This window comes from Vibrio tritonius (assembly GCF_001547935.1).
Classification (GTDB): Bacteria; Pseudomonadota; Gammaproteobacteria; order Enterobacterales; family Vibrionaceae; genus Vibrio; species Vibrio tritonius.
In genome coordinates, this window is record NZ_AP014635.1 from 3,167,697 (window position 1) to 3,225,367 (window position 57,671).

At 44.3% G+C, this 57,671-nt stretch carries 56 protein-coding genes (2 of these 56 cut by a window edge); 28 read left to right on the forward strand and 28 right to left on the reverse strand.

The annotated features are described in order from the left end of the window. From JCM16456_RS14090 to argC, 3 genes are all read right to left on the reverse strand, one after another. Nucleotides 1-525: the 5' end (the start) of an argininosuccinate synthase gene (locus tag JCM16456_RS14090; protein ID WP_068715398.1), read on the reverse strand. Its footprint begins 690 nt before the window's first position; only the first 525 of its 1,215 coding nucleotides appear in the window; its start codon is at nt 523-525; its stop codon lies off the left edge, out of view. 71 nt (nt 526-596) lie between these two features. Then, on the reverse strand, nt 597-1,388 hold the full coding sequence (gene argB, locus JCM16456_RS14095) for an acetylglutamate kinase (RefSeq protein WP_068715401.1): 792 nt from the start codon (nt 1,386-1,388) through the stop codon (nt 597-599). A gap of 30 nt (nt 1,389-1,418) precedes the next feature. Then, a complete protein-coding gene (gene argC, locus JCM16456_RS14100; protein ID WP_068715403.1) occupies nt 1,419-2,423 on the reverse strand; it encodes an N-acetyl-gamma-glutamyl-phosphate reductase in 1,005 nt (334 codons plus the stop codon). A gap of 155 nt (nt 2,424-2,578) precedes the next feature. Between argC and argE the strand changes: the two genes are divergently transcribed. The 3 genes from argE (at nt 2,579) to JCM16456_RS14115 (ending at nt 7,469) form a co-directional block, all read left to right on the forward strand. After that, entirely contained in the window at nt 2,579-3,718 is a 1,140-nt protein-coding gene (gene argE / locus JCM16456_RS14105; RefSeq protein ID WP_068715405.1) for an acetylornithine deacetylase, read from the forward strand. 238 nt (nt 3,719-3,956) lie between these two features. Then, nucleotides 3,957-6,590, forward strand: a complete 2,634-nt coding sequence (gene ppc, locus JCM16456_RS14110; protein WP_068715407.1) for a phosphoenolpyruvate carboxylase — start codon at nt 3,957-3,959, stop codon at nt 6,588-6,590. Between the two features lie 339 nt (nt 6,591-6,929). Continuing rightward, entirely contained in the window at nt 6,930-7,469 is a 540-nt protein-coding gene (locus JCM16456_RS14115; RefSeq protein WP_068715409.1) for a PadR family transcriptional regulator, read from the forward strand. Between the two features lie 110 nt (nt 7,470-7,579). Here the strand turns inward: JCM16456_RS14115 and cysE are convergent, their stop codons facing one another. The 5 genes from cysE to epmA form a co-directional block, all read right to left on the reverse strand. Next, a complete protein-coding gene (gene cysE, locus JCM16456_RS14120) occupies nt 7,580-8,401 on the reverse strand; it encodes a serine O-acetyltransferase (RefSeq protein ID WP_068715411.1) in 822 nt (273 codons plus the stop codon). Between the two features lie 83 nt (nt 8,402-8,484). Further along, the gene (gpsA, locus tag JCM16456_RS14125) at nt 8,485-9,519 is read right to left on the reverse strand and encodes an NAD(P)H-dependent glycerol-3-phosphate dehydrogenase (protein ID WP_068715413.1); all 1,035 of its coding nucleotides are present in this window, start codon (nt 9,517-9,519) and stop codon (nt 8,485-8,487) included. 121 nt (nt 9,520-9,640) lie between these two features. After that, on the reverse strand, nt 9,641-10,102 hold the full coding sequence (secB, locus tag JCM16456_RS14130; protein WP_068715414.1) for a protein-export chaperone SecB: 462 nt from the start codon (nt 10,100-10,102) through the stop codon (nt 9,641-9,643). A gap of 166 nt (nt 10,103-10,268) precedes the next feature. Beyond that, a complete protein-coding gene (locus JCM16456_RS14135; RefSeq protein ID WP_068715416.1) occupies nt 10,269-10,706 on the reverse strand; it encodes a rhodanese-like domain-containing protein in 438 nt (145 codons plus the stop codon). Between the two features lie 130 nt (nt 10,707-10,836). Further along, a complete protein-coding gene (gene epmA, locus JCM16456_RS14140) occupies nt 10,837-11,820 on the reverse strand; it encodes an elongation factor P--(R)-beta-lysine ligase (protein ID WP_068715418.1) in 984 nt (327 codons plus the stop codon). A 315-nt stretch (nt 11,821-12,135) separates the two neighbouring features. On the opposite strand from epmA, the gene frdA reads away from it, so the two are divergent. The 5 genes from frdA to JCM16456_RS14165 all read left to right on the forward strand — a co-directional run bounded on the left by frdA (nt 12,136) and on the right by JCM16456_RS14165 (nt 17,044). Next, nucleotides 12,136-13,938: a fumarate reductase (quinol) flavoprotein subunit gene (gene frdA, locus JCM16456_RS14145; protein WP_068715421.1), complete on the forward strand. Its 1,803-nt coding sequence runs from the start codon at nt 12,136-12,138 to the stop codon at nt 13,936-13,938. Continuing rightward, on the forward strand, nt 13,938-14,678 hold the full coding sequence (locus tag JCM16456_RS14150) for a succinate dehydrogenase/fumarate reductase iron-sulfur subunit (protein WP_068715423.1): 741 nt from the start codon (nt 13,938-13,940) through the stop codon (nt 14,676-14,678). Before frdA ends, JCM16456_RS14150 begins: the two co-directional genes overlap by 1 nt. 2 nt (nt 14,679-14,680) lie before the next feature. Continuing rightward, nucleotides 14,681-15,064, forward strand: coding sequence for a fumarate reductase subunit FrdC (gene frdC / locus JCM16456_RS14155; protein ID WP_068715425.1), 384 nt, complete (start codon nt 14,681-14,683; stop codon nt 15,062-15,064). Nucleotides 15,065-15,074: 10 nt separating this feature from the next. Further along, a complete protein-coding gene (gene frdD, locus JCM16456_RS14160; RefSeq protein WP_068715427.1) occupies nt 15,075-15,440 on the forward strand; it encodes a fumarate reductase subunit FrdD in 366 nt (121 codons plus the stop codon). 155 nt (nt 15,441-15,595) lie between these two features. Next, nucleotides 15,596-17,044: a DASS family sodium-coupled anion symporter gene (locus tag JCM16456_RS14165; RefSeq protein ID WP_068715429.1), complete on the forward strand. Its 1,449-nt coding sequence runs from the start codon at nt 15,596-15,598 to the stop codon at nt 17,042-17,044. A 118-nt stretch (nt 17,045-17,162) separates the two neighbouring features. On the opposite strand, the gene efp is transcribed toward JCM16456_RS14165, so the two are convergent. Then, nucleotides 17,163-17,729 carry an elongation factor P gene (gene efp, locus JCM16456_RS14170; RefSeq protein ID WP_068715431.1) on the reverse strand — a complete coding sequence of 189 codons (567 nt, stop codon included), beginning with the start codon at nt 17,727-17,729 and terminating at the stop codon, nt 17,163-17,165. A gap of 34 nt (nt 17,730-17,763) precedes the next feature. Here efp and epmB point away from each other — a divergent pair, with 34 nt between their 5' ends. Both epmB and JCM16456_RS14180 read left to right on the forward strand, forming a co-directional pair. Beyond that, complete coding sequence (gene epmB, locus JCM16456_RS14175) at nt 17,764-18,786, forward strand: EF-P beta-lysylation protein EpmB (protein WP_068715433.1); 1,023 nt, start codon at nt 17,764-17,766, stop codon at nt 18,784-18,786. Between the two features lie 133 nt (nt 18,787-18,919). Then, complete coding sequence (locus tag JCM16456_RS14180; protein ID WP_082712307.1) at nt 18,920-19,480, forward strand: MgtC/SapB family protein; 561 nt, start codon at nt 18,920-18,922, stop codon at nt 19,478-19,480. Nucleotides 19,481-19,502: 22 nt separating this feature from the next. Here the strand turns inward: JCM16456_RS14180 and JCM16456_RS14185 are convergent, their stop codons facing one another. Then, nucleotides 19,503-20,954, reverse strand: a complete 1,452-nt coding sequence (locus JCM16456_RS14185; protein ID WP_068715435.1) for an ATP-binding cassette domain-containing protein — start codon at nt 20,952-20,954, stop codon at nt 19,503-19,505. A gap of 184 nt (nt 20,955-21,138) precedes the next feature. Here JCM16456_RS14185 and JCM16456_RS14190 point away from each other — a divergent pair, with 184 nt between their 5' ends. Then, nucleotides 21,139-21,705: an MSMEG_1061 family FMN-dependent PPOX-type flavoprotein gene (locus tag JCM16456_RS14190; RefSeq protein ID WP_068715437.1), complete on the forward strand. Its 567-nt coding sequence runs from the start codon at nt 21,139-21,141 to the stop codon at nt 21,703-21,705. Between the two features lie 119 nt (nt 21,706-21,824). Here JCM16456_RS14190 and groL read toward each other — a convergent pair whose 3' ends face one another. Together groL and JCM16456_RS14200 are read right to left on the reverse strand one after the other, a co-directional pair. Further along, nucleotides 21,825-23,462 carry a chaperonin GroEL gene (gene groL, locus JCM16456_RS14195; protein ID WP_068715439.1) on the reverse strand — a complete coding sequence of 546 codons (1,638 nt, stop codon included), beginning with the start codon at nt 23,460-23,462 and terminating at the stop codon, nt 21,825-21,827. 52 nt (nt 23,463-23,514) lie between these two features. Next, the gene (locus JCM16456_RS14200) at nt 23,515-23,805 is read right to left on the reverse strand and encodes a co-chaperone GroES (protein ID WP_068715441.1); all 291 of its coding nucleotides are present in this window, start codon (nt 23,803-23,805) and stop codon (nt 23,515-23,517) included. A 291-nt stretch (nt 23,806-24,096) separates the two neighbouring features. Here JCM16456_RS14200 and JCM16456_RS14205 point away from each other — a divergent pair, with 291 nt between their 5' ends. Next, the gene (locus JCM16456_RS14205; RefSeq protein WP_068715443.1) at nt 24,097-24,720 is read left to right on the forward strand and encodes a helix-turn-helix transcriptional regulator; all 624 of its coding nucleotides are present in this window, start codon (nt 24,097-24,099) and stop codon (nt 24,718-24,720) included. A 112-nt stretch (nt 24,721-24,832) separates the two neighbouring features. Then, entirely contained in the window at nt 24,833-25,171 is a 339-nt protein-coding gene (locus tag JCM16456_RS14210; RefSeq protein ID WP_068715445.1) for a DUF3135 domain-containing protein, read from the forward strand. A gap of 98 nt (nt 25,172-25,269) precedes the next feature. Here the strand turns inward: JCM16456_RS14210 and JCM16456_RS14215 are convergent, their stop codons facing one another. Next, entirely contained in the window at nt 25,270-25,728 is a 459-nt protein-coding gene (locus tag JCM16456_RS14215) for a DUF805 domain-containing protein (protein WP_068715447.1), read from the reverse strand. Between the two features lie 51 nt (nt 25,729-25,779). Next, entirely contained in the window at nt 25,780-26,127 is a 348-nt protein-coding gene (locus JCM16456_RS14220; RefSeq protein ID WP_068715449.1) for a 5-carboxymethyl-2-hydroxymuconate Delta-isomerase, read from the reverse strand. A gap of 227 nt (nt 26,128-26,354) precedes the next feature. On the opposite strand from JCM16456_RS14220, the gene tpiA reads away from it, so the two are divergent. Both tpiA and JCM16456_RS14230 read left to right on the forward strand, forming a co-directional pair. Then, nucleotides 26,355-27,128 (forward strand): triose-phosphate isomerase, encoded by a 774-nt coding sequence (gene tpiA, locus JCM16456_RS14225; protein ID WP_068715451.1) that lies wholly within the window; start codon nt 26,355-26,357, stop codon nt 27,126-27,128. A gap of 137 nt (nt 27,129-27,265) precedes the next feature. Continuing rightward, entirely contained in the window at nt 27,266-28,624 is a 1,359-nt protein-coding gene (locus tag JCM16456_RS14230; RefSeq protein WP_068715453.1) for an MATE family efflux transporter, read from the forward strand. Between the two features lie 27 nt (nt 28,625-28,651). Here JCM16456_RS14230 and rraA read toward each other — a convergent pair whose 3' ends face one another. From rraA to priA, 7 genes are all read right to left on the reverse strand, one after another. Next, nucleotides 28,652-29,176 (reverse strand): ribonuclease E activity regulator RraA, encoded by a 525-nt coding sequence (rraA, locus tag JCM16456_RS14235; protein WP_068715455.1) that lies wholly within the window; start codon nt 29,174-29,176, stop codon nt 28,652-28,654. Nucleotides 29,177-29,250: 74 nt separating this feature from the next. Further along, complete coding sequence (locus tag JCM16456_RS14240; RefSeq protein WP_068715457.1) at nt 29,251-30,168, reverse strand: 1,4-dihydroxy-2-naphthoate polyprenyltransferase; 918 nt, start codon at nt 30,166-30,168, stop codon at nt 29,251-29,253. Between the two features lie 105 nt (nt 30,169-30,273). Beyond that, complete coding sequence (gene hslU, locus JCM16456_RS14245) at nt 30,274-31,605, reverse strand: HslU--HslV peptidase ATPase subunit (protein ID WP_068715459.1); 1,332 nt, start codon at nt 31,603-31,605, stop codon at nt 30,274-30,276. A 41-nt stretch (nt 31,606-31,646) separates the two neighbouring features. Further along, nucleotides 31,647-32,213, reverse strand: a complete 567-nt coding sequence (gene hslV / locus JCM16456_RS14250; protein ID WP_068715460.1) for an ATP-dependent protease subunit HslV — start codon at nt 32,211-32,213, stop codon at nt 31,647-31,649. 126 nt (nt 32,214-32,339) lie between these two features. Beyond that, a complete protein-coding gene (locus JCM16456_RS14255; protein WP_068715463.1) occupies nt 32,340-32,885 on the reverse strand; it encodes an SPOR domain-containing protein in 546 nt (181 codons plus the stop codon). Nucleotides 32,886-33,004: 119 nt separating this feature from the next. After that, entirely contained in the window at nt 33,005-34,012 is a 1,008-nt protein-coding gene (cytR, locus tag JCM16456_RS14260; protein WP_068715465.1) for a DNA-binding transcriptional regulator CytR, read from the reverse strand. Between the two features lie 311 nt (nt 34,013-34,323). Continuing rightward, a complete protein-coding gene (gene priA / locus JCM16456_RS14265; RefSeq protein WP_068715467.1) occupies nt 34,324-36,528 on the reverse strand; it encodes a primosomal protein N' in 2,205 nt (734 codons plus the stop codon). A 308-nt stretch (nt 36,529-36,836) separates the two neighbouring features. Here priA and rpmE point away from each other — a divergent pair, with 308 nt between their 5' ends. Then, nucleotides 36,837-37,055 carry a 50S ribosomal protein L31 gene (rpmE, locus tag JCM16456_RS14270; RefSeq protein ID WP_068715469.1) on the forward strand — a complete coding sequence of 73 codons (219 nt, stop codon included), beginning with the start codon at nt 36,837-36,839 and terminating at the stop codon, nt 37,053-37,055. 278 nt (nt 37,056-37,333) lie between these two features. After that, nucleotides 37,334-38,611 (forward strand): malic enzyme-like NAD(P)-binding protein, encoded by a 1,278-nt coding sequence (locus JCM16456_RS14275; RefSeq protein ID WP_068715471.1) that lies wholly within the window; start codon nt 37,334-37,336, stop codon nt 38,609-38,611. A gap of 157 nt (nt 38,612-38,768) precedes the next feature. Here JCM16456_RS14275 and metJ read toward each other — a convergent pair whose 3' ends face one another. After that, entirely contained in the window at nt 38,769-39,086 is a 318-nt protein-coding gene (gene metJ / locus JCM16456_RS14280) for a met regulon transcriptional regulator MetJ (RefSeq protein WP_068715473.1), read from the reverse strand. Between the two features lie 223 nt (nt 39,087-39,309). Between metJ and JCM16456_RS14285 the strand changes: the two genes are divergently transcribed. The 3 genes from JCM16456_RS14285 to metF all read left to right on the forward strand — a co-directional run bounded on the left by JCM16456_RS14285 (nt 39,310) and on the right by metF (nt 44,059). Further along, nucleotides 39,310-40,476, forward strand: a complete 1,167-nt coding sequence (locus tag JCM16456_RS14285) for an O-succinylhomoserine (thiol)-lyase (RefSeq protein WP_068715475.1) — start codon at nt 39,310-39,312, stop codon at nt 40,474-40,476. Next, a complete protein-coding gene (locus JCM16456_RS14290; protein ID WP_068715477.1) occupies nt 40,476-42,887 on the forward strand; it encodes a bifunctional aspartate kinase/homoserine dehydrogenase II in 2,412 nt (803 codons plus the stop codon). The genes JCM16456_RS14285 and JCM16456_RS14290 overlap by 1 nt, the downstream gene beginning before the upstream one ends. A 275-nt stretch (nt 42,888-43,162) precedes the next feature. Then, on the forward strand, nt 43,163-44,059 hold the full coding sequence (gene metF / locus JCM16456_RS14295; protein ID WP_068715479.1) for a methylenetetrahydrofolate reductase: 897 nt from the start codon (nt 43,163-43,165) through the stop codon (nt 44,057-44,059). A gap of 94 nt (nt 44,060-44,153) precedes the next feature. Here the strand turns inward: metF and zapB are convergent, their stop codons facing one another. Beyond that, complete coding sequence (gene zapB / locus JCM16456_RS14300) at nt 44,154-44,396, reverse strand: cell division protein ZapB (RefSeq protein WP_068715481.1); 243 nt, start codon at nt 44,394-44,396, stop codon at nt 44,154-44,156. A gap of 320 nt (nt 44,397-44,716) precedes the next feature. Here zapB and glpX point away from each other — a divergent pair, with 320 nt between their 5' ends. Then, a complete protein-coding gene (gene glpX, locus JCM16456_RS14305; protein ID WP_068716089.1) occupies nt 44,717-45,724 on the forward strand; it encodes a class II fructose-bisphosphatase in 1,008 nt (335 codons plus the stop codon). A gap of 84 nt (nt 45,725-45,808) precedes the next feature. Here the strand turns inward: glpX and pfkA are convergent, their stop codons facing one another. The 3 genes from pfkA to JCM16456_RS14320 all read right to left on the reverse strand — a co-directional run bounded on the left by pfkA (nt 45,809) and on the right by JCM16456_RS14320 (nt 48,719). Beyond that, nucleotides 45,809-46,771 carry a 6-phosphofructokinase gene (gene pfkA / locus JCM16456_RS14310; protein ID WP_068715483.1) on the reverse strand — a complete coding sequence of 321 codons (963 nt, stop codon included), beginning with the start codon at nt 46,769-46,771 and terminating at the stop codon, nt 45,809-45,811. A 234-nt stretch (nt 46,772-47,005) separates the two neighbouring features. Next, nucleotides 47,006-47,923, reverse strand: coding sequence for a CDF family cation-efflux transporter FieF (gene fieF, locus JCM16456_RS14315; protein ID WP_068715485.1), 918 nt, complete (start codon nt 47,921-47,923; stop codon nt 47,006-47,008). 241 nt (nt 47,924-48,164) lie between these two features. Beyond that, nucleotides 48,165-48,719 (reverse strand): CpxP family protein, encoded by a 555-nt coding sequence (locus JCM16456_RS14320; RefSeq protein WP_068715487.1) that lies wholly within the window; start codon nt 48,717-48,719, stop codon nt 48,165-48,167. A gap of 181 nt (nt 48,720-48,900) precedes the next feature. On the opposite strand from JCM16456_RS14320, the gene JCM16456_RS14325 reads away from it, so the two are divergent. The 4 genes from JCM16456_RS14325 to trmL all read left to right on the forward strand — a co-directional run bounded on the left by JCM16456_RS14325 (nt 48,901) and on the right by trmL (nt 52,346). Beyond that, complete coding sequence (locus tag JCM16456_RS14325; protein WP_068715489.1) at nt 48,901-49,587, forward strand: response regulator; 687 nt, start codon at nt 48,901-48,903, stop codon at nt 49,585-49,587. Beyond that, nucleotides 49,587-50,975, forward strand: a complete 1,389-nt coding sequence (cpxA, locus tag JCM16456_RS14330) for an envelope stress sensor histidine kinase CpxA (protein WP_068715491.1) — start codon at nt 49,587-49,589, stop codon at nt 50,973-50,975. The genes JCM16456_RS14325 and cpxA overlap by 1 nt, the downstream gene beginning before the upstream one ends. Before the next feature lie 74 nt (nt 50,976-51,049). Then, a complete protein-coding gene (locus tag JCM16456_RS14335; RefSeq protein ID WP_068715493.1) occupies nt 51,050-51,661 on the forward strand; it encodes a superoxide dismutase in 612 nt (203 codons plus the stop codon). 208 nt (nt 51,662-51,869) lie between these two features. Beyond that, entirely contained in the window at nt 51,870-52,346 is a 477-nt protein-coding gene (gene trmL / locus JCM16456_RS14340; protein WP_068715495.1) for a tRNA (uridine(34)/cytosine(34)/5-carboxymethylaminomethyluridine(34)-2'-O)-methyltransferase TrmL, read from the forward strand. 61 nt (nt 52,347-52,407) lie between these two features. Here trmL and JCM16456_RS14345 read toward each other — a convergent pair whose 3' ends face one another. After that, entirely contained in the window at nt 52,408-52,884 is a 477-nt protein-coding gene (locus JCM16456_RS14345; RefSeq protein ID WP_068715497.1) for an FxsA family protein, read from the reverse strand. Between the two features lie 199 nt (nt 52,885-53,083). Then, the gene (locus tag JCM16456_RS23745) at nt 53,084-53,251 is read right to left on the reverse strand and encodes a hypothetical protein (protein ID WP_156430534.1); all 168 of its coding nucleotides are present in this window, start codon (nt 53,249-53,251) and stop codon (nt 53,084-53,086) included. 96 nt (nt 53,252-53,347) lie between these two features. On the opposite strand from JCM16456_RS23745, the gene JCM16456_RS14350 reads away from it, so the two are divergent. The 3 genes from JCM16456_RS14350 to JCM16456_RS14360 form a co-directional block, all read left to right on the forward strand. Next, nucleotides 53,348-55,258 (forward strand): sensor domain-containing diguanylate cyclase, encoded by a 1,911-nt coding sequence (locus JCM16456_RS14350; protein ID WP_068715499.1) that lies wholly within the window; start codon nt 53,348-53,350, stop codon nt 55,256-55,258. Between the two features lie 175 nt (nt 55,259-55,433). Continuing rightward, on the forward strand, nt 55,434-56,885 hold the full coding sequence (aspA, locus tag JCM16456_RS14355) for an aspartate ammonia-lyase (protein WP_068715501.1): 1,452 nt from the start codon (nt 55,434-55,436) through the stop codon (nt 56,883-56,885). Nucleotides 56,886-57,044: 159 nt separating this feature from the next. Continuing rightward, nucleotides 57,045-57,671, forward strand: partial view of a protein-disulfide reductase DsbD gene (locus tag JCM16456_RS14360; RefSeq protein ID WP_068715503.1) — the 5' end (the start) only. Its footprint extends 1,167 nt past the window's final position; 627 of the gene's 1,794 nt are visible here — the first part of the coding sequence; its start codon is at nt 57,045-57,047; its stop codon lies off the right edge, out of view.

The window sequence follows — 57,671 nt, forward strand, 5'->3', positions numbered from 1 at the left end:
CAGAGATGCAGTACATGGAATATTACGAGCCGCTAGGTAGTCTAGACACTCTTCACGGCTTACAAGATCCCATTCACGCCATGGTGCAATTACGTGTAGGTCTGGTGCTAGTGCAGCGAAGGCACCTTCGAAACGAACTTGGTCGTTACCTTTACCAGTACAACCGTGAGCCAGTGCATCTGCACCCACTTTACGAGCCACTTCCACTTGCGCTTTAGCAATGATTGGACGAGCCATTGAAGTACCTAGTAGGTATTTACCTTCGTAGTAAGCGCCGGTTTTAAGCGTTGGGTAGATGTACTCTTTAACCATCTCTTCTTTTAGGTCAACAACGTGACATTCTGAAGCACCAGAAGCGATCGCTTTCTCCTCGATACCAACCAGTTCGTCAGCACCTTGACCAACATCGGCCACGAATGCAACCACTTCACAACCGTAGTTTTCTTTTAGCCATGGGATGATTACTGAGGTATCAAGACCGCCAGAATAAGCCACAACCACTTTTTTCACTTCTACTTTACTCATTATTCTATTCTCCACGTTCCTGGCTCTGCGCTCGGCGGTCAGTGCTCAGGTAATGTATCCATTTTGTTCGATTATTGAGGTAAAAATTGAGTACCGATGCTTTCACCGGCAAATAATTTGGTTAATTTTTCAGGGCTACGCCAGCTCGCCACTTCCACAGGGCGACCAAGATCGTGTGCCGCTTCTAAAGCTGCTTTCACTTTGACAATCATGCCGTCAGTGATCACTTGTTGTTCAATTAATGCATCCGCTTGAGCACTATCTAAACCAGCGATCAATTCACGGTTACCATCCAGTACACCACTGACATCAGAAAGCAGCGCCAAATCAGCATCCAAGGCTTTCGCGACGGCCACTGCAGCTTGGTCTGCATTCACATTCATCATCTGCCCTTCTTGGGTCAAACCGATGGAACTGATAATGGGTAATGCATGGGTTGCTAATAGTGCCTTAAGTACGGTTGCATCACCTGCTGTAGCAAGGCCAACAGCACCCAGTTCAGGATCCAATTCCGTCACTTGACACAAACCGCCATCAGCAAGACACAGCCCAACAGGATTAAGACCCAATTTCATCGCATGACCTTGCAGCATTTTATTTGCTGTACCCGCAAGAGCACCCGCGATGAAACCGATTTGATCATATGGCGTAACACGCAAACCGTTCTTTTTCACGGTTGGCAAATTCAGCTTAGCCATTAAGTCATCAACTAAATAGCCACCACCATGAACAATCACAATGTGACGATTGGCTTGTTGTTGATAGGTAACAATTGCATTAAATAACTGCGCCAAAGTATCTGTGTTATCTAATACTGCGCCACCTAACTTAATCACTAATGGGGCTGGTTGTGTTGCTGTCATAACGAAATCCTTGTGAATGCGATAACCGAATTAAACCAACGCAGTTAGCTCAGCAAATCCGTAGTGGATATTTAGACATTGCATTGCCTGTGCTGACGCCCCTTTAAGCAAGTTATCAATCGCCGAAACGACGATGATGTGCTCGCCTTGTACCTTCCAGCCGATATCGCAGAAAGGGGTAAATTCCACATTTTGAATGCTTGGTAATGAACCATGAAGTAAACGAACCGCAGGCTTATCTGCGTATGCTTGCTCGAATGCTTGATTCACTTGTTCTTCAGTCACACCTTGCGCCAACTTCATCGTGATAGTCGCCAAAATGCCACGTTTAAAATTGCCAAGGTGCGGCGTGAAAATCACATCGCAATCAAGGTGTGTAGCAATCTCTGGTTGGTGACGGTGAGTAAACACGCCGTAAGGCTGCAGGCTCACTTCACAGAAACTGTTGGTCATGGTTGCTTTACGACCAGCACCCGTCACACCACTCACGGCATTAATCACTGGCCATTGGGTCGCATCATTCAAGCCATTAACAACCAATGGTTTAATTGCTAATTGAGACGCGGTTGGGTAACAACCAGCCACTGCCACTAGTGGCGTCGATTTGATCGCTTCTGCATTCCATTCAGCTAAACCGTAAACGGCCTTTTCTAACCAGTTCACATGTTCGTGCTCGAAACCGTAGTAGGTTGGATAAAACTCTGCGTTATTAACACGGAACGCGCCGGACAAATCAAACACCTGACAGCCATTCTCTAAGAAGATAGGAGCCAAGTCGTGGCTCACTTGGTGAGCGGTTGCCAGAAAAACCACATCGCAAGATTGCGCGACTTCAGCGACGTCTACTAGCGGTTGTACAGGGAAATCAATTAGTCCTGCCAGCTTACCGTGCAGCTGAGAAATCGATTTTCCAGCATCAACACTGTTGGCTGAAACATATAAACCTGATAGCGTGAGCTCTGGATGTTTCTGCACCATGAGAGCGAGCTCTGCCCCTGTGTAACCGCTTGCGCCGATGATTGTGGTTTTTAGCATCTCAATTACCCAAATTAGCCGATAAAAGCCGACATTTAAAACTGCGTATTAATTATTAAAATAAAGCTTAATTCGGTTTTTTATTCATTAAAAGTGATTTAATATGTGTTTTACCTTTTCAGCGTATTTCTGTCAATAGTAGGAGCAAAGTTTCTATGCAATTACCTAGTTTCCTCGAGGTTTATGAAGGTCTTATTTCGACCTCTTCAATTAGTGCTTCCGATCCAAGTATGGACGAAGGCAACGCGCAAGTGTGTGCCAAAATGGCGACATGGTTAACCTCATTTGGCTTTAAGGTTGAGCTAGAAGAAGTGGAACCGGGCAAGGTCAACTTGATAGCCCAAAAAGGCGAAGGTGAAGGCGGCTTACTCTTTTCTGGACATACCGACACCGTGCCCTACGATGAAGGCCGCTGGAATTTCAACCCTCACAAGCTAACTCAAGCCAATAACCGTTTTTACGGGTTAGGCACAGCAGACATGAAAGGCTTCTTTGCCTTTGTGATGGAAGCGGTGAAAAAAATTGACGATTGGGATAAACAGAAAAAGCCTATTTATATTCTCGCCACCTGTGACGAAGAAACCACCATGCTTGGCGCCCGTCATTTCTCGAGCAATGCCCCATTCAAACCGGATTACTGCATTATTGGTGAGCCAACCAGCTTAGTACCTGTCTATGCCCACAAAGGCCATATGGCGAATGTAGTACGTGTCACTGGTAAGTCGGGTCACTCTTCCAACCCCGCGTTTGGTGTTAACGCTATTGAAGTCATGCATGAAGTACTTTATGCCATTATGAAATTACGTGACACCTTAGCCAAAACCTATCATCACCCTGGTTTTGAAATTCCAAACCCAACTTTGAACTTAGGCCATATCCATGGTGGGGATAGCGCTAACCGCATTTGTGGCTGTTGTGAACTGCACTACGATGTACGCCCACTACCTGGCATGAGCCTCGATGGGCTCAATAACCTATTAAAAGACGCTTTGAAAGAAGTGGAAGCCAAATGGCCAGGACGCATCGAAGTCACCCCTTTGCATGATTCCATTCCTGGTTACGAATGCGACCACAACCATCATTTTGTTCAAGAAATTGGTCATCTATGTGGTAAAGAAGCAGAGACAGTAAACTACTGTACCGAAGCACCTTATTTACAAGAGGTTTGTCCAACATTGGTGATGGGACCAGGATCGATTGAACAAGCCCACCAGCCAGATGAGTTTCTTGCCTTCGAGTTCATTGACCCAACAATTTCTGTACTGTCAAAAGCAATGTACAAGTACTGTTTTTAATTCATCGTATACGAAGATCGTGCTTATCTAGCACGATCTTTTGGTGATTGGTTCGATTTATGAAAGAAAGTTTCAGTAGTGGTGATATTAAGCAACAGTGTGTTCATTAATCTGTACGATTATTGATACAACGCAAGCTTAAAACCTTTAATTGACGCCACTATACAAACTGTAGTTAGATTGTATAGCTAACTAAAAAACATTGGATGTAATTTTATTTCAAAGCAGGACGACGACAATGAACGAGAAATACGCTGCTCTCAAAAGCAACGTTAGCATGCTGGGCCGATTACTGGGTAAAACTATCCAAGACTCAGATGGTGACGTTATTTTGAAGAAAGTAGAGACGATAAGGAAACTCTCCAAATCAGCTCGAGCGGGTAACCAAGAAGACAGACAACGTTTGATAGAGGTGATTGAATCTCTACCAGACAACCAAATGACTCCGGTTGCTCAAGCGTTTAACCAATTTCTAAATCTCACCAACATTGCCGATCAATATCACTCCATCTCCCGCCAATGCGACGAGTATGTATGTGAACCAGACCCTCTCCATACTCTTTTCACTAAACTGAATGAGAACCACATCAGTAAACTTGATAGTGCTCAAGCTATTAGAGAATTGAATATCGAACTCGTGCTGACCGCACACCCAACCGAAATTGCTCGCCGCACCATGATCAATAAATTGGTGAAGATTAACGAGTGTCTTTCCGAGTTGGAGCTAAGCGAGCTTTCTGATAGAGAACGCAAACGCACAGAGCTACGTCTGGAACAGTTGATCGCACAATCTTGGCATTCCGATGCCATCCGTAAACAGCGCCCTACGCCATTGGATGAGGCTAAATGGGGCTTTGCGGTTGTGGAAAACTCACTATGGAAAGCAGTCCCTGATTTCTTGCGTGACCTCAACGAACGCGTTGTTGAATATTACGGTGAACCACTCCCTATCGATGCTCGCCCAGTTCACTTCTCCTCTTGGATGGGGGGAGACCGTGATGGAAACCCATTCGTAACGCATACCATTACTCGTGAAGTACTGCGTATGTCACGCTGGAAAGCGGCAGATTTATATCTTAACGATATCAATGAATTGATTAGCGAACTCTCAATGGTCAAATGCAATGACCAAGTTCGTGAACTGGCAGGTCCTGAAGCACACGAACCTTATCGTGGCATCTTGAAAGGTATTCGATCTTTACTACAAGAAACCAAAGATGTTCTCGATGCCAAAATGAGTGGGAAAATTCTTGCAGTCAAAGCGCCTTTACGTCGCTCAAGCCAGCTGTGGGAGCCACTTTATGCCTGTTACCAATCCCTGCACGAATGTGGCATGGGGGTAATTGCAGATGGTTCACTATTAGACACATTGCGCCGCGTGCAAGCCTTTGGCGTGCATCTTGTACAATTGGATATTCGCCAAGAAAGCACTCGCCACTCTGATGTTCTTTCGGAGCTGACGCGTTACTTGGGTATCGGTGATTACGACCAATGGACAGAACAAGATAAAATTTCATTCTTAACCAATGAGCTCGCATCAAAACGCCCACTGTTACCATTAGATTGGAAGCCAACGCCTGAAGTACAAGAAGTGATTGATACCTGCCGTATCATCGCCGCTCAACCACGGGAAGCATTCGGCTCTTATGTTATTTCTATGGCTCGTACCGCTTCAGATGTGCTTGCCGTTCACCTACTGCTTCAAGAAGTTGGCTGTCCATATCGCATTGATGTGTGTCCATTATTCGAAACACTTGACGACTTAAATAACGCCGAAGGTGTTATGACCCAATTGTTGAATATCGACTTATATCGTGGCTTCATCAACAACCATCAAATGATCATGATTGGCTATTCCGATTCAGCCAAAGATGCCGGTGGTATGGCTGCTGGTTGGGCGCAATATCATGCAATGGAATCTCTGGTTCGAGTGTGCGAAAACGTCAACGTTGATCTCACCTTGTTCCATGGCCGTGGTGGCACTATTGGTCGTGGTGGTGCGCCAGCTCATGCTGCTCTACTTTCTCAGCCACCTAAATCACTAAAAGGTGGTTTGCGCGTGACTGAACAAGGTGAAATGATCCGCTTTAAACTTGGACTACCTGAAGTGGCCGTAAACAGCTTCAATATGTACGCCAGTGCAATTTTAGAAGCAAACCTACTGCCGCCTCCAGAGCCAAAACAAGAATGGCGCGACTTAATGGAAGTGCTCTCTGAAGTATCATGTGAAGCATATCGTAAAGTGGTTCGTGGTCAGCCGGAATTTGTCCCTTACTTCCGTCAAGCCACGCCAGAATTAGAACTGGGTAAATTGCCTTTAGGCTCTCGTCCATCGAAACGTAATCCAAATGGTGGCGTAGAAAGCTTACGAGCTATTCCTTGGATCTTCTCTTGGAGCCAAAACCGGTTGGTACTTCCTGCCTGGTTAGGTGCTGGTGAAGCAATTCAGTATTCTATTGATAAAGGACACCAAGCATTATTAGAAGAAATGTGCCGTGAGTGGCCATTTTTCTCTACTCGTTTAGGTATGCTAGAGATGGTTTATACCAAGTGTAATGCAGAAGTGTCTAAACACTACGATGATCGTCTTGTTGATCCTGAGCTGCGCCCACTTGGTGAAATGCTACGTACGCAGTTAGAGAAAGATATTCTCGCTGTGTTACACGTTGAAAATAATGATAATTTGATGCAGAGTGACCCTTGGGGTTTAGAGTCATTTCGCCTGCGTAACATCTATGTTGAGCCGTTAAATATGTTACAAGCGGAGCTTCTATACCGCACACGTAAAAGTGATATCCCCTCTCCGGAGCTGGAAGAAGCTTTGATGGTAACCATAGCAGGTATAGCGGCAGGTATGCGCAATACAGGCTAACGTTCAGTATATTATTCTGTAAAAGCCCCAAAAGGTCGCATTAAAGCGGCCTTTTGTTTTGAATATATTTCTTTATTGAGGATGATATCAGTTTTTTCCCACTATTCTTATTGCTGTTCCACTTTATGCGTATTATTTAGATATACTACGTTTCCTTTGCGATAGACCTTTAATAATTATAAGTCGCAGTTCTAGGTGATTAACGGCTTTAAAGGTGGCAAAAATAGCACAGATTGTATCGTGCTCGAGGCTGCTTAGACTTAAATAATCGTGCCAAATAGAAGCACAACCGGAGTTTAAGCTGAACATTTAAAGTTGATTAACACTTGGATTAAACACATGTCATTACCACACGTAATCCTTACTGTTCTTAGTACACGCGATGCTACGGGATACGACATCACTAAAGAATTCTCGGCAAGCATTGGTTATTTTTGGAAAGCAAGTCACCAACAAGTTTACCGCGAGCTCAACAAAATGGGTATGCAAGGCCTAGTTACTTGTGTACTTGAACCGCAAGAAGGTAAACCTGACCGTAAAGTCTACTCCATCACTGATGCAGGTCGTAGCGCACTTGGTGAATGGTTTGATCAACCCACTGCACACCCAACCGTTCGTGATGAATTTAGCGCGAAGTTGATGGCTTGTGCTGTACAACCTTCTGCACCATATCGCTTACAACTTTCTGGTTTAGTTGAAGAATCAAAAAAACTGGTTCATCACTACCAAGAAATTGAAGCCGCGTATTACTCTAACCCAGCAGAACTCGACACAACTCAACGTCTAGAACGTTTGACTCTGCGTCGCAATCTACTGGTTCGTAAAGCTTGGATTGAATGGGCACAAGAAGTCCTTACTGAGCTTGACGCAATGGCATAATTCGCCAGATTGAAACAAGAAAAAAGGATGATGGGTAACCATCATCCTTTTTGTTTTTTAAACCTGGGGGAAATACCATTCGTAGGAATGAATTAGTCCTGTGAGGGAGATTAAATACCATCTCCGTACATAAAGGTTTGAGAACGGCCATTAAATTGCTGATCCATATCCAAAGAGGGTTTGGCTGATTTGGGCTTACCTACGATTTTTGCTGGTACACCAGCGACAGTGGTATGCGGTGGAACATTCTGCAATACAACAGAACAAGAACCAATTTTAGCGCCTTCACCCACTTCGATATTGCCCAATATTTTAGCACCCGCGCCAATCATCACACCTTCACGGATCTTAGGATGACGATCACCACTTTCTTTACCCGTACCACCCAAGGTAACATCTTGAAGAATAGATACATCATCTTCTACTACGGCAGTTTCACCAATAACGATACCCGTTGCGTGGTCAAGCATGATCCCTCGGCCGATGCGAGCTGCAGGGTGAATATCAACCTGACAAGCTACTGAAATTTGGTTTTGGAAATACATCGCTAACGCGACACGACCCTGTTTCCAAAGCCAGTTTGCCACGCGATAACCTTGCAGCGCGTGGTAACCTTTTAGATACAAAAGTGGAATCGAATACATAGCAACCGCAGGATCTCGACTGACTGTCGCACAGATATCACAAGCAGCCGCCTCTGCAATCAAACAATCAGAAGCAAATGCTTCTTCGATGACTTCACGCACTGCCATTGCAGGCATAGATGCGGTGTTCAATCGGTTGGCCAAAATATAGCTCAATGCCGATCGCAAACTATCATGCTTAATGATCGTCGCATGATAAAAACTGGCCAACATTGGCTCTTGTTCTGATTGCTCTCGGGCTTCTTTAACTATGGTCTGCCAGACTTTTGTTTGTGCACACTGCTTCATTATGATTCACTCTGTCTTTGGCTATATGGGCTCCGTTGCCCTTTATGATCCTTATTGAGATAGGTAGACACCTAAATACTCATTTATCTTTCCGCTTTCTTGTCGCGCGCTAAAAGATCTTGCGCAGCCATCCGCGCGTCTTTACCTTGGTACAATACCTGATAAATTTGGTCAACGATAGGCATCTCTACGCCCATATGCTGGGCTAACAACCAAACTTCTTTGGTATTTCGATACCCTTCAACCACTTGACCAATCTCTTGCTGAGCCGTATCAACATCTTTGCCTTGCCCTAATGCCAAACCGAAGCGACGGTTACGAGATTGGTTATCAGTACACGTCAGCACCAAGTCGCCTAGGCCGGCCATCCCCATAAAGGTTTCCGCCTGTGCACCTAGCGCACTCCCTAGACGAGTCATTTCAGCTAATCCGCGAGTAATTAATGCGGTTCGAGCATTGGCACCAAAACCAATACCATCCGACATTCCTGCACCGATCGCAATCACATTTTTTACCGCACCCCCAAGCTGAATACCAATAAAATCGTCATTGGCATACACACGAAATGTTTTACTGCAGTGAATTTTCTCTTGTAGATCTTTTACAAATTGAGCATCAGGAGAAGCCACTGATATCGCAGTAGGCATACCCGCTGCCAATTCTTTAGCGAAAGTAGGTCCAGATAACACCGCAAGAGAATGGTCTTTACCCAATGTATCGAACACCACTTCTTGCAGTAAACGACCAGTATTAGGCTCCAAACCTTTTGTCGCCCAACAGATACGAGTATCTGAACGCAGATGTGGCTTCACATCATTTAGCACTAAACCAAACACATGGCTTGGAATGACAAGCAATAGATCTTGGCTTGCTTGTACTGCTTTCGCTAAGTCAGACTCAACAATTAAGCTTTCAGGAAACGCAATGTTGGGCAGGAACTCATGATTCGCTCGATCCGCTTCTAGACGCGCCATATGTTGTGGCTGATGTCCCCAAAGCACGACATTAGCGCCATTTCTCGCTAACGAGATCGCTAATGCGGTCCCATAAGAACCAGCGCCAATGACGGTCATCGCAATAGGCTTACCGTAGGGATTATTCACTTGTGCATCTTTCATGTTATTGCCTGATAGATAAGAGAGTCTGTGGAATTATTCTAAACAAAAAATGCACATCGCATCGAGTTTATTCGACAGCTTTGTGCATTTTTAAAAAGATTGCTCGATCAAGTAGCGACGATTATGCGTCTGCTTCTACTTGGCCTTGCTGCTCAGCTTGTTGTTGTAGGTAGTTCATGAACAATGCGTCAAAGTTCACTGGCGCTAAGTTCAGTTGAGGGAAAGTACCTTTAACAACTAGGCTAGAAATAGTTTCACGAGCGTATGGGAACAGGATGTTAGGGCAGAATGCGCCTAGGCAATGAGCCAATTGACCTGCTTCCATATTGTCTGCAGTGAAAATACCTGCTTGCTGCACTTCACATAGGAAAGCAGTGTCGTCGTCATTTTTCACAGTGACAGTTAAACGCAACACAACTTCAAACGTTGCTTCACCTAACTCACGGCTTTGGGTATCTAGATCCAGTTTCACATCTGGATTCCACTCTTTTTGGAAAATCACAGGAGAGTTTGGTGCTTCAAAAGAAACGTCTTTTAGGTAAATACGTTGAATAGTGAAGTTTTGTTGTGCTTCTTCAGCCATGGTTTTGTCCTTAATACTGATGAATTGGTTTCAAAGTCTTGGGTTCTGAGACTATCGAAGAGTCGATTAAATCACTAGGTATCAATGCGAATACGTGGGAAATATCACAACTCCGTTTAATAATTGCTGTCTTTTCATACAGCTGTGCTCAAAACTCTTTTATCGGTTACTTTTTACCACGAACAAGTGGCAGATTTGCTTCATTCCAAGAAATTAAGCCGCTTTTCAGTACAAATACTTTTTCAAAGCCAGCTTTTGCTAACAATTCAGCAGATTCTTGGGCTGTTTGCCCTGTTTTACATACCACAATAATTGGGGCATCTTTGTAACTTTCAAGGCCAGCAAAATTACCCGCTTTAATATCAGAAGGTAATACGTTGCGTGATTCAGTAATGTGTCCACGTTTGAACTCATCGTGACTACGAACGTCGATAACGATGCCATTTTCACGGTTTACGAGATGAGTCACTTCTGCAGCAGAAATCGTTTTCGCAGCAGATTTATAGGATTTAAAGAAATTAATGATCAACGCAACCACAAGACCGATCCAAACGATGGAAAGGATCATATGTTGTTGGAAAAACTGAATGTACTCGTTTTGCATATCCTGTGCTCTTGCAGTGGGGTTCAAAAACAGACAAGGAGTATAGCGAGGTTGCCAGCCCGACGCGAGCGCTTACCACACATAAACCTTGCCTATTAACATGTTTATGATCTCAAACTGAGATCTTGATTTAAGCTCTCGGGAACGGAAAGGCCGTCACCTTATCGATATGATCGACGCCAATGGCTAACATGATGAGGCGATCAATGCCCAAAGCAACACCAGCACAATGAGGTAACCCGGCTTCAAGAGCACTAATCAAATGATAATCAATTGGTTGAGGCTCCAGTCCCATCTCGATCCGTTTGGTATTGTCATGTTCAAACCGGGCTAACTGTTCTGCTGGGTTATCTAGCTCATGGAAACCATTCGCCAGTTCAATTCCTTTAAAATACACCTCAAAACGATCGGCGACACGGGGATCTTGCTGATTGATTTTGGCTAACGCCGCTTGAGATGCTGGGAAATCATAGACAAAAGCTGGCACGTTCTGACCAATTTTCTTCTCGACGCCAATACTAAACAGCAGTTGCAATAACGTATCTCGGTCCTCTTCCGGATCAGCTATGTCACTCAAGCCTAATTGACTTGCCGCTTGTTTTAACTCTGCCATGCTGCCCTCTAATGGGCAAACACCAAGCACTTGCAAGAATGCTTCTTGATAAGTTAAACGTTCTGCCGGTCCGCATTTGATCACCAGTTGCAATAAGTCATCCATTTCATCCATCAGAGCGTGATGGTCAAAGCCAACACGATACCATTCCAACATGGTGAACTCTGGGTTGTGATAGCGACCATTCTCCTCATTACGAAATGCTTTATTAATTTGAAAAATAGAACCACTGCCAGCAGCCAGTAATCTTTTCATGTGAAATTCCGGACTGGTCATTAAATGGAGAGAACTGCCCTTTGCGTAACCGGGACCAACAAACTGCGTCTGAAAGGTATGCAGATGAACATCCGTTACTGTCGCATGACTCATTGCTGGAGTATCTACTTCTAATACATCTCTCGCATAGAAAAACTGGCGAATCGATTGTACAAGCTGTGCTCGTTGGCGCAATTGTGCAATTGAGGCTGTTGGCCTCCACTCTTTTTTATTAATTTGATTCATTTTTCACCATCGATAACTCAACTATCAGCATAAATAATACCCCTAACTCGCATTTTTCCGAATTAATATGTGATCTAAATCATGTAGAACGTAAATTTTATGTTCCTAATCCATCAACTGAAGCAAATACCCAACAGAATCAATTTTTCGTTTTATGTTCTTTTTTACACTAGGCGTGCCACATAAATTTTGCGTTAGTGGATGTGCCTCAGCCATGAATTTCTCGATACTTTTCACTGAGAGTGCAACTTAGAATGGCATTGGCATCGAGAAGCTAAGCCCACAAATTACAATAAATTACACTGGAGGATAACTGTGCAAACGATCACCACAGATATCGCAGTCATCGGCGCCGGCGGCGCTGGTCTTCGCACGGCAATCGCAGCAGCAGAAGCAAACCCAGATCTGGAAGTTGCTCTGATTTCAAAAGTATACCCAATGCGTTCACACACTGTGGCTGCCGAAGGTGGCTCGGCTGCAGTAATCAAGGATGAAGATAGCCTTGATAACCACTTTAACGACACTGTTGGTGGTGGCGACTGGTTATGTGACCAAGACGTAGTTGATTATTTCGTTTCTCACTCAACCAACGAAATGATCCAAATGGAACAATGGGGTTGTCCATGGAGCCGTAAAGAAAACGGTGAAGTGAACGTACGCCGCTTCGGTGGTATGAAAGTAGAACGTACTTGGTTCGCAGCCGATAAAACTGGCTTCCACATGCTTCATACTCTGTTCCAAACTTCTATGAAGTATCCTCAAATCAAACGCTTCGATGAATACTTCGTCGTTGATTTGATCGTAAACGACGGTCAAATTCAAGGTTTAGTATGTATTCACATGTCTGAAGGCGAATTGGTTGTTATCAAAGCAAAATCAGTTGTCCTTGCAACCGGTGGTGCAGGTCGTGTTTATCACTGTAACACCAACGGCGGTATCGTAACTGGTGATGGTATGGCACTGGCTTACCGTCATGGCGTTCCTCTACGCGACATGGAGTTCGTTCAATACCACCCAACTGGTCTTCCAGGTACTGGTATTTTGATGACTGAAGGTTGTCGTGGTGAAGGCGGTATCATCGTCAACAAAAACGGCTACCGTTACCTACAAGACTACGGTCTAGGACCAGAAACTCCAGTGGGTCAACCTAAGAACAAATACATGGAACTTGGTCCTCGTGACAAAGTTTCACAAGCGTTCTGGCATGAGCACCAAAAAGGCAACACTATCAAACACCCACTAGGTGATGTAGTAATGCTTGACCTTCGCCACCTAGGTGAAGAGTACCTACAAGAACGTCTACCATTTATCTGTGAACTTGCAAAAGCTTACGTAAACGTAGACCCAGCGAAAGAGCCGATTCCAATTCGTCCAACCGTGCACTACACCATGGGTGGTATCGAAGCAGACATCAACTGTGAGACTCGCATTAAAGGTCTATACGCTGTGGGTGAATGTGCTTCTTCTGGCCTACACGGTGCAAACCGTCTAGGTTCTAACTCTCTAGCTGAATTCGTAGTATTCGGTCGCGTTGCTGGTGAAAACGCAGTGAAACACGCTGAAGAATTCGCTGGTTGGAACGAAGACTCAATCAAGGCTCAAGTGAAAGCTGTAGAAGATCGCATCAATACATTGCTAAGCCAAGAAGGTGATGAAAACTGGGCGGATATCCGTACCGAAATGGGTCACTCAATGGAAGCCGGTTGTGGTATCTACCGTGAAGAACACTTGATGCAAGAAACCATCGATAAATTGGCTGAGCTGAAAGAACGTTACAAACGCATCAGCATTAAAGACAAAGGCAAAGTATTCAACACTGACTTGCTTTACGCAATCGAAGTGGGTTACGGCCTAGATGTGGCTCAAGCGATGGTTCACTCTGCCATTCTACGTAAAGAGTCTCGTGGTGCACACCAACGTCTAGACGAAGGCTGTCAAGAGCGTGATGACGTGAACTACCTAAAACACTCTCTCGCATTCTTCCAAGACGGCGCAGTACCTAGCATCGATTACAGCGATGTAACGATTACTAAGTCTCAACCTAAAGCTCGTCTGTACGGTGACGCTGCAGAACAAGCAGCAGCGGCAGAAAAAGCAGCACAAGAGGAGCAAAAATAATGGCAGCTCAACGCATTCAAAAAGTTAAAATCCTTCGCTACGACCCAGCGACTGATAACGAACCACATTTCCAAACATTTGATGTGCCATGTGATGACACCACTTCTGTGCTTGATGCGCTTGGTTACATCAAAGATCACCTAGACAAAGACCTTTCTTTCCGTTGGTCTTGCCGTATGGCAATCTGTGGTTCTTGCGGCATGATGGTCGACAATGTGCCTAAGCTAGCTTGTAAAGCGTTCCTACGTGACTATCCAAATGGCCTTACTATCGAACCTTTAGCAAACTTCCCAATCGAGAAAGACTTGATTGTTGATATGACGCCGTTCATCGAACGTCTAGAAGCCATCAAACCTTACATCATTGGTAACGATCGCAAAGTGTCTGATGGTCCTAACCTTCAAACACCTGAAGAGATGGCTCGCTACAAACAGTTCGCTGGTTGTATCAACTGTGGCCTTTGCTACGCAGCATGTCCTCAGTTCGGTTTGAACCCAGAGTTCATCGGTCCAGCTGCGCTAACGCTAGCTCACCGTTACAACCTAGATACACGTGATAACGGTAAAGCAGAACGTATGAAGCTGATCAACGGTGAAAACGGCGCATGGGGCTGTACTTTCGTTGGTTACTGTTCAGAAGTATGTCCAAAACACGTTGACCCAGCAGCAGCTGTTAACCAAGGCAAAGTGGAGTCTACTAAAGACTTCGTTATCGCGATGCTGAAACCTCAGGAGGCCTAAGGATGAGTAACCGTAAACCGTATGTTCGTGAAATGAAACGCACTTGGTGGCAAAGCTCTCCTTTCTACCGCTTCTACATGGTGCGTGAAGCAACTGTACTACCTTTGATTCTATTTACCCTTTTCATCACAATTGGTTTGGGTGCATTAGTTAAAGGTGCTGACGCTTGGGCAAGTTGGCTACAATTTATGGCTAACCCAGTGGTTATCGCAATCAACATCGTTGCACTTGCTGGTAGCCTGTTCCATGCATTTACTTACTTCAACATGATGCCTCAAGTTGTGCCAATCCGTGTGGGAGGCAAACTATTGAACAAGAATATTATTGTTCTTAGCCAATGGCTGATTGTCGCTGTTATTTCACTTATCGTTCTGTATTTCGTGTAAGGAGTTCATCATGATCAACACTAATCCTAGACGTTCTGATGAACCAATTTGGTGGAGTCTGTTTGGTGCGGGCGGTACTTGGTTCGCGATGATTACTCCAATTACTGTACTGGTTCTTGGTGTACTAGCTCCACTAGGTTTCCTTGATGCTGATGCATTAAGCTACGAACGCGTAGTGGCCTTTGCTACCAACATCATCGGTGCACTGATTATCATCGCCAGTATTGCTCTACCAATGTGGCATGCAATGCACCGTGTTCACCACGGTATGCACGACCTTAAATTCCACACTGGTACATTTGGTAAAGTAGCTTGTTATGCGATTGCATCTCTATTTACCATTTTGAGTATTGTGTTTGTCGTAATGCTATTCTAAGTTGTCGAGCGCCGATGTGGTAAAACACATCGGCGCTTTATTTTACCCTATATAAAATCAGGTGCATAAAAACATCAATTATATCAAGCACCTTTATTGATAAACATCCCTCTTGCGTTCGGTTTTTTATTATTTCAAGCTGAGGTATAAGCTTAATGAGTGACAACAAATCAGGGCAATGGCTCGCGGCCAAACCCATTCCACTATTTGCCATAGTGGCAGTATCAGCTATCGCTTGGCAGTTTGCTCCTCCTGCAGGACTTTCTGCGGCGGCATACCATAGTGCCATTGTGTTTATTGCAACCATTGCAGGCATCATTGCCAATGTAATGCCAACAGGCGCGCTAGCTATTGTTAGCTTGGCGTGTTTCGCAGTATTACGTGCTGGTGGCGAAACCACAGGCAAAGCAGCCATCACAGATGCCATGAGCAACTTTAACAATACGCTTATTTGGTTAGTGATTATTGCCTTTACTATTGCTCGCGCGTTTACTAAAACCGGCCTTGGCCGTCGTATCGCGTTACTGCTGTTAAGTAAATTCGGTCAATCAACTCTGCGTGTTGCTTACTGTCTTGGCGTTGCTGACTTTTTGATTGCACCAGCGACACCAAGTAATACCGCACGTTCTGCTATCGTTTCGCCAATTGCAAACTCACTTGCGAAAACCATCAAAGCCGATGACCGTAAACTAGGCCAGTTCCTAATCTCTTCTTCTGCTGCGATGAACGATGCTTCTGCTGTCGGTTTCCAAACTGGCTTCTCCGGCAACTTAGCATTAATTGGTATTGCATCAAGTGTTGCAGGCATCGAACTTAACTTTGCAAACTGGGCTATGTACCTACTTATCCCGGCATTTGTATTGTTGTTCATCATGCCGTTCATCCTTTACAAAGTGATCAACCCAACAACAAAAGAGACGCCAGAAGCCACTCAATTTGCTAAAGACGAACTGCACAAAATGGGCAAAGTCAGCAGCATGGAATGGAAACTGATCTCCATCTTCCTTGGTTTGGTTGTGTTGTGGGTTGGTGGACCAACTTTAGGTTTACACGCAACAACCTCTGCTTTTGTCGGCCTAGCCGTTATCCTGCTGCTTGGCGTATTAAGCTGGGATGACATCAAGAGCGAAAAAGGCGCTTGGGATACCCTAATTTGGTTTGCGGTATTAATGGGTATGGCAGACAACTTGAAAAAGCTAGGCTTTACCGATTGGGTTGGTCATCAGATTTCTGATTTCCTAACCACCTATCTAGGCGGTGCAAGCCCAATGGTTTTCCTTATCGCGATGATGGCTTTCTACTTGTTCCTATCGTACTTCTTTGCTTCAGCTATCGCTAAAGTGGTTGCAATCGGTCCAGTATTTATGGGTGCACTGATTTCTCTGCATGTTAGCCCTATGCTAGCGGTACTAGCGATTGCAGGTATCAGTAGTATTGGTTGTAACTTAGCTACCTATAGCCACGCACGTAACCCGCTGTTAATGGGTTACGGCTACCACACAGACAGTGAATGGATGCGTTACGGCCTAGTCATTGGTATCTGCGGAGCAGTGATCTTTATGGTATCAGGTTTACTATGGTGGGAAGTGCTCGGCATCATCTAATGATTCCAAGTTCTCACGTTAAACATAAAGGCAGCCTCGGCTGCCTTTATTTACTGACATTCCATCGCCAATAAAAAAAGGAGCCAGCGGCTCCTTTTTTACATTCAAGACAGTGAAATTATTTCACACGGCCTACGTATTCTGCGCTACGAGTGTCAACGCGTACAACTTCACCGATTTGGATGAACAGAGGAACGCGAACAACGGCACCTGTAGAAAGTGTTGCTGGTTTGCCACCAGTGCCTTGAGTATCACCTTTCAGGCCAGGATCAGTTTCCACTACTTCTAGCTCAACGAAGTTTTGTGGAGTGACCGCAATTGGGTTACCATTCCACAACGTCAGCATACAAGTGTTGTTTTCTACCAACCATTTTGCATTTTCACCTACTGCTGCTGTATCAGCTGCAATTTGTTCGAATGTTTCGTTGTTCATGAAATGGTAGAATTCACCGTCTGTGTATAGGTAATCTAGGTCGATATCCATAACGTCAGCCGTTTCAACGGTATCACCAGATTTGAAAGTCTTCTCAAGGACTTTACCACTCAGCAGTTTACGGATTTTAACACGGTTAAATGCCTGACCTTTACCTGGTTTCACATACTCGTTTTCGAGAATGGCACAAGGCTCATTATCAAGCATAATCTTGAGACCGCCTTTAAATTCATTCGTGCTAACAGTAGCCATTATTTCCTCTTACATTGTTCGAGTTAAAAGTTTAATGCCGCACATAATAACCCGAAAAATTGAATCTGTTGAGCAAAACTGGCTCAAACAGCTTGCGAATGCGATCTCCGATCCTGCTTTGTTGCTAAAACATCTCGATATTGACCCAACTCCATGGCAAGAGGGCTTTGCGGCACGAAAATTATTCCCCTTACGGGTTCCTGTTAGTTTTGTCGAGCGAATGGAAAAAGGCAATCCATTTGACCCACTATTACGCCAAGTGCTCCCCTTAACTGAAGAGTTTGAAGTCCACGATGGCTACTCAACCGATCCTCTCGATGAGCAGCATAACGATGTACCAGGTTTGCTTCATAAATACCGCAATCGCGCCTTAATGATTGTTAAGGGTGGCTGTGCAGTGAATTGCCGTTACTGTTTCCGTCGGCATTTCCCTTACGAAGATAACAAAGGGTCGAAAGCGGTTTGGCAACAGAGCTTAGATTATATCGCCAGCCAACCTGAACTGAATGAGGTGATCTTGTCGGGCGGTGATCCTTTAATGGCTAAAGATCAAGAACTTGCTTGGCTTATTGATGGTATCGCCTCTATTAAGCATATCAAACGCTTGCGTATCCATTCTCGTCTACCTGTTGTGTTACCAGCACGCATTACCGATGAATTGTGCCAATTGCTAGCCAACACTCGGCTACAGGTTATTTTAGTGACACACATTAACCATGCTCACGAGATCAACCAAGAACTCACCGAGCAACTAGCGAAGCTCAAACAAGCTGGGGTGACCTTACTCAACCAAGGCGTAATGCTAAAAGGCGTTAATGATACCGCCACCGCACAAGTGGCATTAAGTGAAGCGCTTTTTGACGCTGGGGTATTGCCCTACTACATGCATGTGCTTGATAAAGTGCAAGGGGCTGCGCATTTCTTTGTGAGCGACAAAGAAGCGAAAGGGATCATGGCACAAGTCATTACTCAAGTATCTGGATATCTAGTGCCTAAACTCACTCGAGAAGTTGGCGGAAGACCAAGCAAAACCCCACTCGACTTGCACCTTGAATAACCGCTATCGTAAGAATTTAAGATAAGAAACTTGATCGATAAATAAACTTTATCTATACCAACAAAAGATGAATTCGTGTGCTGTCGTGAAAGATTGCATACTATCGGACTTTTATTTTTTAGGATCCTTTCCTATGCCTTTTCTCGATCTCGTTCTTGATCTTGGTCCGTTTAAATGGTCAGCCCTTTTTTGTTGTGCCCTTAATGGGTTACTCATCGGTGTTGAGCGTCAAACTCGCGGTAAGCCTGTTGGTATTCGCACCTCTATTCTGATCATTTCAGGAACCTATTTATTTATCGCTATGGGCGTATCTCTCTCTGCAAATACGCTCGATCAAGCACGCGTTTTGGGGCAAATCATCACAGGGGTCGGCTTTTTAGGTGCGGGCGTTATGATGACCCAAGATGGCAAAATTCATGGTGTCACCTCTGCAGCGGTGATTTGGGTATTAGCGTCTTTAGGGCTCATGATTGGGCTCGGTTACTTGGTGCCATCGGTTGTAATTACCCTACTCACACTCACTGTTTTGCTTGGCGTAGATAAAGTAGAAAACTCCTTTCAAAGTTTACGTCGTGGCGTGCACCAGAAACTACGTCGTAATCTGACTGAACGACGCACCATCACCGAAGCGTCTACAGAAACCATAACTGAAACAGTTGAAGAATCAGCAGAAGAGACACAAAAGCCGCAATAGGACAATTGCGGCTCTCAGTCGGTTACGCTTGATAAATATTGACCTGATAGCCAGCTGTCGGGTCATCTTGGGCAATAAAATCGACAAAGTGATCAATCGCTTCTAATGCATCTTCCTCGTAGTGAGTGACATACAGCAGTTGCGTAAGGTGAGTTGAAGCAATGCGATTTAATGCGTGATACACCAACTTACGATTAATAAAGTCTAACCCTTGATAAGGTTCATCAAGAATCAGCAACGCAGGTTGTTTAATCAGTGCACGCCCAATCAACAACAAACGCTGGCGACCATAATCTAAACTACGAAAGCCCGCTCGTTCTAACTCACTCATTTCCAATAAAGCCAACCATTGTTTGGCTAACTGCACTTCTTTTGCACTGGGTTGTTGGTATAAACCAATCGAGTCGTAGAATCCCGAACAAAGTACATCTAACGCCGAACAGTCAACGCGGTATTGCAAGTGTAATGCTGAAGAGACCACACCAATGTGTTTTTTAACATCCCATATGCTTTCGCCACTGCCTCGTTTCATCCCCAGCACCGTAATATCGTTACTGTAGCACTGCGGGTGATCGCCCATAATCAAGCCAAGCAACGTACTTTTACCACAGCCATTTGGACCACGTACTTGCCAATGTTGACCAGCCTCAATACTCCAATTCACCCCGGTGAAAATGTTGGCATCCACATATTCAACCGACACGTCATTCATTACCACTAGTGGGTTCGGGTATTGATCTGTTTTCTGTTCGGCAGCCATTAACTCGACCAGAGCTTCACTGCGAGCTTCAGACAATGCTTTCATCTGCTCAAGCAGAGGATGGGTGAGCCACTCATCACGACTCATGGTTTGAGAAAGAGAGGTTTCATCAAACAAGGCTATATGAGTAATAAACTCAGGCAACTCATCTTCGCGGGATGTCACAATCACCAAACGAATTGTCTCAGCTAATTCATCAAGTAACTCAGAAAGATGCTGGCAATGCTTAATATCAAGCCCGGTATAAGGCTCATCCAAAATCAACATTTCAGGTTTCGTTGCTAATGCTCGTGCGAGCATCAAACGGCGCGTTTCCCCAGTGGAGAGTTGGCGAAAGCCGCGCAAGCGCAAGGCTTGTAAATCGGTCTTGTCCAATAACGCCTCAAGTTCATTACGGTCACAACCCGCCTCAACAATCAGGGCTTCGACGGTCGTACCGTAATCGATGTGATCCATAAAATCGGTATCTTCCTTGGCTAGCTCAATGTCTAAAAGCTTTTGCTGTTCTTGCAAAGAGACGCAACCAATACGCTGAGGAAAATCACTAATCACGCCGGCTTGTGGAGCCAAATTGCCTGAAAGAAGTTGAACCAAAAGCGAAGAGCCATGGCTGTGAGTTGAAAAAACGCCCCAATGCTGATGAGGAAGAAGTCGCCATTCGTCTATTTGAAGTGAAACGGAAGATGTTGTGTGAGTTAACTGCTGAATGTTCATTTTACCTGTCCTTAGTAACGCTCCTTTCATACTGCATAAAAATAAATCGGATTCCCAGAGAATATTTGTATAAGAACCAACATATTTGTTATAAACGCACAACGATTACGATTCGTTTAATTATTGTGTTTAACACAACGGATAACCCTTTATCGAGTAACTCTCGTCCTCTTAGGAAGCTACTATGAGCCACACTATTGACTCACTTGAACAACTTGCAGAGCTGTATCCAGAGCCACATCCGTTAGCGGTCCAAAAAGCTATCGATCATATTGATCCCCATACAAAAACATTCATTGAACATAGTCCGCTGTGTATCATTGCGTCTCGAGATAGTGAAGGTTTTTTGGATACCTCACCACGAGGAGGAGTTCCTGGATTTGTAAAGGTATTGGATGAACACACCATCGCTTTTCCAGATAGTGCTGGTAATAACCGTATCGATACGTTAAAAAACTTAGTTAATGATCCACATATCGGATTGATCTTTTTAATTCCAGGGATCAAAGAAGTCGTTCGTGTCAAAGGCACAGCTACGTTAACTACCGATGAAGAACTAAAAAATACTTGTTTAGACGGGAACAAACCGGGCAAGCTTGTGGTCAAAATCCATGTCCACAAAACATACTTTCACTGCCCGAAAGCACTGTTGCTCGCCAAAATCTGGGAAGCGGATGCCCAGATTGAGCGAGATTTCCTACCCAACATGTTACAAATCATCAAAGACCAACTGCACCTCAACGACGAATAACGAATAAGCCCAATATAGGTTATCTCGCTGGTTATTACCGCTTTGGTAGCATAAATAACAAAGCCCCGCAGATTGCTCTGCGGGGCTTTTTAGCTGTAAGGCTAATGGTTAGGCGATGATTACATCATGCCGCCCATACCTCCCATGCCGCCCATATCAGGCATTGCAGGAGCATCTTGTTTAGGTAGTTCAGTTACCATCGCTTCAGTTGTGATCATTAGACCAGCAACAGATGCTGCGAATTGTAGTGCACTACGAGTTACTTTAGTTGGGTCTAGGATACCCATAGCGATCATGTCGCCGTATTCACCCGTTGCAGCGTTGTAACCGTAGTTACCTTCACCGCCTTTCACGTTGTTAGCAACAACAGATTCTTCGTCACCAGCGTTTTTCACGATTTGACGTAGTGGTGCTTCCATTGCACGTAGTGCAACACGGATACCTACGTTTTGTTCTTCGTTATCACCAACAAGGTCTGTGATTTGAGAAGCAACACGTACTAGTGCAACACCACCACCAGCAACAACGCCTTCTTCTACAGCAGCGCGAGTTGCGTGTAGCGCATCTTCAACACGGTCTTTCTTCTCTTTCATTTCAACTTCAGTTGCAGCACCCACTTTGATAACCGCTACACCGCCTGCTAATTTAGCAACGCGTTCTTGCAGTTTCTCTTTATCGTAGTCAGAAGTTGCTTCTTCGATTTGTTGACGAATTTGAACAACGCGACCTTGGATTGCATCCTGTTCACCAGCGCCATCAATGATAGTGCTGTTTTCTTTAGTAATAGTAACGCGTTTAGCTTGACCTAGGTCTTCAAGCGTTGCTTTTTCAAGTTCTAGGCCGATTTCTTCAGAAATCACTGCACCACCAGTTAGGATAGCGATGTCTTGAAGCATAGCTTTACGACGGTCACCAAAACCAGGTGCTTTAACAGCCGCAACTTTCACGATACCGCGCATGTTGTTCACAACAAGAGTCGCTAGTGCTTCACCTTCTACATCTTCAGCGATGATAAGTAGAGGACGAGACGCTTTAGCAACTGCTTCTAGTACAGGAAGTAGTTCGCGAATGTTAGAAACTTTCTTATCAACCAATAGGATGAATGGGTTTTCTAGGTCAACAGAACCCGCTTCTTGGTTGTTGATGAAGTAAGGAGATAGGTAACCGCGGTCGAATTGCATACCTTCAACCACATCAAGTTCATCTTGAAGACCTTGACCTTCTTCAACAGTGATAACACCATCGCGGCCAACTTTGTCCATTGCTTCAGCGATGATAGTACCCACTGTTGCATCAGAGTTAGCTGAGATAGTACCTACTTGAGCGATCGCTTTAGAATCAGAACAAGGAACAGATAGCGTTTTCAATCCTTCAACTGCAGCAACAACGGCTTTATCGATTCCGCGTTTTAGATCCATTGGGTTCATACCCGCAGCAACCGCTTTAAGACCTTCATTTACAATAGCTTGTGCAAGAACAGTTGCGGTGGTTGTACCGTCACCAGCAGCATCGTTTGCTTGAGATGCTACTTCTTTCACCATTTGTGCGCCCATGTTTTGGAATTTGTCTTCCAATTCAATTTCACGCGCAACAGACACGCCGTCTTTAGTGATGGTTGGTGCACCAAATGCTTTATCTAAAACTACGTTACGGCCTTTAGGACCTAAAGTCACTTTAACCGCATCAGCTAGAACGTTCACACCTTCTAGCATTTTAACTCGAGCATCATTGCCAAATTTTACGTCTTTAGCAGCCATTTTGTATTTCCTCTCTATAATTCGTTTTTGTCGTTCGTTTTACTTGGAGCAATTACTCAACGATTGCCAGAATGTCGTTTTCTGACAGGATCAGCACTTCTTTGCCTTCAATTTTTTCAGACTTAGTGCCGTAGCCTTCACTGAAGATAACAGTATCGCCCACTTTAACATCAAGCGGCTGAACAGAACCGTTTTCAAGGATTCGACCCTTACCTACAGCCAATACGGTACCGCGAGTAGACTTCTCTGCAGCAGAACCAGTGAGAACTATTCCACCAGCAGATTTGGATTCAACTTCTTGGCGTTCAACGATAACTCGGTCATGTAATGGACGAATGTTCATCGGTCGTCTCTCCTGATTAAAATTTTCCGTTATGAGATAAATAAAACGCTGATCGCTCAGCTTGTGATTGATATGTTGGGGGTAATTTCACTGAACCCAAGGGGCAAGATTAAAAAAAATGTGATGAAATTAACGAATTAATCGTTCTTTCTACCCACAATGGCTTACATTAGGTTGCCCTAACAGAATAGTAAATGATTTGCTTTATTAACCTAATGCTCCATAATGACCTCTAGCGCCCGATAATTATCGGCATTTCATATCCCCAACTCGGTATCGTAGAGGAGCAGAATGAAAACCGTTGACAGGATATTGCATACCATAAAACGTGAAGGAGCCGTCACAGCTAAGCAGCTGGCCGAGGACTTAAACATCACCACTATGGGTGCTCGTCAGCATCTGCAAAGTCTCGAAGACGATGGCATATTGGCCTTTCATGACGTTAAAGTGAAAGTAGGCCGCCCAACAAGGCACTGGTCTTTAACTCAACAGGGCCACGATCGCTTTACCGATCGTCATGGTGAATTAACCATTCAAGTGATTGAAGCGGTCGAGCACCTATTTGGTAAAGAAGGCCTAGCTAAAGTTGCAGCAGAAAGAGAAGCTCGTACTTATGCTCAATATCAGCAAGCGCTCCAAGACTGCCACACAATACCCGAAAAGTTAGAAGCATTAGTATCCCTACGTGAAAGTGAAGGCTATATGGCCGAATTTGAAGCCACCGACAACGGCTTTAAATTGTATGAGAACCATTGCCCTATCTGTAAAGCAGCTAAGCGCTGCCCTAACCTATGTGATTCTGAATTAACCATTTTTCGTAAACTGTTAGGCCCAACATGCCAAGTAACTCGTGAAGAGCACATCATTGAGGGACAGCGACGTTGTAGTTACACGATTACATCCGTTACAAAATAAACGTATCACAGCTGAGAAAAACGGTTATTTTTCCATCAAACCTCTACAAATATGCTTAAGCTTATACTGATAGCAGTGACGCTGTCAGAACGGTAATGTAGAGGAATATGCTATGGCAATGAATCAATGCCACCAAACGCTCCCTCCTTTCGAGGAGTTGGTAGATTTGGCTCAAAAGGATCCGGAAGCATTCGCTCAATTTAAGCGTGATATGTGTGAAGAGATGATCCAATCTGCATCAGAAAAAATGCAGCAAAGACTCTGGGCACAACAAAGCCATATTGATTTAGTGGTGAGTAAGTGCAAAAACCCCGACCACACCAATGTGATACTGATGAAGGAACTCAGCGAACAAATGGTGAAATTTCGTGATGCATTAGATGGTGAACTTGAGCCGCAAACGCCCGCTAAAGTTATCCCCTTTGTGAACCGTTCTGGCACATGGAGTTAAATTAGCATTCTGCTATTCTTCCCTGTCGTTCAATTGGAACAAGAATGAAAAAGGAGACTTTGTCTCCTTTTCACTTTTATACTCTCGAATACAAATCTTTAAATCGTAGAATTTTTGGTCGTCGACTGTGGCGTCGAGCCAAACAGATTATCTTCTTCTTTGCCTTTTAAAAAACCACACTCGACAAATATCCATGCACCGCAAATGATCCCGACGATAGAAAGTACGGTGCTAAACAGGGATGGTTCCATTGAGACAGGATCCATCATTTTCTGACTCATGGGAAATGAGATACGCCCCAACACTAAAGGTACATTCAGCAGCAACCAAACGCAGCTCTTGTTTCGATCATGCCAGCGCTTTGCTGTCACAGCGAGATCAGGAACCAAAATGACCAAGATAAATGTTGGTAATACAAATGCCGACCACTGGGGCACCATTTGAGTAATGGTTCCAGACACCAACAGTAGAAAAAAGTAATAACAAATATTCCACTGCCAAAAAGTCTGTCGCCCTATCCTTCCGTCAAATGAAAAAAGTAACCACTTGATAGACATGACCCTTTCGCCTTGTAGTACAAAGAAAGTTAATGAGTTCAGTACAAAAGTTTAATTAGTGACCTTCAAGAAGCTCTCTCGATCCATATCACGTATATTGATCGTTAAACTGCGTATAGAGCCAACTTGGTCCTTTAATACCTGCATAAGTTGATTGGCCAATTCTTTCTTCTGCTCCTGAGTTCGCCCAGAAAGAAGTTCAAAAGTGATATGGATAAAATCTTGGCTATCGGCTTCCTCTCCAATCAACCAGTCATGACAACTGATCGCGCGCGATTTCACCGCACTCACCTCAAATAATCCTGACTCAATAGCGACTTGATGCAAATCTTCTAACAGCTTTTGAATATTGACTCGTTCGTCTACAGAGTGGGAATACTCCATCATGAGATTGGGCATATTGACATCCTGTTTATGTTATTTCGTTACGCGACGTTCGAAATATAAATCATAAACAAAATAAAAACCGAGAGCTTGGCGTTTATTCTGCATACTGCAACATTTCTGCTGTGCAGTCGCAAACTTAGATCCCAGAAAGTCATGACCCTAGTCATGATCTGACAGATTTAATCTGTTATATTCTTGGTCGTTTATTTTTTTACACTAATTAAATCGGAGATATTCCTATGCGTCGTCCTGTTGTGATGGGTAACTGGAAATTAAACGGTAGCAAAGCTATGGTAACTGAGCTACTAAATGGACTGAATGCTGAAGTAGCTAACATCGAAGGTGTTGATATCGTTGTTGCTCCACCAGCACTGTACCTAGACCAAGCTGAACGCCTAATCAAAGAAGGCGGTAACAAACTTATCCTTGGTGCACAAAACACTGACATCCACAACAGTGGTGCATTTACTGGTGACGTTTCTCCTGAAATGTTGAAAGATCTAGGTGCTTCTCACATCATTATCGGTCACTCAGAACGTCGTGAATACCACGAAGAATCTGATGAGTTCGTTGCTAAAAAATTCGCATTCCTTAAAGAAAACGGCCTAACTCCAGTACTATGTATTGGTGAAAGCGAAGCGCAAAATGAAGCTGGCGAAACTGAAGCTGTATGTGCTCGTCAAATCAACGCTGTAATCAAAACTCAAGGCGTTGAAGCTCTACGTGGCGCAATCATCGCTTACGAACCAATCTGGGCTATCGGTACTGGTAAAGCAGCAACTGCTGAAGATGCACAACGCATCCACGCTTCTATCCGTGCTCTAATCGCAGCAGAAAGCGCAGAAATTGCTGAACAAGTTATCATCCAATACGGCGGTTCTGTTAAACCAGAAAACGCTGCAACTTACTTCACTCAACCAGACATCGACGGTGCTCTAGTGGGTGGTGCATCTCTACAAGCAGCTGGTTTTGCAGCTATCGCTAAAGCAGCGGCAGATGCTAAAAACGCATAATTTTGCGTAATGCTCTTGTTGAAAAGCCAGTGTCATGCTGGCTTTTCTATATCTGCTTTCTATTAACGACTTATCAACAAAATTCAAGTATCCTAACCCCCTGCTTTACCCTACCGACTCCTCAACATAAGTGACTTATGCAAGATAAACATGGGCTATTAACGGCTCCTATCGGCACCGTTTTACGCAATATGACCGTCCCAATGACTTTAGGGATGATCTCGGTGTTGATGTTCAATCTTGTCGATACCTTTTTTATCTCATTACTCGGTACCAAGGCTTTAGCGGCGGTCAGCTATACCTTTCCAGTGACCTTCGCCTTAAACTGCATCACCATGGGGATAGGAGTAGGACTATCGACCAGTATTGGCCGTTTACTAGGTCAAGGAAAGCCTGCTCATGCTGCTCGCTTCTCCAGTCACGGACTGTTATTAGCAGTGGCGTTGGTCTCAATCGCTTCGCTACTTGGCGCAACCACTATCAAGCCCCTATTTCAGTTGCTTGGCGCGCAGCAAGACCTGCTCCCTCTCATCCATCAGTACATGTGGATCTGGTATATTGCCGTTCCCTTACTCGTGATACCAATGGCGGGCAACAGTGCTATTCGCGCCACAGGTGATACCAAAACACCAGCAAAAATCATGATCCTCTCTGGAGCGCTCAACGGCGGCTTGGATCCTTTACTTATTTTTGGCTACGGCCCCTTTCCTGAACTTGGCATTCAAGGTGCGGCAATTGCGAGTGGCATCTCATGGGTGGTTGCTCTGGTGTGTACTTTTTATGTTTTATATCGACGCGCACAACTGCTGGGCAAACCTCAATTGGCTGAGATTAGAAATGATTGGCAGCAGATCCTAAAAATTGGCACTCCAGCTGCGCTCTCAACTGCGATGAATCCAATTGCCGGTGCGCTATTGATGACGTTACTGTCGAAGCATGGAACCGCTGCAGTCGCTGGTTATGGCGCGGCGCAGCGTATTGAATCAATTTTAATCTTAGTCATGATGTCTCTTACATCAGCGCTCACGCCTTTTATGGCGCAAAACCTGGGCGCTAATAATCCACAGCGCAGTTTCGCAGGTCTTTTTCTTAGTATGCGCTTTGCGGTGATATTCCAAATGATGATTTTTCTGATGATGGTCCCGCTAAGTATTCCCTTTACGGCACTCTTTTCCCAAGACCCAGCAGTGAAAGGTATCCTGTGGCATTACTTGTTAATCGTGCCTATTGGCTATGGTTTTCAGGGTATGGTTATGATGCTGATTTCTGCACTCAATGCGCTGCACAAACCGAACCATGCTCTTGGTTGGAGTTTTCTGCGCCTGTTTCTCTTTACGCTACCGGGCGCTTGGATAGGTTCAACCCAGTTTGGCATCAACGGAATGTTCATTGGCATTGCTGCTGGCAATGTGATTGGTGGGATATTAAGTTATCTGTACGCACTAAGACTACGTAAACAGCAGTGTAATAAGATTGAAAAAGCCGCTATCAACTAGCGGCTTTTACTTATTTAAACTGAGTGATTACAACACTTCGTCTTCGTCGAGTTCTTCGCCTTCCTCAACGTCTGTATTAAGCGGCTCTTGCGATAAGATAATGCCTGTGTTGTCAGCGTAAAGATAATCTTCAGGGAGGAAGGTGACCCCACCGAAGTTCACCGGAACATCGGTTTCTCCTATGCCCTGACCTACAGCGCCAACAGGAATAGACGCTAACGCCTGTATACCGATATTCATGTCTTCGAGTTCGTCAACTTCACGAACGCAGCCATAAACCACGATACCTTCCCACTCATTTTCTTCCGCCAATGCAGCCAGTTCTGCATCAACAAGTGCACGGCGCAGTGAACCGCCTCCATCCACTAACAGTATGCGGCCTAAACCGTCCTGTTCGAGTGTTTCACGGATAAGACCGTTATCCTCAAAGCATTTTACCGTCGTGATCTGACCAGCAAATGATGCACTGCCACCGAAATTGCTGAACATTGGTTCTACTACATCGACTTGATCGAGATAGATGTCACATAGCGCAGAAGTGTTGTATTCCATAGCCCTGTTCTCTTTACGAAAGCCTAACAACGAGTATATCGACTCAATAGGTCATTGCAATCACTCTATGCAAATTAACTTGTTAGAGTTTGCGCTATAACCACGCCGACAAACAATAAGTTAGTAATGATAGAACATTTCACAATGACAGGTAGCATAGGCGCAATCTCAGCAGGCTGTTGCGTAGCCCATAGCTCACGACTGTGCTTAGTTACCGAAATGAGACTCAGCAAAAATGGGACACTGATCCACATAGGCTTACCTTGAAGTAACAAGTACCACGCGAACGCGACCACTGCACCTGCAAGAAGAACAAAGTGATACCCTTTTGCCATGTCTTGACCAAGACGCACCGCGACAGTACGTTTACCACATACCGCATCGTTTTCAATATCACGCATGTTATTCACGTTCAACACGGCTACAGCCAGTAAACCACAACCTAGTGCGGGTAAAAACAACGCGCTATCAATATGTCCTGTATGTAAAAAGTAGGTGCCGGACACGCCAAGCAAACCAAAAAAGATGAATACAGACAGATCGCCAAGGCCGACATAACCATAAGGTTTGTTACCCACGGTATAAGCGATGGCTGCGGCCATGGCCAAAACACCCAAGCCAATGAAAGCCATGATGCTCTCAAAACTGTCTAAGGCATAAAGAACTAAGACAAGACCTGAAACAATAGTTAACACGATATTAATGTAAATCGCGTTTTTCATGTCTTTGAGAGTCACTTTGCCCGATTGTAAAGCACGCATTGGGCCAATACGCTTCTCATTATCGGTACCTTTCACTGCATCGCCGTAATCGTTAGCCAAATTGGATAAGATTTGTAGCAAGGTCGCAGTGACCAAGGACATTAAAGCCACAGGGAGTGAGAACTGGCCTGCGGAGAACGCTAGCGCGCTACCGGTTAAGATAGAAACCAAAGCTAATGGCAAGGTTTTAGGTCGTGCTGCGTCGAACCAAATATGCAATGAGTTATTCATGATTACGAGAGATTGATCAACATATTGCCAGTATATGCGCAATTGTGAACAGAAAAAAGCCCACCATGAATGGCGGGCTACTCTGTTTTGTTTTTGATCAATTTATCAAAGAATAAAACGGCTTAAATCTTCATCTTCGACCAATTCACCTAAGCGAGATTTCACGTAAGCGGCATCAATTTCGAATTGTTGACCCGATTTTTCAGTCGCTTCGAAAGAAATTTCATCCATCAAACGCTCCATTACCGTATGCAAACGGCGAGCACCGATGTTTTCTGTGGTCTCATTCACGCGCCAAGCAGCTTCAGCGATCTGCTTAATACCATCCTCGGTAAAGTTGATATCGACACTTTCTGTTTTCATCAAAGCAACATATTGTTCGGTCAATGATGCACGAGGCTCTGTTAGAATACGTTCGAAATCGTGGCTTGATAACGCACCCAGCTCAACGCGAATAGGTAAACGACCTTGCAACTCAGGAATCAAATCCGATGGCTTAGCTACTTGGAATGCACCAGATGTAATAAACAGAATATGATCGGTTTTGACCATACCATGCTTAGTGGTCACTGTGCTGCCTTCGATAAGAGGCAGTAAGTCACGTTGCACACCTTCACGAGAAACATCTGGACCTGATGACTCACCGCGTTTACATATCTTATCCACTTCATCGATAAACACGATACCGTGGTTTTCAACATTGAAAATCGCCTGCTCTTTGAGATCATCGGTATTCACTAATTTCGCAGCTTCTTCTTCAGACAATGCTTTCATTGCATCTTTGATTTTGAGCTTACGTTTTTTCTTAGTGTCGCCCCCCATATTTTGGAACAGACCTTGCAGTTGATTGGTCATCTCTTCCATACCTGGAGGCGCCATAATCTCTACACCCATTTGTGGCGCTGCGACATCAATTTCAATTTCTTTGTCGTCTAGTTGCCCTTCACGCAATTTCTTGCGGAATGATTGACGTGTAGAAGAATTAGAATCGTTCTCTTCTGCTTGTCCCCACGCATCGCGCGCCGGTGGAAGTAAAGCATCTAAAATACGCTCTTCCGCTAATTCCTCCGCGCGGAATTTCACTTTTTCCATCGCTTGTTGACGTGTCATTTTCACAGCGACCTCGGTGAGGTCACGGATAATAGTATCCACCTCTTTGCCAACATAACCCACTTCGGTAAACTTAGTTGCTTCCACTTTAATAAATGGTGCATTAGCCAGTTTCGCGAGGCGGCGAGCAATTTCAGTTTTACCCACACCCGTTGGACCAATCATCAAAATATTTTTTGGGGTTACTTCACTGCGCAAATGCTCATCAAGCTGCATTCGGCGCCAACGGTTGCGCAGCGCTAGAGCGACAGCACGTTTGGCATTATCTTGACCAATGATATGGCGGTTTAGTTCATCGACTATTTCGCGAGGAGTCATTTCAGACATAAAACAATCCTTCAAATTCGGTTATCAGTTGCTATCTTTGCTTATTCGCCTTGCGGAAGAGCCGCCACAGTTTGGCCATCCTCAGGAATTTCTAGTTCTTCGATAGTATGATGATGGTTGGTAAACACACAAATGTCGCCTGCGATATTCAACGCTTTTTCACAAATTGTGCGTGCATCTAATTCAGTATTTTCTAGCATAGCAATCGCTGCTGCTTGAGCATAATTACCACCAGAACCAATGGCAATCAAATCACGCTCAGGCTGCAAAACATCACCATTACCAGTAATGATTAACGATGCTGTTTCATCGGCAACCGCCAGAATCGCTTCTAACTTGCGTAGCGCACGATCACTACGCCAATCTTTTGCAAGCTCAACAGCCGCTTTCGTTAAATGGCCTTGATGCATTTGCAGCTTGCTTTCGAAGCGCTCAAACAGCGTGAATGCGTCAGCGGTACCACCAGCGAATCCAGCAAGAACTTTATTGTTGTACAGACGGCGAACTTTTTTAGCGTTGCCTTTCATCACTGTGTTACCTAGTGATACTTGTCCATCACCTGCAATAACAACTTTATTATTTCGACGTACAGAAACGATGGTAGTCACGTGAGGGCCTCTTATCTTTTTTCACTATGGAGATAGAGGATTATATATGGATAGCAGACAGGAAATTCAAGGGCTCAAAGAGAATGCAGTTTCAAGATAGTGTCAAAACTGCATTCTCTGAATGTTCTAGAGTTGATCTTTCATAATCAAACAAGGCTCAATCTTGGCGCGATACAACTTATGTTTATCTCGCTCAGCTTCGCGTTTGAATTTGTACGGTCCAAGCACAACACGGAACCAACTGCTGCCTTCGGTTTTGCGGATTTTGCTATTCAAACCAAGAAAGGCAATATTCACTTTGCGTTCTTGCGCTTGAGACATAGTTTTAAAAGCGCCGCATTGCATCACATAAGGAATCTTTGATACCTGTAGCTCCTTAGGAACCACTTCAATCTCGCGACTTGGCAACGTATCGACATAATCCCACTTTTCCGTAGGCGGTGGTGGCAATTTCTCTTTTGGCTTAGTCACCACTGGAGTTGCTGGAATAACGCTAGGGGTTGTAGGCTCTTTGGGTTTAGGGCTTTGATTGAGGAAATAAATCCCATAACCAAACGCCCCCACTACGATGAGTGCGAGTAAAATACGAAACCACGGTTTACGTTGGGATGCTGCTTTTTTGGTCGGCTTTTTTGGACTACGACCTCGTCTTACATAATCTTTATTAGCCACAGGATTTCTAATGTTGACAATTTATATGACATGTTAAAGCAGTTTCGCTCAAGAGAACAGACTCGTACGACAAGTAGCGTATAAAAATACGCTACTCATTCATATCAAGAATGCATGAACTAACGAATTCGCGGTGGTGCTGCACTTTCACGGATAACCAATTTGGTTTCCAGTAAACGCGAACCAGCTTGCACATCATGGCCGCGAAGCAGTTCCAGCATCATGAGCATTGCCTGACGTCCAATCTCATAACGAGGCTGAGAAATGGTCGTCAATGGTGGATCACTGTATTCTGCAAATTGAATATCATCAAAACCAACCACAGAAAGGTCTTGCGGTACTCGTAAACCTAAACGCTTGGCTTGTTGCATAGCCCCTATCGCCATGGTGTCGTTATGACAGAAAATGGCGGTTGGTGGCTCTGGTAACGCCAATAACTGTTTCACCAACTTAGCACCAGCAGCAAAAGAGAAATCACCAGACACGCAATAGGTTGGGTTCATGGTGATACCAGCTCGACGCAGAGCCTGCTGATAACCTTGATGACGGAATGAACATAACGCTGCACTTTCTGGTCCAGCAATCTCTGCCACTCGTTTATGACCCATTTGTGTGAGGTAATTCACTGCTTCAAACGCCGAAGTCAAGTTATCGATGTGAACAGTAGGCAATTCAAGTTCAGGTGCGAACTCACACGCCATCACCATAGGTGGCAAGTTTTTCTGCTCTGGCTTGCTTACATCAAAAGGAAGATCTGTCCCCAACAGCAACATACCATCGGCCTGTTTGGTAAAGACAAGATTGACGAATGAATTTTCCCGCTTTTTCTGCTGACCACTATCTCCTAACAACACTAAATAACCGTGCTCCATCGCGGCGTCTTCGATACCGCGAATGATCTCTGTAAAATAGGGGTCACAGATATCAGGCACAATCGCAACGATCGTTTTAGACTCATTACGGCGCAGATTTCTCGCTAAAGAGTTGGGAGAATAGCCCGCTTCTAAAACCGCATCTTCTACACGCTTACGAGTGGAAGATGAGACTTTTTCTGGATTCATCAAAGCGCGGGAGACCGTCGCTGTTGAGACTCCAGCAAGCTGGGCAACATCCTTCATTGTCGCCATATAAATAACCCTCTTTATTTAATCCTGGACAGTGCAAAGGCACTTTTCTTATCGTTATCGTTTACCCACATCGTCCCAAAGCGAGGCTAAAAAAGAGGCATAGCAATATAGTAAACCTTGCTTACAATGCGAATTCATGGGCTCAAAAATCACGACTTCATATGGAAGTCGATGAACAGTTAACTTGGTAAGTCTATTCATTTAATGTTGAGTGGGTTACGCTTAGATTAACAAATTTTGCATCCCTAGCGTGAAACCCATCACGTTTAATTACTTTTACCTCTTTAAGACTAGCAAATAATCTTGATATTTCATGAAAGATCTTGCGGTTCAATATCTAAAGACCATCTCACTTTGCTCGCGAGGGGCAAAATACTGATTGCAGGGCGTGCACTGGTCAATAATTTTTGCATCAGCGGACGCGACTGAGCTTGAACTAATAACTGCCAACGGAACTTCCCTGCTCGTTTTGCCAAAGGAGCCGGTGTTGGCCCCAGCACTAAACAGTTTGCATTGAATAATGGGTGACTTTCTAAAGTGTGACGAACTTGGCGTAAAAAGTCTTCAACCGTTTGAGATTGCTTCGCCTCGGCGCGCATCAAAGTGAGATAACTGTACGGTGGCAACATCGCCACTTTTCTCTCTGCTAACGCCGTCTGCGCAAAATGATTGTAATCTTTTGTCAAAAGAGCCTTTAATAACCCATGATCTGGATGGTGAGTCTGCAAATAGACCTCACCAGGCTTACTCGAACGCCCCGCCCGTCCAGCAACCTGAGTAAATAACTGAGCAAAACGCTCTGCGGCACGAAAATCGCTGCTGTATAGAGAACTGTCCACATCCAATAGCGCCACCATTGTCACATCTGGGAAATGGTGTCCTTTGGCCAGCATTTGCGTACCAATTAAGATTTGATATTCGCCTTTTTTGATCGCTTGTAGAGCACTTTCCAGACTGCCTTTACGCCTTGTGCTGTCACGATCGATACGAATCGCTTTAAATTCGGGAAAGAGTTGGGCTAGCTGTTTTTCAAGTTGCTCAGTTCCTACCCCCACTGTCACAAGTTGCGTAGAGCCACAGCTTTGACAATGGTGCACAACGGGTCGTTGTGAGCCACAGTGGTGACATCGCATTTCACTGCTGTTTTGATGGTAGGTGTAATACGCATCGCAGCGCCTACACTCAGCAATCCAACCACAATCATGGCACATAAGTGCTGGCGAAAAACCACGTCGGTTAAGAAACAGCAGCACCTGATTGCCTTCTTGTAGATGGCGACGCATCTCAGCAATCAACGGAGCCGACAAACCACTTTCCAAATACTGACCTTTCACATCCAAAACATGATTAGTGGTAGGAACAGAAGCACCGGCTCTTTGAGTTAACTGCAAATGATGATATTTGCCGGTTAACGCATTATGTAAGGATTCAAGTGCCGGAGTTGCAGACCCCAACACAATCGGAACATTCTCTTTCGCCGCACGCATCACGGCCACATCTCGAGCATGATAGCGCAAACTGTCTTGCTGCTTATACGAAGCATCATGCTCTTCATCGACGATAATAATGCCTAAATCCGAAAACGGTGTGAGCAGAGCAGATCGCGTACCAATCACAATGCCTGCAACTTTATCTCGAGCACTCAGCCAAGCATTAAGACGCTCGGTGTCATTGAGCCCAGAGTGCATCACTTCAATTGGCACAGTAAAACGACGACGAAAACGGTTGATGGTTTGGGGCGTTAAGCCAATTTCTGGAACAAGTACTAAAGCTTGCTGACCACGTTCCAATACAGGCTTAATCATATTCAAGTAGACTTCGGTTTTACCAGACCCGGTAACACCTTGAAGAAGGTAACACGCGTACTCTTGTTCACTATTGACTGAAGCAATCGCAATCGCCTGCTCTTGATTCAAACGCGGCTTATCCACTTGTGCTTCAATCTCTTTAGGCCAAGCAAGCACTTGAGGCTGGGTTTCTCGCACTTCCACCCAACCTTTTTGCTCAACACCTTTCAATACTGCCGACGTAAACTCTTCATCTAACAGTTGTTGATGAGAAACAGCGCCATTTTCCAAACGGTACATCAAGCGGTTTCTTTGCACAGAACGCTTGTCCAAGCCAGCCATTAGTTGATTACGTCCAGCCTCTGTTATTACCCATTCTCGAATACTAGAAAAATCGGCACTCTTGCCCTTGCGCAATACGCTTGGCATAGCGTTAGCCAAGGTATCGCCCAAAGGGTGTTGATAATACTGACTACACCATTGAAGTAGAGAATAAAGCTTATCGGGCCAAACAGGCTGATTATCTAAAACTGCGTGAATTTCTTTGAGCTGTCCAAGTGGAAAATCAGATTCGCTGACCAATGCGGTCACAATACCGACGAGTTTTTTCGGCCCGAATGGCACAGAGACGCGCCCTCCAATGATAGGAAACAGGTGCGCTGGTACTAGATAATCAAATTGTTTGTCTAGCGGAACAGGTAAAGCAACACGAGCAATGGAAGGGAGCATAACTTTTCGTCAAAAACCAAAATCAATGCACAGTCTACTGGATGAAAGGGACAAATTCGACTCTATATCTGAGACTTAATTAGAGATTACCGATATTAAGCCAATAATAGTCAACGAATTCCTTCTAGCATGGTGAAATTTGCGGCAAAATCTATTGATCCTGTCCAGAGTATTCTTTATCATATCGCGCCTTACGAGATGGTGATGGTTTAAGCCTCATTATCTGGTAATTTATTACTATTAACGATACGTGTGGTGTTCGACATATAGATTCGAATAGCGACACGGCCCAATTTTGAGGTTATCCCATGAAAGCTGGTATCCACCCAGAATACAAAGAAGTGACTGCTAACTGCTCTTGCGGCAACACTTTCGTTTTCAAATCTACTCTAGATAAAGACGCTCTTCACCTAGACGTATGTGACAAATGTCACCCATTCTACACTGGTAAACAACGTGTTGTTGATACCGGTGGTCGTGTTGATCGCTTCAACAAACGTTTCGGTGCTCTATCAAGCAAAAAATAATTTTTGCTTTTTAGTTGTACGAGAAAAGGACGCGAATGCGTCCTTTTTTACGTATGCATAAAAATGCACTCATTGTCATTTTTTATTATCTCTAATAAGCAGAAATTATAAGAAGGTATTTTCTCTTCTCTACGCAATCCTTTGCTTTATTTTATCTGGTCTTATCAGCTAAGTTTTAACAAAAAATCACCACTTTTCCCCAAGTAACTAACTATGCAGCAGCAAAATCCTGCTTTAGAATGGTCGGCTTTTCTACAATCAATAACTGAGAACAGCCCATGTCCGATGACAATAAAAAAGAACTGACTAAAGAAGAACAGTTCCGCCAAAAGGCTCTTGATTACCACGCAATCCCTACTGCTGGGAAAATTGCCATCTCTCTAACCAAGCCTGCGGATTCAGCTGAAGATTTATCTTTGGCCTACAGCCCAGGTGTTGCTGAGCCGGTACGTGAAATCGCGCAAAATCCAGAAAACGCTTACAAATACACAGGTAAAGGCAACACGGTTGCCGTGATCTCTAACGGCACAGCGATTCTCGGTCTTGGTAACCTAGGTCCTCTAGCATCAAAACCAGTAATGGAAGGCAAAGCGCTTCTGTTCAAACGTTTTGCTGGCATTGATTCAATCGACATCGAAGTAAAACACCGCACTATCGATGAGTTCGTTGACACTGTTGCCAACATCGCCGACACATTTGGCGGTATCAACCTAGAAGACATCAAAGCACCTGAATGTTTTGAAATCGAACGTCGCCTAATCGAACTATGTAACATCCCAGTATTTCACGATGACCAACACGGCACAGCAATCGTAACAGCAGCAGGCATGTTGAATGCGATTGAACTTCAAGGTAAAAAAATTGAAGAATGTACTATCGTATGTCTAGGTGCTGGCGCAGCAGCATGTGCTTGTATGGAACTATTGATCCAGTGTGGTGCTATGCGTGAAAAAATCTACATGCTAGACCGTAAAGGTGTTATCCATACTCGTCGTGACGATCTAAACGAATACAAACTACGTTTTGCCAACAACACTGACAAACGCACGTTGACTGACGTTATCGAAGATGCTGACCTATTCCTAGGTGTATCTGGTCCAGATCTAATGACTGAAGAACAACTTAAACTAATGGCAGACAAGCCTGTTGTCTTTGCATGTTCAAACCCAGATCCTGAAATCAAACCAGAAGTTGCTCATCACGCTCGCCAAGACCTTATCATGGGTACAGGCCGCAGTGACTACCCTAACCAGGTAAACAATGTTCTTTGTTTCCCATTCATCTTCCGTGGCGCACTAGACGTACGTGCTAGCGAAATCAACACCGAGATGAAATTGGCGGCAGTAGAAGCTATTCGTTCAATCGCTAAAGAAGAAGTTCCTGCAGAAGTATTGAAAGCAGCAGGTGTTGAATCTCTATGCTTTGGTCCTGAATACATCATTCCAAAACCAATGGATCCACGCCTACTACCACGCGTAGCAAAAGCAGTCGCTCAAGCCGCTGTGGATTCTGGTGTGGCACGTATTGCATTGCCTGACGGTTACATGGAAAACTAATCGATTATTGTTCATGGCTCCATAGTGATTCGTGAACAATAAGTAGCAAAAAGCCCCTACCTTATGGCTGGGGCTTTTTTTAAACTTTTCGCATTAAAAAAGGCGCTATCACTAAACACAATGGTGTGAATGTGCAACCACCACTGCAGTGACTCTCTTAGTCGTCGTAAGCCTCAAACTCAATTCCCATCGCGGTCATCAGTTCTTTCGCTTCAACAGGAATATCATCTGGACGGTCTTTACGTAGGTCTTCATCAGTTGGAAGCGGTTGACCTGTGTACGCGTGTAAAAATGCCTCACATAGCAACTCACTGTTAGTTGCATGTCGTAAGTTATTAATTTGGCGACGAGTACGTTCATCAGTCAGTACTTTTAGTACTTTAAGAGGAATAGAAACTGTAATCTTTTTTACTAACTCACTCTTCTTACCATGCTCTGCATAAGGGCTGATATATTCGCCGTTCCAGTCTGCCATTGCGCACCTTCGTTAAAATTATTTCGGTTATGAATATCAAAGACCCCAATTTTAGCGGGATTTACTGCCATAAGCAAAGACATATAGACGTCTAGAAGTGTTGACGTCTTCTTTTTTGATAAGTAAAGTGTGATGTTATGCATCACTCATCAGTCCCTGCTGTTATTTTTGAGGGGCTACAATGGATGCTCAAACTCAGAGCCACACAGGAAAGGAAACACTTATGACCACGCGCAAACCAGCGACCATTGCCGTTCGTACCGGTATTGAATCAGACACTCAATATCATGCTGTTGTTCCACCCATTTATCTATCAACCAACTATGGATTTCCTGCTTTTGGTGAAGTGCCAAAATACGACTACACCCGCTCTGGTAACCCAAACCGTAACCTGTTAGAAGAAGCGCTATCTGAATTAGAGTGCGGTGTGGGCGCAACCATTACAAACTGTGGCACCTCAGCTCTGAACCTTTGGGTATCTGCATTAGTTGGTCCAGAAGATACGATTATTGCCCCACACGATTGTTATGGTGGTACTTATCGCCTATTCAATACTCGTGCACAAAAAGGCGATTTCAAAGTGCTATTTGTGGACCAGTCCAATGAAACAGAATTTGCCAAAGCGTTAGAACAAAAACCAAAATTAATTTTGTTAGAAACCCCATCTAATCCGCTAGTTCGGGTAGTAGACATCGCCGAGGTGTGTCAACAAGCTCACGCCGTTGGTGCTTTGGTCGCCGTGGATAATACTTTCCTCACACCTGTCTACCAAAAACCTCTGACCTTGGGTGCTGACTTTGTTATTCACTCCACGACCAAATACATCAATGGACATTCAGATGTCATCGGTGGCGTGGTGATCAGTAAAGATGCCGAACACGCAGAAAAAATCGCCTGGTGGGGGAACTGTATAGGCGCAACGGGAACCCCATTTGATAGTTATATGACTTTGCGCGGTTTACGCACGCTTCCAGCTCGTATGCGCCAACATGAAGAAAGCTCCAAACAGATTCTTGATTACCTATTAACTCAGGATTTGGTTAAAGTTGTCTACCACCCTAGCCTGCCAGACCACCCAGGTCACGATATTGCCAAGAAACAACAATCTGGCTTTGGCTCTATGCTAAGTTTTGAGCTTAACGGCAGCTATGAACAACTCAAAGTATTCGTCAGCTCACTGCAACTTTTCTCTTTAGCCGAATCACTCGGCGGAGTTGAAAGCTTAATTTGTCACCCAGCCACCATGACTCACCGAGCTATGGGAGAAAAAGCGTTAGCAGAAGCGGGCGTATCTCAGTTGCTGTTACGTGTTTCAGTTGGTTTAGAAGATGCAGAAGACTTGATCGCCGATTTGGGCCAAGCTTTCAACAAGGCTAAGGAGATTTGTTAATGACTACACAACGCCAGTTGCATAAATTTGGTGGTAGTAGCCTGGCGGACGCTGAATGCTATCAGCGTGTTGCTCATATTTTAAAGGAATATTCAAAAGACAATGACTTAGTTGTTGTCTCTGCGGCAGGCAAAACCACAAACCGCCTGATTACTTTTGTTGATGCACTAAGTAAAGACGGTCGCGTGGCTCATGAAACGCTGCAATCACTCCGTCAGTACCAAACCGAACTCATCACGGGCCTTTTAGAAGCCGAACAAGCTGATGCTTTACTGACTGAGCTTGCCGCGGAAATCAGCGAGCTGGGAGAAATCTCAGCCCCAATAAGCTCCGCGCAGCGTGCAGACATTTTAGGTCATGGTGAAGTATGGTCATCTCGCTTGCTAGCGGCACTATTAAATCAACATGATATGCCGGCAGCTGCGATTGATGCGCGTTCTTTCTTGCGCGCTGAATCTGGCACTCAGCCAGAAGTCGACCGCGCAGCTTCGTATCCGTTACTGCAAACTGTTCTAACTCAACATAGCAATCAGCGCCTTATCATTACCGGCTTTATGGCTCAGAGTGTGTCAGGAGAGACGGTATTATTAGGTCGTAATGGTTCAGACTACTCAGCTACGATAATTGGTGCATTATCGGATGTAGCGAAAGTGACTATTTGGAGTGATGTTGCTGGGGTCTACAGTGCCGACCCACGTATTGTCTCCGATGCTTGTTTGTTGCCTTTACTACGTTTAGATGAGGCTAACGAATTAGCACGCCTTGCAGCACCAGTATTACATAGCCGCACATTACAACCGGTCGCGCAAAGTACTACTGAGCTTCACTTACGCTGTAGTCATCAGCCAGAATCAGGCTCTACTCGTATTGAGCGGATTTTAGCTTCGGGCCGAGGTGCAAAAATCATCACCTCTCTCGACGACGTACTTCTGATTGAACTGACATTTGCCCAAAGTCATCCGTTTGAACGGATAAAAAATGACATCTTGGAGCGCCTCAAACGAGCTCAGTTGGAGCCATTAGCTTTCGAAGCACAAGCTGACCAATATCAATTACGCCTTGCCTACACAGCTGAAATTGTCTCAGGCGCGCTAAGCTATTTGCAAGACCGTCCAATTGAAGCCGATTTGAAGCTTAAAGAAGGATTCAGCCTCGTGGCTGCCGTTGGAGCAGGTGCAAGTACCAATGCCAATCACTGCTTCGGCTTTTATCAACAAATTAAAGGTGAACCTATTGAGTTCATCTCGGAAACCGATTCAGGTTTAAGCCTTGTTGCAGTGCTACGTCAAACAGACCTTAGTGATCTAGTGAACCGCATACACACCCAACTGTTCCAAGCCCATAAGCGCATTGCTCTTGCTCTATGTGGTAAAGGTAATATTGGTTCCAGTTGGCTCAAACTGTTTGCCAAAGAAAAAGAAGAACTAGAAAAACGTCGTGGTATGGCATTTGAATTGGTTGCAGTTGTCGATAGCTCCACTTACTTGTTCAATGAACAGGGGCTTGATGCCAATACAGTGTTAGCTAACTATCAAACCGAAGCTATCACCAATAACGATAACGAGTGGGTAAAACGTTTAAGTAGTCTTGAAACTTACGACGATGTCATCATCCTTGATGTTACCGCCAGTGAAACTTTAGCACTTCAATATCTCGACTTTGCTGAACAAGGCATGCACCTTATATCTGCAAATAAAGTGGCAGGTTCTGCGCCAAGTGACTACTACAACCAAGTACAAGAAGCGTTTACTAAAATTAGCCGTCACTGGCTCTATAACGCAACGGTTGGTGCGGGATTACCGATTAATCATACGGTTCGTGATTTACGTGAAAGTGGCGATGAAATCGTCGCACTCTCTGGAATTTTCTCAGGCACGCTTTCTTGGTTATTCCAACAATACGATGGGTCTGTACCATTCAGTGAATTAGTTGACCTTGCCTGGCAACAGGGCCTAACCGAACCAGATCCGCGTAATGATCTCGATGGCTCAGACGTGATGCGTAAACTGGTTATCTTAGCCCGTGAATCCGGCCTCGATATTGAACCAGAGACTGTAAAAGTTGAATCCTTGGTTCCTGCAGAGTTGGCAAAGCTTCCTTTAGATGATTTTCTCGACCAAAGCGATTTACTAAACCAACGCTTAGCTGAGCGCTTAACCAAAGCACAGCGCGAAGGCAAAGTGTTACGTTACGTTGCTAGACTTGAGAAAAATGGCAAAGCAACCGTTGGGGTTGAAGCCCTCGAGAAAGAACATCCACTGGCAAACTTACTGCCATGCGATAATATTTTTGCCATTGAAAGTAAATGGTACAAAGATAATCCATTGGTCATTCGTGGTCCCGGGGCTGGTCGTGAAGTGACAGCTGGAGCTATTCAGTCCGATTTAAACCGATTATCTAGCTTTTTATAAAACCCATAAAGCCTGCATCACTGCAGGCTTTTTCTTTTCGCTATTCTGAAACACTGACGCAGAACGACCTCTTTTTTATCCCTTCCTCACTTAATACTGCTACATTAATTATGGTTATTATGATGTTTTTTCATCCAGAAAATGAAAAACATTCATCTTTACGCTGTTGACTTTAAGAGCAATTGATCACATCATTTGGACATATAGACGTCTAAACGTCGATAAAATTGAGCGGATAGTTTTATATTGTGGCGACAGGTCACAGGGAGAAAATTATGGGATACACGCATGCCAGCCACATTGATGCTCTGAATCAAAATATTGCAGAGCTATCGGATAACATTAATGTTTCGTTTGAGTTTTTTCCGCCAAGTAGCGAAAAAATGGAAGAGACATTGTGGAACTCTGTGCACCGTCTAAAAACACTGCGCCCTCAATTTGTTTCTGTGACCTATGGGGCAAACTCTGGTGAACGTGATCGCACCCACTCGATCATCAAAGAAATCAAAGATAAAACCGGCCTTGTCTCAGCGCCACACCTAACTTGCATTGATGCGACTCGCGATGAACTTATTCAAATCGCGGACGACTATTGGAATAACGATATTCATAATATCGTGGCGTTACGAGGAGATATTCCTGCGGGCAGTGACCACCCTAACATGTATGCATCTGATTTAGTCGAGCTCCTAAAATCTCGTCATGACTTCGACATTTCGGTTGCCGCTTTTCCTGAGGTGCATCCTGAAGCAAAAAGCGCTCAAGCTGATCTATTAAATTTACGTCGAAAAGTGGATGCAGGTGCCAACCGCGCTATCACCCAGTTCTTCTTTGATGTCGAAAGCTACCTGCGTTTTCGCGATCGTTGTCTATCCGCTGGTATTGATGTTGAAATTGTTCCCGGCATTTTACCTGTTTCCAACTTCAAGCAAGCATCACGTTTTGCCGCTCAAAACAATGTCAAAGTCCCAAGTTGGATGGCAAAACAATTTGAAGGTTTGGATGATGACCCAACCACTCGCCAACTTGTTGGAGCAAGCCAAGCAATTGATATGGTACGCATCCTTAGCCGCGAAGGTGTAAAAGATTTCCACTTCTACACACTTAACCGCGCCGAGATGACTTACGCACTTTGTCATACTTTAGGAATTCGTCCAGATCTCGAGAAATAATGGCGCGTCAACCGTATTTAAAACCGCTCACACAAACAAAAAGCGCTGATGTCGACCATCAGCGCTTTTTTCTTATTCAAGTATGAAAACGAACTTATTCTACGTCTTCCATTTTACCTAGCAGGCTACGAATGCGCTCTTGCCATGCTTCGTGTTCTTTTTGTACTTGCTCCGCTCTTTGCTCCATCGCTTCGCAATTGGCTTTCAGTTCAGAAGTCTCTTGTTCAAGCTTCTGTTTGTCATCTTTTAGCTCTTCAACTTCCATTTGTAGCAATGCGATAGTGTCTACCGCAGTTTGAATTTTTGCTTCCAGTTGCTCTAGTACTTCAAAAGACATGTTGCTTACCCTTACGTATTCGGTTGGCGTGACACCGTCTGTCACCAAATTTCCCCCATTCTACTCAGCCAAACGCAGATAGACACTCTCTATATTCGAGATTTTGCATTATTCGGTTAAAAAAAAGGCGCAAATTGACACCAAGTTTACTTAATCTGCATCAACTCAGTTTTGGACGATTATTTTTCAACCACATCAAAGATTTCCGACTCACTTTTGATCGAGTGCAAACCTCGTATCGAGCAAACAGCAAACGTTTCCCCATTAATATGTTAGAATTCGCCGATAAATTGTCCCGTAATTTTTGGTTTGGAGTAGACATGAAACGCGAATTGGCAATGGCTTTTTCTCGAGTCACCGAAGGTGCTGCATTAGCAGGATATAAATGGCTTGGTCGTGGAGATAAAAATGCAGCAGACGGTGCGGCAGTGGAAGTAATGCGCACCTTACTTAACAAAACTGAAATTGCGGGTGAAATTGTCATCGGCGAAGGCGAAATTGATGAAGCGCCTATGTTGTATATTGGAGAAGAAGTAGGTATCGGTGGTGATGCCGTCGATATCGCGGTAGATCCCATCGAAGGCACTCGAATGACCGCAATGGGGCAATCTAATGCGCTAGCGGTATTAGCCGCTGGTGAAAAAGGCAGTTTCCTTAAAGCGCCTGACATGTACATGGAAAAATTGGTTGTAGGCCCTGAAGCAAAAGGTTGTATTGATCTCAATAAACCACTAGAAGAAAACCTAACTAACGTGGCAACTGCACTGGGCAAAACCTTATCTGAATTGGTTGTGATCACTCTTGCTAAACCTCGTCACGATAATGTGATAGCAGAAATGCAAAAAATGGGGGTGCGAGTGTTTGCGGTGCCAGATGGTGACGTTGCTGCATCAATCCTGACGTGTATGCCAGATAGCGAAGTAGACATGATGTATTGCATTGGTGGCGCACCGGAAGGCGTAGTATCAGCTGCAGTGATTCGTGCTCTCGATGGTGATATGCAAGGTCGCTTACTGCCACGTCACGAAGTGAAAGGTGAAACCGAAGATAATCGTATCTGGGGTGCTAAAGAGTTAAAACGCTGCGCAGAAATGGGCGTGGAAGCGAATAAGGTACTTAAACTTGAAGATATGGTACGTAGTGATAATGTCATTTTTGCTGCAACCGGAATCACCAAAGGCGATTTGCTAGACGGAATTACTCGCAAAGGTAATATCGCAACCACCGAAACACTGCTGATTCGTGGTCGTTGCCGTACGATTCGCCGTATCAAGTCAATTCACTACTTGGAACGTAAAGACGCAGATGTACGTGATATTATTCTGTAAATCAAACTTGCGTTAAGCCTGACAAGAAAGATACAAAAAGACCGCGATATTCGCGGTCTTTTTTTGTCCATCAACAAGAGATGCTTAGAACAACTCTTCAGCAACTTTGTAGAGATCTTTACGCACTGGACGACGCATATTTTCAATCGCATCGATAATGTCGTGATGAACCAGTTGCTCTTGTTGGATACCAACACAACGACCGCCTTGACCTTCAAGAAGAAGGTGCACAGCATAGTTACCCATGCGAGAAGCAAGTACACGGTCAAATGCTGTAGGTACACCACCACGTTGGATGTGACCTAAAACAGTAGCGCGAGTTTCACGACCTGTCGCCGTTTCGATCTCTTTTGCCAATTTATTGGCATCCATCATTAACTCAGTCAGCGCGATAATAGCGTGTTTCTTACCTTTCTTAATACCATCTTGAAGGTTAGAAATTAGCTGTTCTTTATTCAATCCAGTTTCAGGAGAAATAATGTATTCACAGCCACCTGCAACAGCCGCCATTAAGGTCAAATCACCACAGTGACGACCCATGATTTCTACGATTGAGATACGTTGGTGTGAAGAAGACGTGTCACGTAGACGGTCAATCGCTTCGATAACAGTATTCAGTGCGGTGTAGTAACCGATGGTGTAATCAGTACCGGCGATATCATTGTCGATAGTGCCAGGAAGACCAATACAAGGGTAACCCATTTCAGTCAGTTTTTTAGCACCCATGTAAGAACCGTCACCGCCGATAACCACTAACGCATCGATACCGTGTTTTTTCAGGTTATCGATCGCTTTTGCACGAACGGCTTCTTCTTTAAATTCTGGGAAACGAGCAGAGCCTAGGAAAGTACCACCACGGTTAATCACATCAGAAACACTTGAACGATCAAGTTTTTCAATGCGGTCTTCATAAAGACCTAAATAACCATCATAGATACCATACACTTCTAGGTCTGCACCAAGAGCTGTACGAACCACGCCGCGTATCGCAGCATTCATGCCAGGTGCGTCACCGCCGCTGGTCAAAACCCCGATCTTTTTAATCATGCTCACCCTCTATATTTTGGGAACCCATTCATCTATTTTTACGCCAAGAGACAACAAGTTACCCCTTAGCAAAATCTTTTTATTGTTGTTGTATGTTACCTGTACTAAACAGGATTACTACCGTTATTTACTTATTTACGGCAAGTTTTCTTAATGAGTAAGAGTATGCCACTCTCATCATCGTGTTGTGTTGATTCATGTCAGAATAGTCGTTGTATTGTGTAAGATGCCCGGCTAAACCTCATACGGACTTTGAGCTTTTTGCTTTCTTTCTGGTCCAAAAATCACCGAATAAGGATCTTGGTGAATTAACACATCCGCACCAGGAAACGCCTTACGCAACTTGGCTTCTACCATATCAGAAAGATTGTGCGCATCAATAAGTGGCATCTTATCTTCCAATTCAAGGTGGAGCTGAATAAAGCGGATAGGTCCAGACATTCGGGTGCGAAGTTGATGCACCCCCATAATGCCTTTTACTGACATGGCAATTTCAAGGATTTGTTGATTTTCTTCTTCAGGAAGTGAGCGATCAAGTAAGGTTTGAATCGCATCATGCACCATTCGCACAGCGCTGTAGAGAATATAGATCCCGATACCAACCGCAAAAATGGCATCCGCTTGCGTAAACCCAAACCAACTTAATCCTAATGCGATGGTAATCGCAATGTTCATATAAAGGTCAGTTTGATAATGCAACGAATCAGCAGCAATGGCTTGGCTACCGGTTTTTTTGACCACATGCCTTTGGAACATCACCAACATTAGAGTGATGACGATCGCGAATAAGCTAACATAAACACCCAATTCAGGAGCATGCAATGCCTGAGGCCGGAAGTAACGATCAATACCGTTCAAAATCAAAAACACCGCAGATCCAGAAATAAACATGGCCTGGGCTAAAGCCGCCAATGATTCCGCCTTGCCATGCCCAAAGGTATGCTCTTTATCTGCTGGCTGTAGTGAATATTTTAGTACCACTAGATTCACAATCGAGGCAGCAATGTCGATCATCGAGTCGATAAGTGAGGCTAATAAACTGACCGAGCCAGTTAACCACCAAATCACCAGTTTCACCACTAGCAACAAACTGGCAACGCAGGTTGCAAGCCATGCAGCAGTAGTGACAAGACGTTCGTATTCTTTTTTCATCATGACATTCCAACTAACACAATGAATTAATTATACAAAACGCTCTGGATTTGTTCGAATAATGTTCTGTTATTTCTACTTTATATATACCAATGACGTTGAAAGGGAATGACCATTCCTGCCGTCATTGAGCTTGACCTGTGCTCGTTGATGAAGCTCTGAAGTCTGCATCTTGAGGTCATTTGGGTATAAAGCCATAAACAAAAAAAGCAGCCGAAGCTGCTTTGTACGCGAGATGAGATTATGGTTGCTCTGGCATAGGCATCTCACCACGTGGACCGTGTTCACCATCTGGCCGACCTTTAAAACCTGGACCTTTCATGCCTGGACCTTTCATGCCTGGACCTTTCATACATTGAGACATGCGATATTTTTGCAGCAGCTCAAATTGGCCTTTCTGCTCAGGAGTCAAGATGGCCATCAAATCGTGGCGTTTTTGCATCATTTCTACGCGGCGCTGAACCTGCAAATTCACCAATTTCTGCGCCAATTGAGTCGCTTTAGCTTGGTCAAAATCTTTGGCTAGCACAATAGATTGCTCTTCTTCATGAAGTGCTTTCATCTCTTCGCGCATCGCTTTATGTTCTTTCTTATGAAGCTCTTTTAGCTGTTCAGTCTGCCGCTTTGATAGATTAAGCTGCTGCAGAATGCTTTGCTCTCCATCAGGACCACAAACACCTCCTGGAGTGCGATCTCCTTTGGGCCCCTGAGGGCCACCGGCTGCAAATGCACCGGAGGCTGCCATGGTCAGAGGAAGTACTACTGCGGCTAACAGCACTTTTTTTGCCATATTCATTTGCTAATCCTTCTATTCTTCGACTTAAAAGCTGTGTGACAGCGCTCCATTTCAGAATACTTATCTGGCGGTCAAACGACGTATAGCAGGAGTAAATCAACGTAAAGAGTGATATTGTCAGTAAATTATCATTCCAAGCCACGGTAAAATGTTATCAAGTGTTCATTCAAGTGAGATGGTTATGGCGCATATATTAGTCATTGATGACGATGTAGAATTAACAGGTTTACTCAAAGAAGTACTGAGTTACGAAGGGTTCTTGGTTTCAGAAGCCAATGATGGTGAAGCAGGCCTAGAAGCAGTGAATGACTCTATCGATCTTATTTTGCTCGATGTCATGATGCCCCACCTTAATGGCATGGAAACACTGAAAAAACTTCGTGAACATTGGTCAACACCAGTACTAATGCTAACAGCCAAAGGTGAAGAAATTGATCGCGTTATCGGGTTAGAACTCGGAGCTGACGACTATTTACCTAAACCATTTAGTGACCGTGAGTTGCTTGCTCGTATTCGAGCTATTTTGCGTCGCACTCAACCTCAACATACGCAAAAAGCATCGGATATGCTTGAGTGTCAAGACATTCAAGTTTATCCAGGCAAGCAAGAAGCGTATTGCCAAGGTAACTTACTTGATTTAACAACGACTGAATTCGCATTACTCAGTCATTTCGTCCAACACCCAGGCCAAACCTTAACTAAAGAAACCTTGAGTCTGGATGTTCTAGGTAAACACCTTGCTGCATTTGATCGTGCGATTGATATGCACGTCTCTAACCTACGGAAAAAGTTGCCTGAACGAGCCGATGGCAAGTCTCGCATTAAAACCTTACGTGGACGCGGTTACCTAATGGTGCTGGAGGATTAATGACGCTACCGAAGCTAAATAGTTTATACGGACGTATTTTTGCTATTTTTTGGCTTACTCTAGCGATCATCGTTGTGGGCGTGGTCATTTTCCCCAATATGGATCCGAGAAAATCCCGCCACATTCCCCCCGAAATGTTCCAGCATATGATCGACTCGCGCGATATGCTGATGGGGCGTTTTAGTGACGTTGACGATCTCAACTGGATTTTGCATCAGATGCGTGAAAGGCCAGGACCTCGTGGCCCACGAGATAAGCATCGTCCCGATTTTTTTATCACTACTCTGGACGGCAACATTCTGTCTCCCCAAATTCGTCCCGAATTTAAATACCGAGCCCTAAAAAACTTTACTTCCATTGCCGAGTTTTCAGAAAAACCTCAGCAAAAGGCATATGGCAAGTATCAAATCGCGGGACCATTTCCAATTATTTTAGCCAAACAGCAACTCCTACTGTTTGTCGGTGTCGATTTCGAAGGACCGCCGCCATTTTTAATTCAATTATTTGACCACCCATTGCAACTCCTACTGCTGGTTATGGTTGTGAGCACCCCATTTTTACTCTGGCTGGCGTGGGCGTTAAGTCAGCCAGCGCAACGTTTTGCCAAAGCAGCGGATCGGGTGGCCCAAGGTAACTTCGTTGTTGACCCCGAATTAGAGAAAGGACCTTCCGAGTTTCGTTCTGCTGGGCACAGCTTTAACCAGATGGTTGGCGCTGTTAATGCCATGATTTCAGGGCAACAACGTTTGTTGTCAGATATTTCACATGAATTGCGCTCCCCGCTCACTCGCTTGCGTATGGCAACTGGCTTAGCGGCCCGAAAACAGGGAGAGAGTGTTGAGTTAGAACGTATCGATACCGAAGCTCAGCGTCTTGAACAGATGATCGGTGAACTTCTAGAGCTATCTCGCATGCAAACCGACAGCCACATGAGTCGAGAAGTTCAACCACTGAGCAGCTTATGGGAAGAGCTATTAAGTGATGCTCAATTTGAAGCAGAGCAATTAAACAAAGTACTTCGCTATGACGATATTCCAGACGTACGCATATCGGGCAATCCGAAACTGCTCATGAGTGCACTGGAAAACATCGTTCGTAATGCCATTAAATATGGCAAAGATGTGGTCGATGTGGCTTTTGTCGTCAATCAGCAAAAGCTCATGGTGACTGTCCAAGATAATGGTGAAGGTGTACCTGATAGTGAATTGGAGCAAATTTTCCGCCCCTTCTATCGTGTATCGACTGCGCGTGATCGTTCTACGGGCGGCACTGGGCTAGGTTTAGCCATTACAGAAAGCGCTATTCGTCAGCACAGCGGTTCCATCAAAGCGAGCCGAAGTAGCCTAGGTGGATTACAGGTTCAGTTCACTTTACCCCTACAAGGTTAAAAACCACACAAAGAACAAGTTGATAATGAGAATGATTAGCAATAACATATTCCTACTCAAAAGGAGGATACGTTATGTCTCATACATTCCCAGAATTACCTTATGCATACGATGCGCTTGAACCTTACATCGATGCAAAAACCATGGAAGTTCACTATAGCAAGCACCATCGTACTTATTTCGATAAATTTATCGCTGCAGTGAAAGGTACAAAACAAGAAGAACAATCGATTGAAGAGATTTTCAGCCAAATCTCTTCTCTTTCTCCGGCCATTCGTAATAATGGCGGTGGTTACTTCAACCATATCGTTTATTGGAACTGCATGAGTCCAAACGGTGGTGGTGAACCCAAAGGGGAACTATCCCAAGCAATCAACAACAAATTTGGCAACTTTGCAGCATTCCAAGAGGCCTTTGCTCAAGCGGCCATCAATACATTTGGTTCTGGTTTTGCTTGGCTAATTGTCAAAGATGGTGAGATTGAAATTACGTCCACCAGCAACCAAGACAATCCACTAATGGATGTTGCTCAAGTGAAAGGTGAACCTATCCTCGCTCTCGATGTGTGGGAGCACGCTTACTACATCAGCTACCAAAACCGCCGCCCTGAATATATCAATGCGTGGTGGAACGTGGTGAATTGGGATGCCGTTGAACAAAACTATCAAAATGCGCTGTCCGCTTAATCAAGCTTAAGCACCTAATATTTATGGCTACGTTGCTTAACAGTAGCCATATTCACCCCCCCCCCACAGCATTACTCAATTCCGTTATAGAGTGAGTATTCCGTTCGTTAATGAACTTGACCTGCGCTGGTTGATGAAGCTCTGAATCCTGCACCTTAAGGCCATTTGGGTATATAATCCGTCACCTGAATTAAGAAGGATGTGGATTATGTTTGAAATTGCGCTGTACGAACCTGAAATCGCCCCCAATACGGGTAACATTATTCGCCTGTGTGCTAACTGTGGAGCCACTCTTCATTTAATCGAGCCACTTGGGTTTGACTTAGAAGAAAAGAAAGTTCGCCGTGCAGGATTGGACTATCACGACCTTACCCGCGTGACTCGTCATAAAAACTATCAAGCATTTCTTGATTTTCTAGCAACAGAACGTCAGCAATATCGAATCTTCCCTTGTACGACCAAAACCACAGGTCATCACGTTGACCCTCAATATCAAGAAGGTGATATTTTGTTGTTTGGTCCAGAAACTCGTGGGCTACCAAAAGAAATCATTGATAGCATGCCAATGGAACAACGGATTCGAATTCCTATGATGCCGGATGCTCGTAGCCTTAACCTATCAAATTCGGTAGCGATTATCGCGTATGAAGTGTGGCGTCAGCTAGGCTTTAATGGTGGGTTGTAAGGCTTCTGTATTTTTCTTACTGTGCAAAGTGCCATCTTTTCGATGGCACTATTCACTTTTATCAACGCAAGCGATGGTTATCATCATCTTTGCGTTCAAACTCACCATCAAAAGTTCTACCGTCTTGCGAAGAGTGATCAAAAGGCCCACCCTGTGATGAATGAAAAGACCCACCCATGGTAGTAAGCGTCATTTTACTCATTAAATAACGAGCCACTTTAGCTCTTGGCACTGGAAGTAATAAAATCATCCCTGTGCAGTCGGTTAAAAAACCGGGCGTGAGCAATAACAGACCAGCAACGACAAGCACAACCCCTTCAAAAATTTGTTGCGCAGGTAACTCACCTTGCTGCAAGCGCTGCTGAACACTCATTAAGGTTTGAATCCCTTGGCTACGAACCAAAGAAGCCCCCACAAATGCCGTTAATAATACCAACCCAATGGTTGGCCATACCCCTAATACGTGCCCCACTTGGATAAACAGACTGATCTCAACAATAGGGACAGCAATAAACAGCAATAAAATAATTGGGAACACGGTGCCTCCTTGGTTTAGCGACTCAACCATAACCACTTAACAAGTTTGGTGCAATCGAGATAAGCCAACTAATGTGTGATCAAGCATGGCAATCTTAAGACTCAAAAGTGCTTGCTCTTTATATACCCAAGTAACCTCAAGATGCGGTTTCAGCGAGAATGTATTCGCTCTTAGGCAAGGCACTGATTTGAATACATAGTTATTCTACGTAGAAAATCAGTAACGCAGCATAGGAGCGAATACAACTCGCCCCTTGGGAGCTCATCAACAAGCCCATTTCCGCGCCCAATGACGTTGAAAGGGAATAACCATTCCTTCCGTAATTGAGCTTGACCTGTGCTCGTTGATGAAGCTCTGAAGTCTGCATCTTGAGGTCATTTGGGTATACCTTCAAAATGATTTGGCAAAAATAGAGAGGCTGAACTAGCCTATAATTAGGCTTAAATAATCAATAGATAGCATAATGAAACGTGTTAAACGCACTCTTATTAAAGCAGCATTAATGTGGTTGACACTTTCTGTCGTGCCGCTGATTTATTATTTTTATTTGTCGACGACCGCACACCATTTCTTACTTAAAGGGCTAGAGCAGCGTGGCGAACAATTTCTATCGTACGTTGACACTCAAGCTAACCGCACAACCAATCAACTACTGCAAACCTTTGATGAGTTAAGTCATTCCGAACTACTGCTCGATTATGCCAAAGAGCCTAGTGCTCGTTTAAAGCACTACTTAGTCAATCAATGGTACGTTACCTCTTACAATTCCACTTTATTTTATCAGTTGCGTTATTTGGACAAAGAAGGGAACGAATTGATTCGTGTCGATTACACGCCAGAGAGTCCCTTTCCATTTATTGTTCCGGATAGCCAGCTCCAATCCAAGGGACACCGCGATTATTTTCGTTTCGCAAAGCAGTTGAAACCGGGTGAAGAAGGTATGTTTGGTATTGATTTAGAATACGAACATGAAAAACCCGTTATTCCATATCGCCCAGGCTTGCGCCTAATTATGCCAATTGATACCCCAACAGAACGCTTGGGTTACTTTATTGCCAACTTAGATGTGCTGGCTGTCATACATCGAATGACCAATAACACACAAAACTTGGCTGTTGATTTTGTTGATAAAGATGGTTTCTACATCATCAGTAGCGACCCATCTAAACTGTTTGGCGATCTCATTTTTGAGCGGGCAGCCAAAAACTTGCCAAGCGACTACCCCGATCTTTGGCTGCAGCTAAAAGAACAACCGAATCGTAAAGGCACTTTGTACAACGACTCTGGTCTTTTTTTACACCAGCCTTTTGTTAATTCTCTCTTTAGTAATTCCGGCACATTAAACCTAGTTACCTCCTATCCAAATGAATACATCATGGGCATGTTTAGTGAACGAGATAATATGATTCGCTCAGACGCAATCACCATTTGGTTGCTTCTGGGGCTCTGTTCAGTTGTCTTTTCTTTGTATTGGGAGACTTATCGGCAAATTAAAATGGACCGCACCTACGCAGAATATGCCATGGAAAATGGCATAGCCATTGTACTTACTGATAGCTCACACACGATTTTACGGGCTAATAGTAAGTTCTCTGATCTCGTAGGTATATCCCCCAATCGCTTGGTAGGGCAAAACCTGCTCTATTTCCAACCGAATAAAGAGAAACAAAAACTTATCACCGACTCACTCAACAGCACCAATGAATGGCAAGGCGAATTTGTATTAAAATCCCCCAATGGGGATGAAATGGTTCATCAAACCGTAATCAAGACTCTGCTTAACAAGATGAATCGAGTTCAGTTCTTCGTTTACTCATTTGCCGATATTTCTGAACACCATAACGCCATTATGGAGCTCAAAGAAAAGAGCGAACGTGACCCAACAACATCACTCTGGAACAAGAAAAAATTCGATCAAACACTCGCATATAATACGCGCCTGAGACAACGCTATCCTGAGCAATCCCATAGTTGCTTAGCCGTACTCGATATTGATTCTTTTAAATCGATCAATGATTCACTAGGACACACCGTGGGCGATGAGGTGATCATGTTTGTTGCCATTCAACTCAAATCTCTCATGCGTGATACCGATTTTATTGCTCGAATTGGTGGCGATGAATTTGCCGTGATCATTCAACATAGCAATTTAGAACATGCCGCAAAATTGATGAACCGCATCCGCGTTTCTATTGCCAGTTGGCCGAAACACAACGTGAGTATTAGTGTTGGGATAGCACAACTCACTGAAGACCCATTGGTCTCTTTCAGTAATGCTGATCAAGCGTTATACCGTTCGAAACGCAAAGGGAAAAACTGTGTATCTATTCATGGAGTCGAGAAATTGAGTCTGGTAGAACCTCGCAATCTGTAAACCAAACATTTCACTATTGAAAAAAGTGATCCGTCTACTTATTTTCGTTCTTCAGTTAAAGTATGATTCGCCACGGAAGTCAGGACGAACTCCCCGCAATAATTAAGAAGGGATTCTAGAGACAGAAATGGCTCTTGGTACGGATTTTATCAGCATCATTCTCAAAGGATCCTTTATGGCAACCCTAACTAGCACTCCAGAAACGGTTCAAAAAGCCGTTCGTCTTGAAGAAGACTTACTGGGCCAACGTGAAGTACCAGCAAACGCTTACTATGGTATTCACACTGTACGTGCAATTGAAAACTTCAATATTTCTAAAGTCACTATTTCCGATGTTCCCGAGTTTGTTCGCGGTATGGTAATGACCAAAAAAGCGGCTGCATTGGCAAACAAGGAATTAGGTGTACTTCCTAAAGATATCGCCAACTATATTATTCAAGCATGTGACGTAATGCTTGAGACAGGCAAGTGTATGGACCAATTCCCATCGGATGTATTCCAAGGTGGTGCCGGCACATCTGTCAACATGAATACTAACGAAGTTATTGCTAACTTAGCGCTAGAATTAATGGGTAAAGAAAAGGGTGAATATGAATTTATTAACCCGAACGACCATGTTAACCGTAGCCAGTCAACGAACTGTGCCTACCCAACCGGTTTTCGCATCGCTGTTTACAACAGCGTACAAAAACTGATTGAGTCTATCGAGTACCTCAAAGCAGCCTTTGAACTGAAAAGCACCGAGTTTGCCAGCATTCTCAAAATGGGTCGCACCCAGTTACAAGATGCTGTACCGATGACAGTAGGTCAAGAGTTCCACGCTTGGGCTGTTACTATTAACGAAGAAATCCGTGCTCTGCAATACACCTCAAAACTACTGCTTGAAGTAAACTTGGGTGCTACAGCAATCGGTACGGGTTTGAACACAGCACCAGGTTACCAACAGCTTGCGGTTAAACACCTAGCGGAAGTGACCGGTCTTGACGTGGTTCCTGCTGAAGACTTGATCGAAGCGACTTCTGACTGTGGTGCTTACGTAATGACGCACGGCGCATTTAAACGCCTTGCAGTTAAACTGTCTAAAATCTGTAACGACTTGCGCTTGCTCTCTTCAGGCCCTCGTGCTGGTTTAAATGAAATCAACTTGCCAGAACTGCAAGCGGGTTCTTCTATCATGCCAGCTAAAGTCAACCCAGTGGTACCAGAAGTTGTTAACCAAGTATGCTTTAAAGTATTGGGGAACGACAATACGGTTTCTTTCGCAGCAGAAGGCGGTCAATTACAGCTAAACGTAATGGAACCCGTTATCGCGCAAAGTATGTTTGAATCCGTTGAACTACTCTCAAATGCGTGTGTCAACTTACGTGACAAGTGTGTTGACGGCATCACTGTGAACAAAGAAGTCTGTGAAGGTTTCGTTTACAACTCTATCGGTATCGTTACTTATCTAAACCCATACATTGGTCATCACCAAGGTGACATCGTTGGTAAGATTTGTGCCGAAACGGGCAAGAGCGTTCGTGAAGTCGTTCTTGAACGTGGTCTGCTTACCGTTGAAGAGCTTGACGATATTTTCTCTCCAGAGAACTTAATGCGTCCTCAGTACAAAGCAAAACGCTACGAGTAAGTACAATTTGTCTAAAAAACCTCCCTCTGGGAGGTTTTTTTATGTCTAAAATAACTCAAACCTATACATAACTCTTGCATAAAACGGATTCCTCAAAGGCAACTATTTACGCTATTATTCATCCAATTGCTTTAAAAACAGCTGGTACATTGACCAAAGATGACTAAGATTCGCATACTTTCCTCTTGGATAATCCTACTCATTTGCTCTAATGCATGGGGATCTTTTGGTAATCAATCCTCGTTCACTTTACCCACTCAGCAAGACAGTTTTGTCACGGTTGATGAGGCGTTTAATTTCAGTAGCTATCAGCAAGGTAGGCAACTGTATCTCGATTGGCAAATAAAACCCGGCTATTACCTCTACCAAGAACGCATGTCGATTGCCGCAGATAAGGTCACACTCGGTCAATATGAGATGCCGACAGCCACACCGCATCATGATGAGTTTTTTGGTGATGTTCATATTTATACAGCCCCAACGTCACTCTCGGTTCCTCTTAGCGATTACCAAGCGGGCGCTACGATCACTATTAGTTACCAAGGCTGTGCTGAAGCGGGATTTTGCTATCCGCCTGAAACTCGTCAAATTGAAATAACGCCATTTAATGCGGTAACGTCGACCACAGTATCGTCTACTGCAACCGCCAAGGTGAATAACACCAGTACGCCATCGTCGACCAGCTCGCTGTCTCTTGCCCAACAATTAGCCACCCACTGGTGGGCACCGCTCCTGTTTATTCTGTTTGGAGTTGGTATGGCTTTTACCCCTTGCGTTCTGCCTATG

Excerpts from the sequence above, each read along its gene's own strand:
- cysE (WP_068715411.1), bottom strand. The coding sequence starts at position 8,401 with ATGAAGCAGTGTGCACAAACAAAAGTCTGGCAGACCATAGTTAAAGAA.
- metF (WP_068715479.1), top strand. The coding sequence starts at position 43,163 with ATGGGATACACGCATGCCAGCCACATTGATGCTCTGAATCAAAATATT.
- JCM16456_RS14205 (WP_068715443.1), top strand. The coding sequence starts at position 24,097 with ATGAAAACCGTTGACAGGATATTGCATACCATAAAACGTGAAGGAGCC.
- metJ (WP_068715473.1), bottom strand. The coding sequence starts at position 39,086 with ATGGCAGACTGGAACGGCGAATATATCAGCCCTTATGCAGAGCATGGT.
- aspA (WP_068715501.1), top strand. The coding sequence starts at position 55,434 with ATGGCAACCCTAACTAGCACTCCAGAAACGGTTCAAAAAGCCGTTCGT.
- JCM16456_RS14215 (WP_068715447.1), bottom strand. The coding sequence starts at position 25,728 with ATGTCTATCAAGTGGTTACTTTTTTCATTTGACGGAAGGATAGGGCGA.
- JCM16456_RS14180 (WP_082712307.1), top strand. The coding sequence starts at position 18,920 with ATGCCTTTTCTCGATCTCGTTCTTGATCTTGGTCCGTTTAAATGGTCA.
- JCM16456_RS14200 (WP_068715441.1), bottom strand. The coding sequence starts at position 23,805 with ATGAACATTCGTCCATTACATGACCGAGTTATCGTTGAACGCCAAGAA.
- JCM16456_RS14350 (WP_068715499.1), top strand. The coding sequence starts at position 53,348 with ATGAAACGTGTTAAACGCACTCTTATTAAAGCAGCATTAATGTGGTTG.
- argB (WP_068715401.1), bottom strand. The coding sequence starts at position 1,388 with ATGACAGCAACACAACCAGCCCCATTAGTGATTAAGTTAGGTGGCGCA.
- trmL (WP_068715495.1), top strand. The coding sequence starts at position 51,870 with ATGTTTGAAATTGCGCTGTACGAACCTGAAATCGCCCCCAATACGGGT.
- JCM16456_RS23745 (WP_156430534.1), bottom strand. The coding sequence starts at position 53,251 with ATGCAGACTTCAGAGCTTCATCAACGAGCACAGGTCAAGCTCAATTAC.
- JCM16456_RS14325 (WP_068715489.1), top strand. The coding sequence starts at position 48,901 with ATGGCGCATATATTAGTCATTGATGACGATGTAGAATTAACAGGTTTA.
- tpiA (WP_068715451.1), top strand. The coding sequence starts at position 26,355 with ATGCGTCGTCCTGTTGTGATGGGTAACTGGAAATTAAACGGTAGCAAA.
- argC (WP_068715403.1), bottom strand. The coding sequence starts at position 2,423 with ATGCTAAAAACCACAATCATCGGCGCAAGCGGTTACACAGGGGCAGAG.
- groL (WP_068715439.1), bottom strand. The coding sequence starts at position 23,462 with ATGGCTGCTAAAGACGTAAAATTTGGCAATGATGCTCGAGTTAAAATG.
- epmB (WP_068715433.1), top strand. The coding sequence starts at position 17,764 with ATGCCGCACATAATAACCCGAAAAATTGAATCTGTTGAGCAAAACTGG.
- JCM16456_RS14165 (WP_068715429.1), top strand. The coding sequence starts at position 15,596 with ATGAGTGACAACAAATCAGGGCAATGGCTCGCGGCCAAACCCATTCCA.
- JCM16456_RS14240 (WP_068715457.1), bottom strand. The coding sequence starts at position 30,168 with ATGAATAACTCATTGCATATTTGGTTCGACGCAGCACGACCTAAAACC.
- JCM16456_RS14220 (WP_068715449.1), bottom strand. The coding sequence starts at position 26,127 with ATGCCCAATCTCATGATGGAGTATTCCCACTCTGTAGACGAACGAGTC.
- JCM16456_RS14285 (WP_068715475.1), top strand. The coding sequence starts at position 39,310 with ATGACCACGCGCAAACCAGCGACCATTGCCGTTCGTACCGGTATTGAA.
- JCM16456_RS14115 (WP_068715409.1), top strand. The coding sequence starts at position 6,930 with ATGTCATTACCACACGTAATCCTTACTGTTCTTAGTACACGCGATGCT.
- ppc (WP_068715407.1), top strand. The coding sequence starts at position 3,957 with ATGAACGAGAAATACGCTGCTCTCAAAAGCAACGTTAGCATGCTGGGC.
- JCM16456_RS14320 (WP_068715487.1), bottom strand. The coding sequence starts at position 48,719 with ATGAATATGGCAAAAAAAGTGCTGTTAGCCGCAGTAGTACTTCCTCTG.
- secB (WP_068715414.1), bottom strand. The coding sequence starts at position 10,102 with ATGGCTGAAGAAGCACAACAAAACTTCACTATTCAACGTATTTACCTA.
- hslU (WP_068715459.1), bottom strand. The coding sequence starts at position 31,605 with ATGTCTGAAATGACTCCTCGCGAAATAGTCGATGAACTAAACCGCCAT.
- zapB (WP_068715481.1), bottom strand. The coding sequence starts at position 44,396 with ATGTCTTTTGAAGTACTAGAGCAACTGGAAGCAAAAATTCAAACTGCG.
- priA (WP_068715467.1), bottom strand. The coding sequence starts at position 36,528 with ATGCTCCCTTCCATTGCTCGTGTTGCTTTACCTGTTCCGCTAGACAAA.
- JCM16456_RS14150 (WP_068715423.1), top strand. The coding sequence starts at position 13,938 with ATGGCAGCTCAACGCATTCAAAAAGTTAAAATCCTTCGCTACGACCCA.
- rpmE (WP_068715469.1), top strand. The coding sequence starts at position 36,837 with ATGAAAGCTGGTATCCACCCAGAATACAAAGAAGTGACTGCTAACTGC.
- fieF (WP_068715485.1), bottom strand. The coding sequence starts at position 47,923 with ATGAAAAAAGAATACGAACGTCTTGTCACTACTGCTGCATGGCTTGCA.
- cytR (WP_068715465.1), bottom strand. The coding sequence starts at position 34,012 with ATGGCGACAATGAAGGATGTTGCCCAGCTTGCTGGAGTCTCAACAGCG.
- JCM16456_RS14210 (WP_068715445.1), top strand. The coding sequence starts at position 24,833 with ATGGCAATGAATCAATGCCACCAAACGCTCCCTCCTTTCGAGGAGTTG.
- cpxA (WP_068715491.1), top strand. The coding sequence starts at position 49,587 with ATGACGCTACCGAAGCTAAATAGTTTATACGGACGTATTTTTGCTATT.
- glpX (WP_068716089.1), top strand. The coding sequence starts at position 44,717 with ATGAAACGCGAATTGGCAATGGCTTTTTCTCGAGTCACCGAAGGTGCT.
- gpsA (WP_068715413.1), bottom strand. The coding sequence starts at position 9,519 with ATGAAAGATGCACAAGTGAATAATCCCTACGGTAAGCCTATTGCGATG.
- argE (WP_068715405.1), top strand. The coding sequence starts at position 2,579 with ATGCAATTACCTAGTTTCCTCGAGGTTTATGAAGGTCTTATTTCGACC.
- frdC (WP_068715425.1), top strand. The coding sequence starts at position 14,681 with ATGAGTAACCGTAAACCGTATGTTCGTGAAATGAAACGCACTTGGTGG.
- JCM16456_RS14185 (WP_068715435.1), bottom strand. The coding sequence starts at position 20,954 with ATGAACATTCAGCAGTTAACTCACACAACATCTTCCGTTTCACTTCAA.
- JCM16456_RS14335 (WP_068715493.1), top strand. The coding sequence starts at position 51,050 with ATGTCTCATACATTCCCAGAATTACCTTATGCATACGATGCGCTTGAA.
- rraA (WP_068715455.1), bottom strand. The coding sequence starts at position 29,176 with ATGGAATACAACACTTCTGCGCTATGTGACATCTATCTCGATCAAGTC.
- JCM16456_RS14275 (WP_068715471.1), top strand. The coding sequence starts at position 37,334 with ATGTCCGATGACAATAAAAAAGAACTGACTAAAGAAGAACAGTTCCGC.
- JCM16456_RS14230 (WP_068715453.1), top strand. The coding sequence starts at position 27,266 with ATGCAAGATAAACATGGGCTATTAACGGCTCCTATCGGCACCGTTTTA.
- JCM16456_RS14135 (WP_068715416.1), bottom strand. The coding sequence starts at position 10,706 with ATGCAAAACGAGTACATTCAGTTTTTCCAACAACATATGATCCTTTCC.
- epmA (WP_068715418.1), bottom strand. The coding sequence starts at position 11,820 with ATGAATCAAATTAATAAAAAAGAGTGGAGGCCAACAGCCTCAATTGCA.
- JCM16456_RS14190 (WP_068715437.1), top strand. The coding sequence starts at position 21,139 with ATGAGCCACACTATTGACTCACTTGAACAACTTGCAGAGCTGTATCCA.
- pfkA (WP_068715483.1), bottom strand. The coding sequence starts at position 46,771 with ATGATTAAAAAGATCGGGGTTTTGACCAGCGGCGGTGACGCACCTGGC.
- frdD (WP_068715427.1), top strand. The coding sequence starts at position 15,075 with ATGATCAACACTAATCCTAGACGTTCTGATGAACCAATTTGGTGGAGT.
- JCM16456_RS14290 (WP_068715477.1), top strand. The coding sequence starts at position 40,476 with ATGACTACACAACGCCAGTTGCATAAATTTGGTGGTAGTAGCCTGGCG.
- efp (WP_068715431.1), bottom strand. The coding sequence starts at position 17,729 with ATGGCTACTGTTAGCACGAATGAATTTAAAGGCGGTCTCAAGATTATG.